Source organism: Gordonia sp. ALPHA1B1, from assembly GCF_005502615.1.
GTDB lineage: Bacteria > Actinomycetota > Actinomycetes > Mycobacteriales > Mycobacteriaceae > Gordonia > Gordonia hongkongensis.
In genome coordinates, this window is the sequence record NZ_SCOC01000027.1 from 1 (window position 1) to 57,671 (window position 57,671).

Genomic DNA, 57,671 nt, shown 5'->3' on the forward strand with positions numbered 1-57,671 from the left:
GCCGTCGCCGGTGATCTGGACCTGGCCGGTATCGATCTGGGCCAACAACTCATCGACCATGCCCGAGGCCTCCAGCGCCTCGGCCACCTCCGCGGTCGAACGCGGCTCAGCCAACTCAGGCAGCTGCTGACCGTCGTCGTGCTGCTTATCGTCTAACGCCATGCTCATAGATTGTCCTCTCACTGATGAGCACTGGACTTACACAGACCATCTGACACCCCCGACAAACTGTTCAACCACCCGATCACAGTGACGCGTTTCGCCGGGCGCACCAGTCTGTTCACTGTTGCGTGTCCACACGTCTGAACCAGACTCTGCGTGAGATCCATCAGAATCACTGCACCGATCAACGTTGTGTACGACAACCACCCACACGCCCAGAGCAGGGGCACACCACACGCAGCTGCAGCCGCCAGGATCTGAGCGCGCACCTGCAGGGTTACTTGCCGACGGTGGCGGTCCACTCGTGGTGCCATCACTATGCGGGCAACAAGGCTGACAACCAGCGTCAGCACGAGGATTCCGCCAACCTCGCCCGGGGTCCCCTCGAGTGTCACCACCACGATCAGCGGCAGAATGGTCCCGGAGATCGCCCCGCCGAGATGCGCAACACTGCGCGACACAAGGTAAGCAGGAACGGCACTGTGACGCGGCGACGTCCCAGTGACCGAGTTCACCGACCCCACGGTACGACCAATCGACAGACCACGCTCAACTGCCGTCGGTGACGTTCCCGTAGTATCTCCGAGCGCAAAGCGTGTCGGCTTCTGCCGACACCTAGGACTGTCCCGCCGTCTACCGTCGAGATCATGGCCGACGTCAACTTCTACTTCGATCCCGTCTGTCCGTTCGCGTGGATGACGAGCAAATGGGTGCGAAAGGTACAGGCCCAGCGGGACTACACGGTGGAATGGCGGTTCATCTCGCTACGTCTGCTGAACGCACACATCGATTACGACGCGCAGTTCCCGCCGGAGTACGAGGCCGGGCACACCGCCGGACTCCGCCTCCTGCGCGCGGCGGCGAGCATCCGCCGCGAACGCGGACCGGCCGCCATCGGCCCGCTCTACGAGGCGCTGGGTACACGAATCTTTGACGCGCACACCGGTTCCTACACCGTCGACGCCACTGATCATCGAGGCACCACCGACTTCCTCGGGCCCGTCCTGGACGAGCTCGGGTTGCCGGCGCACCACCTGAATGCCCTCGACGACGCCGAGTTCGACGCGGAGATCCAGGCCGAGACCGACGAGGCCCTGTCGCTGACGGGTCGCGACGTGGGTACGCCGATCATCCACTTCGAGCCGCCGGAGGGAGTTGCATTCTTCGGGCCCGTCATCAGCCGTCTACCCGGTGACGACGACGCGGTCGTCCTGTGGGACCACGTGATCGGCCTGGCGAGTTTCCCGGGTTTCGCCGAGCTCAAGCGGAGCCTGCGGGAGAAGCCACAACTGCGGGCCTTCGGAGTGACCGACGGCGAGGCGGGTGTCGAGGAGGACTGGCACGGCGGGAGTCGGCGCACCAAGAAGTGAGCCGCCCGGCGTCTACTTGAACGGATTGAGCGTCCGGCCGAGGAAGTACTGGATACCCGGCGGAATGGGACGCACGGCCGTCGTGACCAGCTTGTTCACCATGCCGGTCACGCACACCGCGTCGCCCTTCATCACCGCGTTCCACCCCTCGCGCACGACGTCCTCGGGCTCCTGCCACAGCACGCCGGGCAGGCGATCGGCGGTCTCGCGGGTCTCCGCACCCATCGCATCGTGGAACTCACTCCTGGTGAAACCGGGACAGAGCGCCGTCACGTGGATGCCGTGCGGTTTCAGTTCCATGTCCAGGGACTGGGACATCAGCAGGACATACGACTTGATCGCGGAGTAGAGCAGGCCCTCCGCGGGAGGCAGCAGAGCCGTGATGGACGAGACGTTCACGATCCGCCCCCACCGGCGCTTCTTCATCCCCGGGAGCACGCGGTGGGACAGCTCGGTCAGCGAGGTCAGCATCAATTGCAGCTGCCCTCCGACCTCCCCCCACGGCGTCTCGGCGAACTTGGTGCTCAGCGACATCCCGGCGTTGTTGATCAGCACGTCGATGTCCAGCCCTAGTTCATCGGCGCGCTCGATGATCGCGGCCGGCGTGCCGGGTTCGGACAGATCCCCGGCAAACACCTCACAGCGAACGCCGTGCTCGCGATGTAGTCGCTCGGACAACTCGTCGAGCCGTTCGGCCCGACGGGCGACCAGCAGTAGGTCGTACCCTTCCGCGGCGAGTTGTTCCGCGAACGTCTTGCCGATCCCGGCGGAGGCGCCGGTGATCAGGGCGGTGCGGTGGTCGAATGAACTGCGTCGATCCGAGGACATGCGCCGGCTTTCTGTCGATGGACGATGCCGCGAGTACTACCAGACCGCGCGTCCCTCGTCGGATCACGACAGGCGATTTTGTTCCAACGAACAGGCTCAGGGAACGTGTCCGTACGGGTGCCAGCCGGACGGATTCCACTTGCCGCCGCGTTCCTGCCGGACCTCGCGCAGGCTGGTACCCACATATCGGGCCTCGAGTTCGGCGTCGGGTTTCCCGGTGTACACCCACCGCTTCGGATCCAGGTTTCCCTCGGCGTCGCGGTAGGACTCCCAGTAGTCGACACGGTGGACGGCCCGGACGAGATCGTCGGCGAACACCAGCACCGGTAGATCGGGGACGGTCCGGTGCGGCCCCGCACGCCAAGCGCTGCGGGCGGATTCGTAGATCACCTCGGCAGTGGCGTCGCCGCGGGCGGACTCGTCGACCTTCACCAGCACGCACACGTCGGGCAACGGCGGCGACACCAGCGCCGCATGTCGCAGGATCAGCTCCTCGATGCGCCACGGCCCCTGCGCATCCGGCGTCTCCGGAAGTGCCGATCCGGCCAGAGCGACGACGTCGACTACCGTGCGCCGTAGCGAAAGCGCGTGCGCTGCAGCTGAATCGAGGGAACCGACGTCGTACCGCAGAATCCAGTGTTCGACGCCGAACCCGTCGGCGTCGATGTCGCGGATGCGCTCGGAGATGGCGGCCGCGACCTCGGCCGGATCGTCGTCGCCGACGATGTCGGCAGGGTCGGGTGCGTCGCCCGCCAGCGCGGCGGCGGTATGGCGGTACACGCGGTTCCCGCGGCCGGCGTCGACGTGGAACACCGTGGCGTCACGCGGATCGACCAGTGCATAGACGTAACTACCGAGCACCGTTTGCGCTTCGTGGGGAACAGGTTTCGGGGCGCCGGGCGCGGGGACCCCGACCGGCCGCAGCAGGGCGAGGACCTCGTCGACCACCGAAGGACGGACCCCGAGCCCCCCGGCGGTGATCCCGCCGAAGACGACCTCGCCGGCGCGCTCCCGGTCGACGAATCGCCGGCCGGCGAAACGGTCGACGGCGCGCACCACATCGGCGACCTCGGCGCGCCGGGCCGCCGCACCGCGGGAGGACGTGCGCTCGTCGTCCGGGTCGAGCATCTCCGCGAAGGCCGACGACGACAAGAAGTCGCCGAGCGCCGTCCGGGGCAGCTCGACCGCATCGATCCTGTTCACCGCCATGGTCGCATGATGCCAGCACTCGACAGGCAAACCCACGAAGCGCTAGTGTACGTTTGTACATGTACATCCGTACATTAGCTTGAGAGGACAGTCATGACGGAGGCAGCGCCCCGCCGCCGACGAGATCCCGAGGAACGGCGACGCACCATTGTCGAGGCCGCCGCCACGCTCATCACCGAGGTGGGCTCCGAGGGGCTCACCCACCGGCTTGTCGCGAAACGTGCCGGTGTGCCGCTCGGTTCGACGACGCAGTACTTCGCCACGCTCGACGATCTGCGCGAGGCAGCGCTCGCCCGCCTGGCCGACGACATCGACTCCGGCCTGGCCGAGGTGGCCGAGACCCTCGCCGAACACGGCCCAGCCGCGGCGGTCTTCGCCGAGACGCTCCACGACTATCTGTCCGACGAGCGGTTGATCCGCGCCGACCTCGCGCTCGTGTCGGCCGCCGTCCTCGATCCCGCGCTCCGCCCGCTCGCGGTTCGCTGGCCCGACGGGCTGGTCGAAATCCTCATCCCGCACGTCGGGCAGACGGCCGCTCGCGCGATCGCCGCGTACACCGACGGCGTGGCCATGCACGCACTCCTCTACGGGACGCCGCTGTCTTTCGACGACCTGACCGCCACCCTGACGGCCCTGACCGGGCTGCCCTCCCCCGAGCACGACCGGAGCCGACGATGACCCAGCGATCCGCCACCGAGACCACCAGCGCAGACGGCCTGTCCTTCCGGCGCCGATGGGCGTCGGCCGCCGTGTTGTCGGCCAGCCTGCTGGTCATCACCGTCGACCTCACGATCCTCAACGTCGCACTCCCCGACCTGGCCGGCGACCTGCGCCCGACCGCCGATCAGCAGCTGTGGATCATCGACGCCTACTCGCTCGTCCTGGCCGGCCTGCTGCTCTCCATGAGTTCACTGGCCGACCGGTGGGGCCGAAAACGGATGCTGGTCACCGGCTTCGCGGTGTTCGGTGGGGCCTCGGCACTGGTCCTGCTGGCCGAGTCACCCGAGGCGGTGATCGCGGTCCGGGTGCTGCTGGGCGTCGGCGGCGCGATGATCATGCCGACCACGTTGTCCCTGCTGCGCAGCATCTTCACCGACCCCGCCGAGCGTGCGACCGCCCTCGGGCTCTGGGCCGCGGTGTCGGGCCTCGGTGCGGCCGTCGGCCCGATCGTCGGCGGGGTTCTGCTCGAGTACTTCTCGTGGCGCGCCGCGTTCCTCGTCAACGTCCCGCTGATGGCGGTCGCCATCGTGGCCGCCGTGCTGATCCTGCCGGAGTCGAAGCACCCGCAGCCGGGCCGGTGGGACGCCGTCGGTGCGCTGATGTCGATCGCCGGCATGGTCGCCCTGGTCTGGGCCATCAAGCGGTTCGCCAAGGAGGAGAGCCTCCTCGCACCGGCCGCCTGGGTGGCCCTGATCGGCGCGGTCCTCATCCTGGCCCTGTTCGTCCGACGCTGCATGCGACGCACCGAGCCGCTGCTCGACGTCTCGTTGTTTCGCAGCCGGCCGTTCAGTGCGGGTGTTCTCGCCGCGCTCGGCTCGATGTTCGGACTCGCGGCGGCGCTGTTGCTGCTGGCCCAGTGGCTCCAGTTGGTCGAGGGCCACTCCCCGATCGCGGCCGGTGTGCGGCTGTTGCCGGTGGCGGGAGCGGCGATCGTGTCCTCGATGATCGCCGCCCCGCTCTCCCGGATGATCGGCGCCCGAGCCGTCGTGGCCGGCGGCATCGGCATCGCCGGCGTCGGGATGGCGCTGATGTTCCTCGGTTCCGACGGGCTCTCCTACAGCACCGTCGCCACCGCTCAGGTGCTTGTCGGATTCGGCATCGGATCACTGGCCATCGCATCGGCGATGATCATGGCCGGCACCCCGGATGCCAAGGCGGGCAACGCCGCCGCGCTGGAAGAGACCGCCTACGACCTGGGCAATGTGCTCGGTGTCGCGATCCTCGGCAGCGTGGCGTCGATCCTCTACCGGACCACGCTGACGGCCGAGCCCGTCCCCGGCGTACCCGCCGAGGTGACCGACGCGGCCGGCGAATCCCTCGGCGCCGCCATGGGTCTCGCCGAAGCCGCCGGAGCACCGGGCCTCGCGGAGCGGGCGGCGGCCGCGTTCACCGACGCCATGCAGCAGACGAGCCTGGTCGGCGGGGTCACGCTCGTCGCCGTCGCCGTGGCCGTCTTCGCGCTCGTCCCGCGCGGCACGGATGTCACGGCCGCGCAGCACTGACGTAGTCGTGCCTGTCATCCGGGCGGGGTGACGAGCTCCCGGTTGAGACGGTCGAGAAGTTCTGCGATCCGCTTCGGCTGATCGTGCGGAGCCAGGTGGCCGCAGTCGTCCAGGACTTTCAGCTCGACGCCGAGCCGCGCATGTACCACCTCAGCCAGCCGCCGTGTCGGCAGGAAGACGTCATGGTCGCCGGAGACCACCATCAAGGGGCGGTCCGTCGGCAATTCATCAGACGGCCCCGGCGCCAGACTCGTACGGCAGTGTCCGGCAACCAGATCCATCCATGCGATCAGCGCGGGATCGACGTTTCTGTCCGGCGCCGTCATCATTCGCAGCAGATCATACGAGCGTTCCGGCCGAGGCGAGGCCAGCCATGAGACGGTTGTGCGCAATGTCCGAGGCGAGACCGCCAAACGGGTGATGCCCGCAGGTGACACGAGTAGGCGTCCGGCGATCAGCGATGAGGCACCGGCCAACGCGATCGCCGCCCCGAGCGAGTGACCCAGCACGATCACCGGATGGGCGACCGTCGCGCCGAGCACCTCGTCGAGCCACCGCCCGTAGGCAGGGATCCGACCGCGTCGCCGCGGACGTTCCGGTGCACTTGTCCCCGGCTGGCCGGGCACGTCCAGACTGATGACGTCGTTGTTCCGCGCGAGTTCGGACAGCAGCGGGATCATCGTCGCCGAGTTCATGTTCGTACCCGGCACCACGACGACAGTGCGCCGGTCGGCGGGTGCCGCCGTCCCGGGGTCGAGAGACCGGGATGCAACGATCCTGGTCCGCCCCGCCGACGTCTGGACTTCCCATTGCGCGGCAACACAATCTGCTGCCGACAACCGGATCTCGCACCATCGTCGGATTACGTCGCGGCCGGATTCGGTCTTGTATGCGGTGGTCATCAGGAAATCCCATCGGCGCGTCTTCACGGCACACGGCATCGATGATCAGCCCGGCAAGGGATGACAACGACACACGTGCAGCCGACCAGACTTCCCGGCACTCCACCCGCCACGATAGCAACGGTCGAGACGCAACCGCAGACGATGAGGTCTAGACTTGGACGGGTGCCAGCCTTCAGCCCCCTCGAATGGCCGGTGTTCCGCCAGTTGCGGTCGGGCGACGTCTTCGGGCGCGGACCGGCGGTCACCTCGGCGAGGACACGCGGCATCGAACCGCGCACCGCCACCGCGGACCGTGTGGTCCAGAGCGTGTGCCCGTTCTGCGCGGTGGGTTGCGGGCAGAAGGTGTACGTCAAGGACGAGCGGGTGGTCCAGATCGAGGGCGACCCGGACTCCCCGATCTCCCGCGGGCGCCTCTGTCCCAAGGGCGCGTCGAGCGAGCAGTTGGTCAACAACCCGATGCGGCAGACCTCCATCCGCTATCGGGCCCCGTACGCGACCGAATGGCAAGACCTGGATCGCGATACCGCGATCGACATGATCGCCGACCGTTTCCTCGAGGCCCGACGCCGTGGCTGGCAGGACCGCGACGACGAGGGCCGGCTGCTCCGACGGACCACCGGTGTCGCCTCGCTCGGCGGTGCCACCCTCGACAACGAAGAGAACTATCTGATCAAGAAGCTCTTCACCGCGGCGGGCGCGATCCAGATCGAGAACCAGGCCCGCATATGACACTCCGCGACGGTTCCCGGTCTGGGGGCCTCGTTCGGACGCGGCGGCGCAACGCAATCACTGCAGGACATGGCCAACGCCGATTGCATCGTTCTCATGGGCGGCAACATGGCCGAGGCGCACCCGGTGGGTTTCCAGTGGGTGTCGGAGGCGAAGGCCAAGGGCGCGACGATCATTCACGTCGATCCGCGCTTCACCCGTACCTCTGCGGTGGCCGACCGGCACATCTCCATCCGGGCCGGCTCTGACGTCGTCCTGCTCGGTGCGCTCATCAACTACGCCATCACGCACGAGAAGTACTTCCGCGAGTACGTCGTCGCGTACACGAACGCCGCCACCCTGATCGCCGCGGACTTCCGCGACACCGAGGATCTCGACGGCCTGTTCTCCGGCTTCGACCCGGAGACCGGCGAATACGACGCCACCAGTTGGGCTTACGAGGAACCGTCCGCCCACTCCGACGACGGTGGCCGCGACAGCGAGGACGGCAAGGTCGAGTCGCCCGGCCACCCGGACGACGGGCCGCGGGTGAAGGACCGCGCGGTGGGGCACGAGCATGGCTCCGGCGGGCCGCCGCTGGAACACGGGGCGACAGTGCGCGATGACACCCTGGAACACCCGCGCAGCGTGTTCCAGATCGTCAAGCGTCACTACTCGCGCTACACACCCGAGATGGTGCGCGACATGTGCGGGATCTCGGTGCGCGACTTCGAGTATCTGGCCCGGGCCGTCACCGACAACTCCGGCCGCGAGCGCACCACGTGCTTCGGGTACGCGACCGGCTGGACCCAGCACACCTTCGGCGCGCAGTTCATCCGCGCCGCGTCGGTTCTGCAACTCCTGCTCGGCAACGTCGGGCGCCCCGGCGGCGGCATCATGGCCCTCCGCGGACACGCGAGCATCCAGGGGTCCACCGACATCCCGACGCTGTTCAACCTGCTGCCCGGGTATCTGCCGATGCCCTCGGCGGGCAAGCATGACAGTTTCGCCGACTACATCGACGCGATCACGTCGAAGGCCGAGAAGGGTTTCTGGGCCAACGCCGAGGACTACATGGTGAGTCTTCTCAAGGCGTGGTTCGGGGATGCCGCAACCGCCGAGAACGACTGGTGTTACGACTACCTGCCCCGGCTCACCGGGCCCGCCGGGACCTTCCAGACGACGGTCGACATGCTCGCCGACAAGGTCGACGGTTACTTCGTCCTCGGCCAGAACCCGGCGGTCGGATCGGCCAACGGGCGCCAGGCGCGGATGGCGATGTCGCACCTCAAATGGCTCGTCGTCCGCGACCTCAACATGATCGAGACGGCCACCTGGTGGAAGGAGGGCCCGGAGATCGAGTCCGGCGAGCTGCGCACCGAGGACATCGCCACCGAGGTGTTCTTCCTCCCCGCGGCCACGCATGTGGAGAAGGCCGGCTCGTTCACGCAGACCCAGCGCATGGTGCAGTGGCGCCACCAGGCGGTCGAGCCACCGGGTCAGTGCCAGAGCGAGATGGACTTCTTCTTCGAGCTCGGGCGGCGCATCCGCGAACGCCTCGCCGAGTCGACCGACGAACGTGACCGCCCGCTGCTCGACGTCACATGGGACTATCCCCTCGACGACCACGGCAACCCCGACCCCGAAGCGGTGCTGTCGGAGATCAACGGCTACCACGTGAACGGCGAAGACGCCGGCTCGAACCTCACGTCCTACACCCAGATGAAGCGCGACGGCTCGACCGCGGGCGGCTGCTGGATCTACACCGGGGTCTACACCGGCGCGGACACCGACGGGCCGTCGAACCTGGCCGCACGCCGGGTCCCGCAGGGCGGCGGCGGGGTCACCCAGCACGAGTGGGGCTGGGTGTGGCCGGCGGATCGTCGAATCCTCTACAACCGCGCGTCGGCCGACCCCGACGGCCGGCCGTGGAGCGAGCGCAAGCGGTACATGGAATGGGACGCCGACGCCGGGCGGTGGGTCGGTCCCGACGTGCCCGACTTCCCGGTCGACCTGGCTCCCGATGCCCGTCCCGACCCGTCGGTCGGCGGCGTCGACGCCCTCTGCGGCGACGACCCGTTCGTCATGCAGGCCGACGGGAAGGGCTGGCTCTACGCCCCGCGCGGGCTGGTCGACGGCCCGTTGCCGACGCACTACGAACCGCAGGAATCCCCGGTGGTCAACGCGCTGTACCCCCAACAGCAGTCGCCATCGCGAGTCCTATTCCCCCGCACGGACAATCTCGACGCACCCAGCGGCGAGAGCCCCGGTTCCGAGGTGTACCCGTTCGTGTTCACGACGTACCGACTCACCGAGCACCACACCGCGGGTGGCATGAGCCGATGGACGCCGTATCTGTCGGAACTGCAGCCGGAGATGTTCTGCGAGATCTCACCCGAACTCGCCGAAGAGCGGGGCCTCACCAACGAGGGCTGGGCGACGATCGTGTCGCCGCGCGCCGCGATCGAGGCGCGTGTGCTGGTGACCGACCGCATGATGCCGCTGACCATCAACGGCCGGCAGGTGCATCAGGTGGGTCTCCCCTATCACTGGGGCGTGGGTTCCGACGCCGTGGTCAGCGGCGACGCCGCCAACGATCTGATCGGGGTCACACTGGATCCGAACGTGCAGATCCAGGAGTCCAAGGTGGGCTCGTGCGACGTCATCGCCGGGCGCCGGCCGCAAGGCCGGGCACTGCTCGACCTGGTGCGTGCCTACCAGGAGCGGGCCGGGGTCACCGTCGAGACCGACAATCAGCACATCACCGGGAAGGCGGAGGAGTAGATGGGACAGCTGTCCGGGCCATCCGATCCCAGCGCCGACGCGCACTGGCACACCCACGAGGAGCGCAAGGGGTTCTTCACCGACACCTCGATCTGCATCGGCTGCAAGGCCTGCGAGGTGGCGTGCAAGGAATGGAACGGCAACCCGCGCGACGGCGACCTCGCCCTCACCGGGATGTCGTACGACAACACCGTCGCCCTCGGCGCGAGCACCTGGCGCCACGTCGCCTTCATCGAGCAGAATTCCGACCGCATCGCCGAGGCCCGTGAGTCCGGGCGTGCGCTCGTCGGACTGGGCATGCCCGCGATGCCCGGCTCCTCGCCTGAAGATCGTTCGTCTCTGCCGACCAGGCCCTCTCCCCTGCCGGCTGAGCCGGCGAGGAGCGAAGCGACGAGCCGAGTCGAAGTCCCCGACACCCCTGAGTTCCGCTGGCTGATGTCGTCGGACGTCTGCAAGCACTGCACCCACGCCGGGTGCCTCGACGTCTGTCCGACCGGCGCGCTGTTCCGCACCGAGTTCGGCACCGTCGTGATCCAGGACGACGTCTGCAACGGCTGCGGGACGTGCGTGGCCGGATGCCCGTTCGGCGTCGTCGAGCGCCGGGCCGACGGCACCGCCGCGCCGACGACCCGCTCCGGCGAACGCAAGGGCGAGCAGCCCGAGGTGCCCAAACGCGGTGTCGCGCAGAAGTGCACGCTCTGCTACGACCGGTTGCTCGACGACGAGACACCGGCTTGCGCGAAGACCTGCCCGACCACGTCGATCAAGTTCGGCGACCACGACGACCTCGTCGACGACGCGCACGCCCGCGTCCGGGCGCTGCACGAGCAGGGCATGACCGAGGCGCGGCTCTACGGCGCCAACCCGAACGACGGTGTCGGCGGCACCGGATCGGTGTTCCTGCTGCTCGACGAGCCGGAGGTCTACGGACTGCCGCCGGACCCGCGGGTGTGCACCGCGGACCTGCCGGCCATGTACAAGCGCGCCGGGATCGCGGCGGCCGGAATGCTGGCCGCCGCCGCACTCTCGTTCCTACGGGGCGGCCGATGACCTCGTCGGAGTTCGACTCCTTCCGTCCGCCGGAGCCGCCCCGGCGGCGCGGCCGGGGTTTCGGCCGTGGCGGAAAACGCAGACCGGGTAGAGGTTTCGGGCAGGGCGACGGCAACCGTGAGATGTCGATGGTGCCCGATGCCGAATTCACCTCGTATTACGGGCATCCCGTCGTCAAGCCACCACCCTGGGACGAGAAGGTGGCCGCCTACCTGTTCCTCGGCGGTGTCGCCGGCGGCTCCGGCGTCCTGGCCGCCGGGGCCCAGCTCACCGGGCGGGACGCGTTGCGCCGCAACGCCCGCCTCGGTGGTCTGGGTGCCGTGGGTCTGGGCGGGATCGCGCTCGTCGCCGACCTCGGACGGCCGGACCGGTTCTACAACATGTTGCGCACGTTCAAGGTGACGTCGCCGATGAGCGTCGGTTCCTGGATGCTGTCGGCGTTCAGCGGGGCACTCGGCGTCGCGGCGGTCGCCGAGGTCGACCGGATGACCGGTGCGCGGCTGCCGCTCGGGCCGCTTCGTGCGGTGTTGCGCGCCGTCGAGGCCCCCGCCGGGCTGGCCGCCGGGCTGGCGGGTCCGCCGCTCGCGGTGTACACCGCGGTCCTGCTCTCCGATACCGCCGTGCCGACCTGGAACGCCATGCACCGGGACCTGCCGTTCGTGTTCGTCAGTTCCGCGAGCCTGGCGTCGAGCGGGCTGGCGCTGGTCACCACGCCGGTCGGTCAGGCCGGGCCGGCACGGACTCTCGCGGCGCTGGGCGTGGTCGGCGACCTCGTCGCGATGCGACTCACGGAGCGACGGATGGACCCGGTCGCCGCCGAACCGCTCCACCACGGAAAGGCCGGCACCCTGCTGCGCTGGAGCGAGCGACTCGCCGTCGCCGGCGGAGTGGGCGCGTTGCTCAGCGGGCGCTCCCGCCCCCTGGCGGTCGTCTCGGGACTCGCACTGCTCGCCGCGTCGGCCTGCACGCGATTCGGCGTCTTCGACGCCGGCATCGAGTCGGCCAAGAACCCCCGCTACACGATCGAACCGCAGAAGCGCCGCCTCGCGGCCCGTCGTGCCGCCGGAATCACCGACGACTCGATCACCACCGGGCCGCCCGCGCCCTGAGCGGTGCCCACTGAGGAGCGCCGCCCCCTGCTGCTCCCTGAGCGCCAGCGCCGCACTCCGCTCCCGAGCGCAAGCGCCACCCCCTCCGCTCTCTATCCGAAAAAGGCGGTCCCCATTGCTCCCTGAGGTGCGAGGAGCGCAAGCGACGAGCCACGAAGGGCCTGGTGAGACACGTTGCGTGACCCTTCGTGGCTCGCTTCGCTCGCACCTCAGGGAGCATGTTTTTCGGACGTTCACGAGTGTTCTTTCGTGGTCCACAACGGCCGCCAGGCCCCCGCTCCCTGAGGAGCGCCCGGAGCTTGCGGAGGGCGCGTCACGAAGGGTCTTGGCGACCGAGTCAGCGAACCCGGATACCCATCCCCGCAACCGTCTCGGCGACCCCACCGCTCCCTAATCCGAAAGAGGCGCATAACCCCTGCTCCCTGAGGTGCGAGGAGCGCAAGCGACGAGCCACGAAGGGTCAGCGCACCGTGATCCCGAAGCCCGCCACCGTCTCGCCGATCACCGGGTAGCCCGGGACCTCGCCGACCACGAGCAGCCCGCCCGAGGTCTGTGCGTCCGCGAGGAACAGCAGGTCGTCCTCGGCGACACCGGAACCGACCGTGAGGTGCGGACGCACCCAGTCGAGATTGCGGCGGGTACCCCCGGACACGAAACCGTCCCGAAGTGCCTGCGCCGCCCCGTCGACCGCGGGCACCGAAGCGCGGTCGACTACCGCGCCGACCCCCGACGCGCGGCACAGTTTGTGCAGATGCCCGAGCAGGCCGAAGCCGGTCACGTCGGTCGCCGCGCGGACGCCGGCCGCGACCGCGGCGCTCGACGCATCGCGATTGAGCGTCGTCATCAGGGCGATCGCCTCGTCGAACACCTCGCCGGTCTGCTTGTGCCGGTTGTTCAACAGTCCGACCCCGATCGGTTTGGTCAGGGTGATCGGCAGCCCCGGCTCGGCCGCGTCGTTGCGCAACAACCGGCCGGGTTCGGCCACCCCTGTCACCGCCATGCCGTACTTCGGTTCCGGATCGTCGATGGTGTGCCCGCCGATCACCGGACAGGCGGCCTGCGCCCCGACGTCGAGACCGCCGCGCAGCACCTCGGTCATCAGCTCCATCGGCAGCACCTCCCGCGGCCAGCCGACCAGGTTGATGGCGACGACGGGGGTGCCGCCCATGGCATAGATGTCCGACAGCGCGTTGGCCGCGGCGATGCGGCCCCAGTCGTACGGATCGTCGACGACCGGGGTGAAGAAGTCGGCGGTGGAGAGCACCGCGACGTCGTCGCGGATACGCACTGCCGCGGCGTCGTCGCCGTCGTCGAGTCCGACGATGATGTCGTCGCCGACCTGGCCGGTGAGTCCCGCGACCGCCTGCTCGAGCTCGCCCGGCGGGATCTTGCACGCGCATCCACCACCGTGGGCGTAGCCGGTCAGTCGGATGGGTGTCTCGCTTCGCACGGTCACCGTGTCGAGGGTAGCCCTCCGGTAATCTCCGATGCTGTCCTCCGGCGATCGCTACCATCGGGCTCATGAGGCAAGCAGACGGCGAGTACTACGTCACGGCCGGCGAGCTGCAGGCGTTCTGGGAATCCGGTCACCACTACTGGTACATGCGGGAGGACGGGTCGACCGACCTGTACGCCGACGAACTCGATATCACCCACGGCTGGCCCATCTTCCTGATGAAGCGCGACGAGGAGTGGTTTGCGAAGTGGGACGGCGATTTTGAGCGTGCCGTCGATGACGATCTCAACCCGAAGTTGATCCGCCACTTCGAGGAACTCATCACCGAGGGCAACTGGCCGCACCGGCAGGACTGACCCGGCCGCACGTCGGATAGGTTGGGACCGCGTGGAGGCGTATGGGTCCTGGTGGGCTCCCCGGTCTTCAAAACCGAGGAGGTCGAGTATCTCGGCCTGGCGGGTTCGATTCCCGTCCGCCTCCGCCAGGGGGGTCGACCGTGACCCCCGCCGGCTGAGCCGGTGACGAGCGAAGCGAGAGCCACCCCCGCCGGCTGAGCCGGTGACGAGCGAAGCGAGAGCCACCCCCGCCGGCTGAGCCGGAGACGAGCGAAGCGAGAGCCCACCCCCCGCCGGCTGAGCCGGTGACGAGCGAAGCGAGGAGCCGTGTCGAAGCCCCCCGTCACCGATCCGCGCCGTCGAATTCCGCGAACCGACGCACTGTTGGCCCTGCCCGCGGTGTCCGCGGCGCGTGCACGACTGGGCGACACAGCGATTCGCGACATCATTCGCCAGGCCCAGGACGCGGCCCGCCGCGGCGAGACGCCACCGGATGACGTCGAGCGGATCGTCGTGGAATCGGTCAGCGCGTCGTATGCCTCGTCGATCCGCCCCGTGCTCAACGCCACCGGGGTCGTCGTGCACACGAACCTCGGGCGGGCACCGCTGTCACCCGCGGCGCTCGACGCCGTCGGCGCGGCGTCGGGTTACGTCGACGTGGAACTCGATCTCGAGTCCGGCACCCGGTCGAAGCGCGGGGCGGCCACCCGCAGCGCTCTCCTACGAGCCTGTCCCGCAGCGGAAGACGCGCTGATGGTCAACAACGGTGCGGCCGCATTGGTACTGGCGACGACCGCGCTGGCGGCCGGGCGTGCAGTCGTCATCAGTCGTGGCGAGATGATCGAGATCGGCGCAGGTTTCCGGCTCACCGAACTGATCGCGTCGACAGGCGCCCGGTTACACGAGGTCGGCACCACCAACCGCACCCACGCACGCGACTACGCCGACGCCCTCACCGACGACGACGTCGGAGCAATTCTCAAGGTGCATCCGAGCAACTTCCGGGTCGAGGGCTTCACCAGCGAGACATCGCTCTCCGAGCTGCGCGGCCTCGCCCGGGCGCACGGCGTGCCCGTCGTCGCCGACATCGGCAGCGGACTCCTGCAACCCGACCCGCTGCTGCCCGACGAACCCGACGCCACCACGACACTCGAATCCGGCGCCGACCTCGTCATCGCCAGCGGCGACAAACTCCTGGGCGGACCACAGGCCGGACTCCTCCTCGGCGATGGAGCGCTCGTTCAGCGTCTCGCGAAACACCCACTCGCACGGGCCGTTCGCGCGGACAAGCTGGCACTGGCTGCGATGGAGGCAACCGTCGGCGGGCCACGACCCCCCGTCTGGGAATACCTCCACGCCGATCCCGACAGACTTCGCGTGCGTACCGAATCCCTGGGCACGGCAGTCGGATTCCCGATCGTCGCCCATGACGGACGGGTGGGTGGCGGTGGCGCACCCGGCGTGCCGCTGCCGGGGTGGGCGGTGCGGCTCCCGGTCGCGACGGCCGCTCGTCTGCGCGTCGGCGATCCGGCAGTCCTACCCCGCGTTCACGACGGCGCGTGTCTGGTGGACCTGCGCTGCGTTCCCGAAGCCGACGACGTGCAGGTACTCGCCGCGATCCGACAGGCTCTGGACGCATCGTGAAGTCGCGCTCGTGAAGTATGTGGTGGCCACCGCCGGACACGTGGACCACGGGAAGTCCACACTGGTGCGTGCTCTGACCGGGATCGAGCCGGACCGATGGGAAGAGGAACGGCGCCGCGGGTTGACGATCGACCTCGGCTTCGCCTGGACCACACTGCCTTCCGGTGCCGACGTGGCCTTCGTCGACGTCCCCGGCCACGAGCGGTTCATCCCGAACATGCTGGCCGGCCTGGGCCCGGCGCCCGTCGTCCTGTTCGTCGTCGCAGCGGACGAGGGATGGAGCGCCCAGTCCGACGACCACCGTGATGCCGTCGCCGCCCTCGGCATCGAGTACGGGCTGCTGGTCATCACCCGAGCCGACCGGGCCTCGCCCGACCGCGTTCGTGAAGTGATCGATCTGTCGCGTGATCGCCTCAGCCGCACCGGCCTTTCCGATGCGCCCGCGGTCGTGGTGTCGGCGCCCGATCGCGTCGGAATCGACGAACTGCGCACACGGCTCGACGCCGTCTTGGCCGGGATGTCATCGCCGTCGACCTCGGGGCGTGTCCGGTTCTGGATCGACCGGGTCTTCACCCGCACCGGCGCCGGCACGGTCGTCACCGGCACCCTGGCCGCCGGGACGATCGCGGTCGGCGACACCCTGGACCTGCTCACGGTTGACGGCCGCCGACGACTCGATGTCCGTGGATTGCAGAGCGAGGGTGCAACTCTCACCACCGCGGCCCCGGTCAGCCGAGTCGCGATCAATCTGCGCGGCGTCGGCGTCGACGACGTCTCGCGTGGCGACGCACTCGTGACGCCCGGAGCCTGGCACACCTCTGCTGTCGCTGATGTCCGGCGCGTGAGCGGAATGTCCTTCGAGGAGGCACCGGAACACCTCGTCGCGCACATCGGCACAGCGGCGCTACCGGTCCGGTTGCGCCCCTTCGACGGCGACCACGCGCGTGTGACCCTCGCGCGCGCCGTGCCGATGTCGCGGGGCGATCGGCTGGTCCTGCGCGATCCCGGCCAACGTATCGTCGGCGGCGGCGTCGTGCTGCACCCCGATCCCCCGGCGCTGACCCGGCGGGGCGACGCGACGCGACGCGCGGCCTCGCTGGCGGCCATGTCCGACGACGCCGGGGCCGCCGAAGAAGTGCATCGGCGTGGCGCGATGCGCGTCACCGATCTGACGCGACTCGGCCTGGTCGACGACGCCGAGCCCACACCCCACGGCGTACGAGTGATCGGCGAGTGGTGGGTCGCCGAAACCTCCCTCACCGCCTGGACCGAGCGACTCCGCGCCGCCGTTGTCGATCTACACGACCGAGATCCGTTGTCGGCGGGGCTGTCCGCGTCCGGCGCACCTGCCCTGCTCGGGCTTCCGGACACGACGCTGCTGGCGACCGTCATCTCGGAAGCCGAGCTGTCGTCGTCCGACGGGCACCTGGCGGTCCCGGGTCACAAGCCCTCCCTGGGTGATGCCGACGACGCGGTCAGCGCACTGGAGCGCCGGCTCGCCGACCACCCGTTCCGTGCACCCGAGGCCGATGACCTCACCGCACTCGGCCTGGGCGCCCGAGAACTCGCCGCCGCCGAGCGCACGGGCCGGATTCTCCGATTGCGCGACGGTGTCGTGTTGTTGCCGACTGCCCCCGCCCTGGCGATGCGCACCCTCGCCTCGCTCGATCAGCCGTTCACCACCAGCACCGCCCGCCAGGCGCTCGGAACCTCTCGGCGCGTGGTCATTCCGCTACTGGAGTACCTCGACGCCCGCGGTTGGACCCGCCGTCTTGACGCCGGGCACCGGGAGGTCGTGCGCTGAGCAACGGGCGGTGGTCCTGTCGGACAGGTCGCCGCGTGCATCGCGGGAAGAGCTTCCGTCCGAGGCCCCTACCACACGACACCGACAAGTCGACATCAACGAATATCGTTGCACAACAGTATTTTTGGACTTGCCGCACGTCTGGATTGGTGTACACTCGAACCTACATTCGCAGCAACGGTTCTCGGGGGAGGTGACCGTCATGTTCGATTCCCAGCAGGTCGGCGACACCGACGCGCCTTCGCCTCGTGTGGTCGAGTTGGTGGCCGATCTGCATCGCACCCTGGACAAGTTGCAGTCGGTGGATCTGTCGCCGTGTACCGACACTGAACTCGCTGAAGTGGCCGAGGAGACCGAACGCGCCATCGCGCGTCTGACCGTCGCCGGTGACCGGCAGATCGATCAGGTCGAGGCCCGCGACCTGCCCCGCAAGGCCGGCTGCCGCACCCTCATGCAGTTCATGACGCACCGGCTACGAGTCTCGAACCCGATGCGCCGCCGTAAGCACATGGACGCCACCGCCCACCGGACCAGCCTCGGCGGCGAGGTCCTCCCACCCGAATACCCCTACCTCGCCGAAGCTTTCGCACAAGGCGCGGTCGGCACCGCGCACGTGCAGGCCACAGTGGACGTCCTCGACCGCATCCCGGCCGCCGTCGACCACGACATCAAGGTCGCCGCCGAGCGACAGATGGCCGAGATCGCCGCCGACCACACGCCCGCCGACATCACCCAACTCGGCGCGCGGCTGCTTGCCCACCTCGACCCCGACGGCACCCTGTCAGACGACACCGACCAGAAACGACGCCGCGGCCTGTGGATCGGTCGGCAACGCGCCGATGGCACCGCCAAAATATCGGGCACCCTGACACCCGCACTCGCCGCCCGACTCACCATGATGTTCGCCGTGTGGGGCAAACCCGGACTCAACAACCCCGACGACCCCGCCTCACCCAGCGGACCGGCCGGCACCGCCGACCCCGACGCCCTGGCCACCGCAGCCGACCGCGACGGCCGCACCCTCGCCCAGACCAATCACGACGCCCTCGACGCCGCACTCGCCGCAGGCTTCGCCGACGGAACACTCGGCACCTCGCACCGAGGGCTACCCGTGCAACTGATCATCAAAGCCGACCTCAACGACCTCATCCGCGAAGCCGGACTCGCCACCACCGCCACCGGAACCCTGCTGCCCATCCGGGACCTGATCGCGATGGCCGCCGACATGCAACCCTGGCTCGCGATCTTCAAAGACGCCACCACCGTCCCCCTGCACTTCGGGCGCGGGAAACGACTCGCCACCCGCGAACAACGCCTGGTCTCCTTCGCCCGTCCCGACGGGGAAGTGTGTTCGGCACCCGGGTGCGATCAACCCGCGACCCACATCGAGCTTCATCACGCCGAACGAGACTGGGCCAAGGGCGGTCTCACCGACATCGACGACCTCGCCCCGGCCTGTCCCCGTCACAACCGCATGGTCGGCGACCAGCCCGGCCAATACACCACCCGCATCGCCCGATCCGGACCCGACGAAGGCCGCTGCCTGTGGCGGTTGAACGCCGAACCCGGCGCACCGCCCAACCCCGAACACCTCAACCGCCGACCCGACATACCCAGGCGGTTGCACGCCCACCTGGCACAGGTGCGGCGAGAGGTCCACGGACGCACCACGTCCGGCGATGAGCCACGCCCACATGACGCGCGCCGATCATGGTTGAAAACCAGCCACGTCATCGACTACCGGCCACCACGACCCGGACCTCGCACACCCCGGCCGTCCCTCGTCGAAGCACACCTCATGGAGTTACTCGCGACCTGGTGAAGGTCCGCCTGCTCATCCGCAGTGGTCAGCGTGTGAGGACCACCTTGCCGATCGCCCCTCCGGATTCGGAGACCTGGTGTGCTGTACGGAGATTGTCGATCGTGCAACCCAAGAGTTCACGATTGACAGTGCTGCGGATCTTGCCGGCGTCGACGAGTTCGGCGACCCGGCCGAGGATCCGGTGTTGCGAGTCGTCTTCCGGTGCGAACAATGGCTTGGAGAACATCAACTCCCAATGCCAACTCTGGCTCTTCTGCTTCAGCGGGAGGGTATCGAGACCTTCCGGCTCGTCAATGGCGACGACCTGACCGTGTACACCCATGATGTCGGCATAGGACTCGACATTCCCGTCCGAGTGGGGCGAGAAGATGTAATCCACGCCGCCCGGGGCGCACGACCGCACGTCCTCGCGCAGGCGTCTCGGGTCGACGACGTGGTGGGCCCCGAGCCCTCGCGCCCATTCCTGCGACTCAGGCCGTGACGCGGTTGCGATCACGGTGAGATCAGTCAGGGTCCGGGCCAACTGAATGACCATCGAGCCGACGCCCCCGGCACCCGCCACCACGACGATCGTTCCCGAGTCCGCGGAATCGACCCGCAGCTTCTCGAACAACGACTCCCAGGCAGTGATCGTGGTCAACGGCAGTGCGGCAGCCGCGCCGAAGTCGAGGGACGACGGTTTGCGCCCGACGATCCGCTCATCGACAAGATGGAACTCGGCATTCGTTCCCGGCCGATCGATCGAACCGGCGTAGTAGACCTCGTCCCCGACGGCAAACCTCGACACCTCGTCGCCGATCCCGACGACAATCCCCGCCGCGTCGAATCCCAGAACACGCGGCGGATCGGAGTCACGCAGGCCTGCACGCACTTTGGTGTCCACCGGGTTGACCGAGACCGCGCGGACCTCGACGAGGAGATCGTGCGGACGGGGGGCCGGCACCGGCATTGTCGTCTCGGCGAACGCGCTCGGGTCCTCGACGGAGTTCGCGCCGACCGCGACCAGGGCTGTCATCTCTCGTGTCATGGCGCTAAGGTATCCCCACGACCCCAGTTACCCGCAAGGGCTCCTAGTATCCAATAGAAAGCATCGAGGCCAGCGCCATGTCACTGCCGTCCCATCGCGGAGACGCCTACTCTGCGTCGTGTCCCTGCCGAGGGATGCTCGACCTCCTCGCCGACAAGTGGAGCGCCCTGGTCATCGGCGCCCTACGCGATCGACCGATGCGTTTCGGAGAGCTCCGCGTGCGGCTGGACGGGATCAGCCCCAAAGTCCTCACGGCGACTCTGCGTCGGTTGGAGACAGCCGGGATGCTGACCCGTACCGTCTATCCGGCGGTCCCGCTGCACGTCGAATACCAACTGACGGAACTCGGGGTGGACGCCGCCGGGCCGCTGGACGCATTGCGCCTGTGGGTAGAGGACAACCTCGACCGCTTCCCACATCCGTAGCCGGCGCAGACAAAGGGACCCATCCCGAAGGATGGGTCCCTTGTCATTCACTTGTCATTCACGAACTCAGCCGAGTACCAACGATTCTCCGTCGGCACTGACGTTGACCGGCACCACGTCACCGTCCCGGATGTCCCCGGCGAGCAGCTGCTTGGCGAGCTGGTCACCGATGGCCTGCTGCACCAGGCGGCGCAGCGGGCGGGCACCGTACAGCGGGTCGAATCCGCGAGCGCCCAGCCATTCCTTGGCCTTGAGCGACACCTCGAGGTCGAGGCGACGCTGCGCGAGGCGCTTCTTGAGCTGGTCGAGCTGGATGTCGACGATCGACACCAGTTCCTCCGGGCTCAGGGCGTCGAAGATCACCACGTCGTCGAGACGGTTGATGAACTCCGGCTTGAACGCCGACCGCACCGCCATCATGACGTGATCCTTGTCGCCCCCCGCACCGAGGTTCGAGGTGAGGATCAGGATGGTGTTGCGGAAGTCCACCGTCCGGCCCTGACCGTCGGTCAGTCGACCTTCGTCCAGTACCTGCAGCAGCACGTCGAACACGTCCGGGTGAGCCTTCTCGATCTCGTCGAACAGGACCACCGTGTACGGACGACGCCTCACCGCCTCGGTCAGCTGGCCGCCGGCCTCGTACCCGACGTAACCGGGCGGAGCACCGACGAGCCTTGCCACGCTGTGCTTCTCGCCGTACTCGCTCATGTCGATGCGGACCATCGCCCGCTCGTCGTCGAACAGGAACTCGGCGAGCGCCTTGGCCAGCTCGGTCTTACCGACACCGGTGGGGCCGAGGAACATGAACGAGCCGAGCGGCCGGTTCGGGTCCGCGACACCGGCGCGGGCACGACGCACCGCGTCGGACACCGCCTGCACCGCATCCTTCTGACCGATGACCCGGTGTCCCAGTTCCTCTTCCATGCGCAGCAGCTTGGCGGTCTCGCCTTCGAGCATGCGTCCGGCCGGGATTCCGGTCCACGCCGACACGACCTGGGCCACGTCGTCGGGTCCGACCTCCTCCTGCAGCATCACGTCCTGAGAAGGATCCGTGCCGGTCTTCTCGATCGCGGCCTCGAGCTCCTTCTCCAGTCCGGGGACGCGACCGTACCGCAGCTCGGCGGCGCGTCCGAGATCACCGTCGCGCTCCGCGCGATCAGCCTCGCCGCGAAGCCTTTCCAGCTCCTCCTTGAGGTCTCGGACCGCGTCGATCGCGGTCTTCTCCGACTGCCACCGGGCGGAGAGCTCGTTGAGCTTCTCCTTCTGGTCGGCCAGCTCGGCGCGGAGCTTCTCGAGCCGCTCCTTCGACGCCGCGTCGGTCTCCTTCTGCAAGGCGACCTCCTCGACCTCGAGACGGCGGACGATCCGCTCGACCTCGTCGATCTCGACGGGGCGCGAGTCGATCTCCATCCGCAACCGCGACGCGGCCTCGTCGACGAGGTCGATGGCCTTGTCGGGCAGGAACCGCGAGGTGATGTAGCGATCGGAAAGCGATGCGGCAGCGACCAATGCGGAGTCGGTGATGCGCACGCCGTGGTGCACCTCGTATCGGTCTTTCAGGCCACGGAGGATGCCGATGGCGTCTTCGACCGACGGCTCGCCGACGTACACCTGCTGGAAGCGACGCTCGAGTGCGGCGTCCTTCTCGATGTACTTGCGGTACTCCTCGAGGGTGGTGGCACCGACCAGCCGCAGCTCGCCACGGGCGAGCATCGGCTTGATCATGTTGCCGGCGTCCATCGCGGAATCGCCTGTCGCACCGGCTCCGACGATCGTGTGCAGCTCGTCGATGAAGGTGATGACCTGTCCGGCCGAACCCTTGATCTCGTCGAGCACGGCCTTGAGTCGCTCCTCGAACTCGCCGCGGTACTTCGCACCGGCGACCATCGAACCCATGTCGAGGGAGATGACGGTCTTGTTGCGCAACGACTCCGGCACGTCGCCGGCGACGATGCGCTGCGCGAGACCTTCGACGATGGCGGTCTTGCCGACGCCGGGCTCACCGATGAGGACCGGGTTGTTCTTGGTCCGCCGGCTGAGCACCTGCACGACGCGCCGGATCTCGGTGTCGCGGCCGATGACCGGGTCGAGCTTGCCCTCGCGGGCGGCCGCGGTCAGGTCGGTCGAGTACTTCTCGAGAGCCTGGTAGGTCGATTCGGGATCCTCGGAGGTGACCCGTGCGCTGCCGCGCACGGCGACGAACGCCTCGCGCAGAGCCTGCGGAGTCGCACCGAGGTTGTGCAGCAGTTTGGCGATGTCGGAATCACCGGTCGCCAGGCCGACGACGACGTGCTCGGTCGAGACGTACTCGTCGTCGAGCTCACCGGCCAGCTGCTGAGCTGCGGTGACGGCCGCGATCGATTCGCGGGATAGTTGAGGCGTCGAGCTGGCGCCGGACACCGTTGGCATGCGATCGACCAGAGCCTGGGCCTGCGCACGAACGCTCGACGGGTCCACGCCCACCGCTTTGAGCAGCGGCGACGCGATGCCGTCGGACTGATCGAGCAGTGCCACGAGGATGTGGGCCGGTCGCACGTCGGGGTTGCCAGCACTGGCCGCCGCCTGCACAGCAGAACTCAATGCTTGCTGCGTCTTGGTGGTGGGGGTGAAGCTGTCCACTCGCGTGCACCTTTCTCTTAAGTCCAACAGGCTCAAGTATGAGCCATACGCGGTCTACAACGCCAACATAGTTGAGTGCATTCCGCTCAAGCCTGAAGTTTTTGTGACATAGACCACTTGCTCCAGGATGTCGGGGGTTGGCGATCCCCCGCCCTCACAGCCGTCCAGGCTCGGGACCCGACGCCACAGACTCTCCGGAACGCGACAAACCGATCCGCAGTATTGAACGACGCACAAGTCGGGCGCCTATTCTCGAGCCTGATGTCACAGCTTTCACGCGACAAGAAGAAGCGGCGCGCCCAACGTAAGCGCAAACACGACTCCGGCAGTGGCAACCACTCCAACGTGGTACCGCTTTTCGGCACAGCAAGGCGACACGTTGCTCCCGAATCATTCAAGTCGTGGCTCCGCGATGAGGTCTTCCCCGGCGACGAGGAAGCTGTCACCCACATCGGGGCGTACGCGTTCATCGTGCTCGACGCCGTCGGGCAGACGAACCCCGGTTTCGATCCGCTCTCCTGGACTACCGACGACGTCGACACCATGGTGTCGATGCTCAGCCACATCGAGTCGAACCAGCAGCAGGACGCCAAACCGCTCGCCATCGCGATCGAGACGCTGCGCCGCTACCTGGTCGAGACCGGCATGTGGCTCAGCACCGAATCCGTATCGGCCTATGCCGCCGAGCAGTTTGCCCTTGCCTCCGGGCTCGAGTTACGGACCACGACAATCGAGGAAGTCGACGAGGCCACCGAACGCGCTGCCCTCCTGGACACACAGCCCGTCCGGCGGGTCACCGAGCTGTTGGACTGGCTGGGTCCGCACCGCCCCACCACGCAGAGTCGGTGGCTCAAACCGGCCGAGGCCCGCGACCTCGCCCGCCGACTCGACATCGACTTCCCCGCTCACGTCAAGAGCATGAGCGACGTCGCGTCGTTACATCACCTGTGGGGCTTTGCCCAGGCCCTCGATATCGTCGAAGCCAACACCTCGAGCGCACGTCCCGGGCGCGCCGCCCATCTGTGGCGGGAGGAGCCCCGGATCGACGTGCTGCGGGTGGGTCTCACCGCATGGGTTCGGTCCGGCTTTCCTCGGGAATACAACCCCGACATCGACTTCTCGTCGTCCTTGATCGGCGTGGTCATTAGCGGACTCGGCGATTCACCGCTCAGTATCGCCGAGATCAACGCCTGGGTCCCCAAACTCGGACTCAGCGAGTTCCTCGTCGAGGCAATCCATCGTCGGCTCGAGTTGTACATCGAAGAAGGCTGGCTGACGCTCGAGGGCGACAGGTACGTCGTTCCCGTCGCGTTACGCCCTGCCGTGGTATCTGCGCTCCCCCTGCCAGGACCTCCGCAGGACTAGATGGGGCCGGCGGCGCAGGGATCCGCTGACATCCACAGAGCGGGATCGGTAACGGAATCCAGCGCACATCCCGCACTCTGCACATCTGTTCGCGCAATATGGATTGAGTGACCACAGACAACTCCACCGGGCCGGTGATCTTCATCCTCTTCGGGTCGACGGGCGACCTCGCCAAGCGGATGGTCCTGCCATCGCTGTACGAACTCCACCGGCGAGACCTACTCCCCGACGGATGGCAGCTGATCGGCAACGGCCGTGGCGACCGGACCGACGACGAGTTCCGGCAGCACGTGAAGGACGCCATCGAGGAGTTCGGTCCGGGCGGGTCGGTGTCATCGGACGAATGGGAAGCGTTCGCCGAGACCATCCGCTTCGCCGGCGGCGGGTTCACCGTCGACAACCCCGGCCGTCTGCCGGAGGTGATCGACGCGGCCCGTGACGACGTCGGTGACGGTGCTCAACTGGTCCACTATCTGGCCCTCCCACCGACGACCTTCGTCGACTACACGAAAGCCATTGCCGCGCACGATCTTGCGAATGGATCCCGAGTCGTCTACGAGAAGCCGTTCGGAACGTCCCCCGACGGCTTCCGGACTCTCGACAAGGCAGTCCACGAATCCCTGGACGAGAAGCAGATCTACCGGATCGACCACTTCCTGGGGAAGGAGAGCACCCAGAACCTGCACGTCCTCCGTTTTGCCAACGGGTTGTTCTCGGGGGTGTGGAACCGCGAACACGTGGCAGAAGTCCAGATCGACGTCCCGGAGATTCTCGACATCGCCGACCGCGCCGCCTTCTACGACGCCACCGGCGCATTCCTGGACATGATCGTCACCCACCTGTTCCAGGTGGCGGCCGAAGTCGCGATGGAACCCCCGGTCTCGCTCGGCGCCGACGACCTGCTCGACGCGCGGGAGTCGGTCATCGCGGCGTTCCGGCCGCTGGACCCCGCCGAGGTGGTCTTCGGCCAGTACGAGGGGTACCGCGGCACCGAGGGCATCCCCGCGGACTCCACCACCGAGACATTCGCGGCCGTGCGTCTGTGGGTCGACACCGACCGCTGGCACGGCGTCCCGTTCCTGCTGCGGACCGGCAAGATGCTCGACCACAGCTCCCAGCGACTCAGCCTCGTGTTCCGCTCCCCCGCCGACGGTCCGCTGACCGATACCCCGAAGGACGGCACCGTGCTGACCTTCGATCTGGCCGGCGACGGTGCCATCGATCTGGCGGTCACCGTCAAGGAACCGGGTTCGGGCACCGACCTCTCCGTCGCCCACATGACCGAACAGCTCGACGAGGTGGCCGACGGCCTGTCGCCCTATGCCCGACTCATCGTCGACGTGCTGCGCGGCGATCGGTCGCTGTTCACCCGACCCGATGGTCTCGCGCATGTGTGGGAGGTGGCCGCACCGGTGCTGGCGAATCCGCCGGCGCCGCAACCGTATGCGGCTGGATCGACCGGCCCCGCGGCCGCCGACGACCTGTGCGGCGGGTCCGGCTGGATCTGAACGCGGACATGAGATCCGGTTGTGGTTTGTCCCGGTTACCGGCACAAAACGCAACCGGATCCCGTGACGCTCGGTTCAATCGCCAAGCCGTCGATCGAGATTGATGGCCGCGCTGATGAGTGCGAGGTGGGTGAACGCCTGCGGCATGTTGCCGAGTTGTTCGCCGGTGAGTCCGACCTGCTCGGCATAGAGGCCGAGGTGATTGGCGTGGGTGAACATCTTCTCCAGCGCCAGCCGGGCGTCGGCCAGGCGGCCGACCCGGGTGAGTGCTTCGACATACCAGAACGAGCACAGGGAGAACGTCCCCTCGGCACCGTCGAGCCCGTCGTGCCCGCCGTCGGTGTCGTACCGGAACACCAGGGAGTCGCTCACCAGTTCTTCCTCGATCCGCTCGAGCGTGCGGAGGAACCGATCATCGGTGGGCGACAGCAACTTCACGGCGGGGATGAGCAACAGCGCGGCGTCGAGCCGATCGGAGTCGAGCGTCTGGACGAAGGCCCCCACGTCGTCGTTCCAGCCCCGCTCCATGATCTGCAGGAAGATGTCGTCGCGGGCCTTCATCCAACCCGCGACGTCGCCCGGTAGACCGCGCTGCCGACTCATCCGGATCATCCGCTCGAGGGCCACCCACGACATCACTCGCGAGTAGACGTAGTCCTGCGGCTTGCTCCGCACCTCCCAGATGCTCTGGTCCGGACGATCCCAGTTGTCGACGAGCCATCCCGCCACCGTGCACAGATGCGTCCAGGACCCGTAGGAGATCCCCGGTCCGTACTTGTTGTACAGGTACACCGAGTCGATGAGCTCGCCGTAGATGTCCAGCTGGAGCTGGTCGGCGGCGGCGTTTCCGACCAACACCGGCGAGGTCTGCCGGTAACCCTCCCAGTGGTCGAGTTCGGTCTCCTTCGGCGGCGGATCCCCGTCGACGGTGTACATCAACCGCAGCGGCCCCAGATCCCCCGCTTCATCGGCGCCATCGTCGAACCGGCAGGTCAGCCAGTCCATGAACGCGCCCGCCTCGTCGGTGAAACCCAGCCGCAGTAGCGCGTAGAGCGTGAAGGCGGCATCGCGGATCCACACGTAGCGGTAATCCCAGTTCCGTTCGCCGCCGATCTCTTCGGGAAGCGCGGCGGTCACCGCGGACACCACCGCCCCCGACGGTTCGTGCGTGAGCAGTTTGAGCGTGAGCGCAGACCGGTGCACCATCTCCCGCCATCGGCCCGTGTAGGAGGAGCGCGAGACCCAGTCCTGCCAGAATGCGACCGTCGCGGCGACGACCGCGGGAGAACTGTCGTGGTCGAGCACTTCCGACCCGATAGGGTCGGGGGCGAGGACGAACGTCACGCACTGACCGGTCTCGACGGTGAAGTGGGCCTGTGCATCCCGGTCGTCGACGGTGTCGACATCGACCGTCGACGCGAGATGCAACTCCAGATCGTCGGTCTCGAAACGGAGTCGGCGTTCGTCCTCGACGACGACGGTGTGCGCCTGGCGCCCGTAATCGAACCGCGGCGCAACCGTCACGCGGAACTCCACGGAGCCGCGCACGCAGGAGACCCGACGGATGATCCGCGTGCGATGGTCGGGATCGTGCGGGCGCGCGATCGGCATGAGGTCCTGGACCTCGGCGACGCCGTCCTCGCTCAGGAAGCGGGTGACGAGCACGTTGGAGTCGGGGAGGTAGAACTGCCGCGTGGTGACCTCTCCGTCGATGGGTTCCACGGTCCAGGCACCGCCGCGGCGGGCGTCGAGCAACGAACCGAACACACTCGGCGAGTCGAACCGCGGACAACAGAACCAGTCGATCCGCCCGTCGACTCCCACGACGGCCGCGGTACGCAGGTCCCCGATGACACCGTGGTCGGCGATCGGCAGATAGTCACCGGTGGCGTCGGCCGTCGTCGAGCCGTCGCATCGAGCCGTCGCAGCCGCGTCCTCGCCTGATTCGGAAGGGGTGCTCATGCCGGCCATTCGGTGCCTGCCTCATCTCGGATGGGCGACCGGGTTCCCCAATACGCCGGTCTGAAACCCGCCGATACCGGACACTCGACAGCGATCGACCCTCGACGGAAGGACAACGGTGCCGACAAGCAGCGTGGACACGAGCATGACCGACGACGCCGCCAACGTCTTCGCCGACGCCAAGGCCTACGCCGACGAGCCGCGACTGCACGCCGCGATGGCCCACCTGCGGGCACACAATCCGGTACCGCGTGTCGACCACGGCCCCTACCGGCCGTTCTTCGCGATCACCAAGCACGCCGACATCATGGACATCGAGCGCGACAACAACCTGTGGCTGAGCGAACCGCGTCCGGTGTTGACCACCGCCGCCGCCGACGATGTGGCACGTGCTCAGCTGGAGTCCGGTGCCGGACTGCGCACCCTGATCCACATGGACGACCCGCACCACCGCAAGGTCCGCGCCATCGGCGCCGACTGGTTTCGTCCGAAAGCCCTGCGCGACCTACAGACCCGCGTCGATGAGCTCGCGAAGCGCTACGTCGACAGGATGCGCGACATCGGACCCGAGTGCGACTTCGTCGAGGAGATCGCGGTCGGCTTCCCGCTGTATGTGATCCTGTCGCTGCTGGGCCTCCCCGAGGAGGACTTCCCGCGGATGCATCAGCTCACGCAGGAGTTGTTCGGCGCCGACGACGTCGAATACCGGCGCGGAGCAACGCTCGAGGAGCGGATGGCGACACTGCTGGACTTCTTCGCCTACTTCAGCGAACTCACCGCATCACGCCGCGCGCACCCCACGGACGACCTGGCGTCCGCCATCGCCAACGGCCTCATCGACGGCGAGCCCCTGTCCGACGTCGACACCGCGTCGTACTACGTGATCGTGGCCAGCGCCGGGCACGACACCACCAAGGACGCCATCTCCGGCGGCCTGCGGGCGTTCATCGAGAACCCCGGTGAACTCGAACGACTTCGGCGCGAGCCCGAACTCGTGGGGACCGCGGTCGAGGAGATGATCCGGTGGACCACACCGGTCAAGGAGTTCATGCGCACCGCTGCCGAGGACACCTCGGTGCGAGGTGTGCCCATCGCCAAGGGCGAATCCGTCTATCTCGCCTACACTTCGGGCAATCGGGACGAGGAGGTCTTCGACGACCCGTTCACCTTCGACATCGGCCGGTTCCCCAACAAGCATCTGTCGTTCGGCTACGGCGTCCACTTCTGTCTCGGCGCCGCTCTGGCCCGGATGGAGATGCGGAGCTTCTTCGCCGAACTGATCCCGCGGCTCGACTCCATCGAACTGGCCGGGACGCCAGAGCTGGCCGCGACGGTGTTCGTCGGCGGTCTCAAGCACCTGCCGATCAGGTATTCGCTGCGCTGACGCCGGTCTAGTTCGAGGACCCCGTCAGGTCTCGACGCTCAGGCCTACCCGCTCGTCGTAGAAGCAGATGAGGTCCCGGACGGGCTCGGCATCGGTCAGCGGATCGGTGTAGGTCCATGCCACGTCGGGGATGACCTCGTCGCCGACGACGGCCGACCAGTACGTCGCCTCGCCCTTGTATGCGCACACCGTGACGGTGTCCGACGGCACGAGTAGATCCATCCGGACGTCCTCCCGCGGCAGATAGTGTCGGGGCGGCAGATGGGTTTCGAGCAGCAGGGTCGGGCGTCGGCTGTCCGCCAGGACCGAACCTCCCACCGTCACCATCACATGTCTGCGGGTGTCGAGGCAGTCGATGCGCTGAAACGGATCGTGCGGATGACCGATCGCCGTCTGCTCCTCTTCGCGCCACTCGTCGAAGGCCGCCCAGTCCAGCAGGACGTGGCCGGCGAGATCGGCATCGTCCGGACGGAACGCGGCGCCGGCCAGAGTCCGTTCGCCTGCCACGAGGTCGCAGGTCGTACCGGGCGTCGTGTGCACGTCGAAGGGATCGACCGGTGTGAGGATCGGCCCGTGGTCGTCGGCGGCGTCGACTGACTGTGCATCGGTCAGCGGCGCAACGACATCGGAGACGGGCACCGCGTAGCATCCGACCACCCGGTAGGGCTCCCACACCTGGATGGCCCTCGCGGAGTCGACGACGACTTCTCCGTCGACCAGCGCGCGCACCCGTCGCCGCATGTCCGCCCAGCGCAGTGAACCCAGCCGGGACATCGTGAACTCATCCATCGCTGTGGCCATGTGACCGATGGTCCTCCGATACCGCGTCATGCGCCAGGGCGCACTGTTCCCACGGGGCACGCACACGACGACCAGTGACCGCTTCGAGACTCCACCGCACGGCTCGACGAGATCAATCGGTGCGACGATGAACAGGTGACCAGTCCGCCGGACACCGGCCGCACCGAACCCGGCGCCGACGACGCCGAGTGGAATCGCGCCCAACGCGACGAAACGGAAACCCAACGCCTGGACCGCAATTGGAATTCGCTCCTCCAGGAGCTCCGCGTCGTCCAGACGGGAGTACAGATCCTGACCGGGTTCCTGCTCACCCTGCCGTTCCACGACGGTTTCGAGGAACTCGGCGGCGCGTTACGCGTGATCTACCTGATCACCGTGTCGTGCGCGGTCGGTGCAGCAATCCTGCTCGCCGCACCCGTGGCCCTGCACCGGGCGCTGTTCCGTCAGCACCAGCTCGGGCTGATCGTCACCGCCGCCCACTATCTCTCCTTCGCCGGTCTGACCCTCTTGGGACTGGCCCTGTCCGGCGCGGTCACGGTTGTCTTCGGCGCGACCGCCGGGCCGGTCCCGTCGGCAATCGCCGGAGTCGTCACGCTCGTGGTGTTCTCCCTCGCGTGGCTGATACTCCCGCTGTGGCTCCGCGCGGTGGCGGGCTCGCCGGGGGACTCCGTCGACGACCCCCGCCGTTGACAGCGTTCCGCCGCCGGGGTACGCAGGCGACGTGACCCGCGCACCGAGTTTCATCGAGAACCGCTATGACGAGGTGACCGTGCTCGCGTCGTCACATGGCGGTGCGTTTCCCTACGGCAACACGGTCGTGGTCCGCGGCTCCGCCGGGACCCTGGTGATCGACCCCTCCCTCGAGGTCGACCACGACCCGGTGCAGCCCGACGCGGTGATGATCAGTCACGCACACGAGGACCACATCGCCGGCCTCCGGTACTTCTCCGCGGACAAGTTCGCCCATCACGCCGACGTCGACGGCGTGCGATCCCTGCAGGTCCTTCTCGACAACTACGGATTGACCGACGAGGAGAGGGCCGGCGTCGACGCCCAGATCGGCGACACCTTCCGGTTGACGTCCGGCTTCCCCGAGGCCGCCGGGGTCGAGGACGGACACACCTTCGACCTCGGCGGGGTCACCGCGACGGTCGTCCACCTGCCCGGGCACACCGCCGGGCATTCCGGCATCCTCGTCGAACCCACGGGCTTTCTCTATCTCGCCGACATCGACCTCACCTCGTTCGGACCGATGTACGGCGACCTGGGGAGCAGCGTAGACGACTATCTCGCGTCGATTGCGCGAGTACGCGACATCGATGCCCGCTGGTACGGCACCTTCCATCAGAAGGGCGTGGTCACCGGCGCCGACGAATTCCGATCACGTCTCGCCGACTACGAGGCCGTCATCCATCGACGCGAGGAACGCCTGCTGGAGTTGCTGCGCCGCCCACTCACGGTCGAGGGGATCGCCACCGAGCGGCTGGTGTATCGCCCGCATGTCCAGCTGCCCTTCGTCGACGCGGTGGAGAAACGGACAGCCGAACTCCACCTCGAACGGCTCCTACGCCACGGCCAGGTCACGCGTTCGGAGGACGGCGTCTACCACCGCTCGTAGGCCGATCGTGACCCCTCCTGACGTTTACCGGATGTCCGGTTCGGACACCCTCGGTGTGTCAGCGACACAGCGAGAGTGAGGAGCGAGTAGTGCACACCGACACCACCCGCGCAGACACCTGGGATTTCGGTCTGGGCAGCGCCATCCCCGACCTCGGAGACCCCGGCGACGTCGAGATCTCGTCGACGGATTTCAGCGACACGTACTACGACACCGAGGACCGGGACCTCCTCGCGCACGGCACCACGGTCGTCTACGTCGACGGGGACGAGCGTCCGGCCGGCTGGCGGGTCGTCACCCCCTTCCCCGCTGAGGCCATCACCGAACGAATCGATGCCCCCTCGACGGCCGTCCCGCCGACGATTGCCGATGCCCTATGGGGGCTGAGCGGCGGCAAACCGCTTCGCGTCGCGGCGATCGTGCACACGCACCGAACCCGCCACCGCCATCTCGACGCGAACGGTGAGACCGACTACCAGGTGATCGACGACACCGTCTCCGCCACCGCCACCGGCCCGGTCGCCACCGCCACGTCCTGGCGCGAGGTCGCGGTGCGCTCCGCGTCGTCGGATGCGGTGCCCAAAGGGGTACGCAAACGGATGGTCGGGGCCGGCGCGCGTCCGGCGTCGGCGTCGTCGACGTACGAGCGCGCCATCGGTCACGAAGCACCGCACCGAGCCGGATCGGCGTCGCCGGCCGCTGCCGCCGCACTGGACTACGTCCACGAGCAGATCGCGACCATCTTCGCCGGCGATGTCGCGCTGCGTCGCGGTGAGAACCCGGTGCACGGCGTTCGCGTCGCCATCCGCCGTCTCCGGAGCACGCTGCGGACCGCGGCACCGCTGTTCGAGCCGAGCGGCCTCGTGAGACTCGACGACGAACTGCGGTGGTTCGCAGGGGTTCTCGGCGAGGTGCGCGACCGGGAGGTCCTGCGCGCACGATTCGCCACCGCCCTCGCCGAACTGCCCGACGAGCTCGTGCTCGGACCGGTTGCGGCGCGGATCGAGGAGGAACTCTCCGCTCAGCAGCACCACCATCGCGAGAACGTCGCCGCCGAGATGACATCGGACCGGTATCGCCGGCTGCTGTCGACCCTCACGACCTGGAACGAGGCAGTCCCGCTCGTCGATGACCAGATCTCGAAGAAGCAGGTCCGTCAGATCGCCACCCGCGCGGCGCGCAAGGCGGACAAGCGGTTGAAGCAAGCCCTCGCCTCCGGGCACGAGGAGGATCTGCATCGGGCGCGCAAGGCGGCCAAGCGCGCCCGTTACGCCGGTGAGCTGGCCACGCCCGTCGTCGGGTCGATCGGTCGTGCGCAGGCCAAGCGCTACAAGAAGATCCAGACCGTCCTGGGGGAACACCAGGATGCCGCCGTTGCCGCCCGCGCCCTGCGGGAACTGGGCGCCGCCGCGGGAATCCGCAAGGGAGAGAACGGTTTCACCTACGGCATCCTGTATCAGCGCGAGCTCCACGCGGCCGCCGCGGCCCGCGACGCCGTTCTGTCCGGAAAGAAGTGATCGCCCGTTCAGCTCGACGTGTCGAGGATCGCGCGCCGTAACTGGGTGTGATCGTCGAAGAACGACGTCTCGGGCCCGTACCTGCGGAAGGTGTCGCTGCCCCGGCCGGTGACCACGACCACGTCGCGGTCACCGGCTATGGACGTGGCCGTCGAGAATGCGCGCCGCCGGTCGGGTTCCTCGATGACGACCGCCGACGCCTCCCGGTGCGCGCCGCGCAGCACACTGGCCCTGATCTCGCCGGGGTCCTCGTCCTCGGGGCTCTCGTCGGTGACGATCACGACGTCCGCGTAACGCGCCGCGACCTGTCCCAGTGGTTCTCGTTTCCCTGGATCGCGTCCACCGGTTGCCCCGACCACGACGATGAGCCGACCGTCCTCCGTCAACGACCTCAGGTAGGGGAACATCGCGTGTTGTCCCGCCGTGTTGTGCATGTAGTCCACGATCGCGCGATACGGCTGTCCGGCATGCACGGGTTCGCACCGTCCGGCGATGCCGGTCACCGAGGAGACGCCCTCGGCCGCAGCGGCGAGGTCGACGCCGTCTGCCACCACGGCGGTGAGCGCCAGTAGAGCGTTGCCGACCTGGTGAGGCCCCAGCAGCTGCAGCCCGACCCGGGATCGCCCGTGTGGCGTGTGGACGGTGAACTCGGCGCCGAGACGCCCGGCCCGGATATCGGTGGCGACGACGTCGGCGTTTGTGCGCCGAGTCGAGCACGTCCAGGTCTCCGTCGTGGCCCCGGCCGCCAGACGCGCACCCCAGTGGTCGTCGATGTCGACCACCGCGATCTGCGTCCGCTCCGGTGTGAACATCGCGGCCTTGGTCGCGAAGTAGCCCTCCATCGACTCGTGGTAGTCGAGGTGGTCGTCGGACAAGTTGGTGAACGCCATCACGCGGAACGCGGTGCCGTCGACCCTCCCCTGATCGATCGCATGCGAGGAGACCTCCATCGCGCAGCAGGTGACGCCGTGGCGTCGGAATGTCGCCAGGGTCCGCTGCAGCATGGGCGCCTCCGGCGTCGTGCGGGCGGGCACGACGTCGTACCCGGGGCCCCGGATCCGCGCACCGGAGATGAGCCCGCCCGCCTCCCCGGTCGCCGCGAGGGCGGCATCGACGAAGTGGGTCGTGCTGGTCTTGCCGTTCGTGCCGGTGACACCGAAGATCCGCAGATCACGTGACGGTTCACCGTGAAACCACGAGGTCAGCGGCCCCATGATGCGGCGAGGTTCGTCGACGACCAGAGAAGGCAGGACCGACGACGGGCGGTCGCTGATCACCAGGACGGCACCGGCCGCGGCCACGTCCCGCTCGAAGTCGAGTCCGTGCCAGCGGCGGCCCGGGATGGCCAGGTACGCGTCCCCGGGACGGATCGTGCGGGAATCGTCGTCGATGTCGCGGACCAGCGTCGACCCGGCTGTGAGGTCGCCGAGGATGGCGGTGTCGAGGTGGTCGGCGATCTGCGCGACCGTCACTCCGGATCCCAGGTCGGGGTCCGCCTGGCGAACACTCCGCTCCGGGTCCATCGCCGCGAGGTACCCGTGACGAGGGCGAATCCAAACCTCGACGTACGGTCCGGCCGGCCCGACGCAGGCCCGATACCACACAAATCTCGGCAAACGGTCATAGCGCACGCCCGCATCGGCCGCTGTGACGCGGCTCACAATCTGTAGAACCCGCTGTGGCTCAACGTGTTCGAGTCGGCGCGACTGGTTGATTCGCACCGGGGTGTTACATCTGCCCTCGTCGTGGCAACACTCGGGGTGTAGCCGATCCAACCCGTTCAAGAGGGGAGCAAGAACCGATGACCGTTTCCACCACCACCGTTCACCAGCAACTTCGCGCGATCCTCGCGTTGACGCACACCGAGATCCAGATCGCCGAGACCCGGCAGGCCCAGGCCCGTACCGATGCGATCCGCAAGGAACTGGCCCAGAACGCCGAGAACGCCCGCGAGCGCGCACTCACCATCGAGACCGCCCTGCGTGACCGCGGCGGACTCGTCGACGTCGTCCGGCCGGTCCTCGGCCGTGTCGGTGCCGTCGCCAAGACGTTGGCCGAGCAGACCCAACCGCTCGACGAGGCCCTGCTCGACGACCTCGCACTGGAGCAGCGGCTCGTGGCACGCGCCACGTACCTGAAGGCACTGGCCACCGGTCAGGATGACCAATCACTCGTCGGCTTGGCCGACAAGCTCATCGACGCCCACACGGCGACCGTCCACTGGCTCACGACGGTTCTCGCCGAAGAGGCTCTCGGCGGCCCGGCCGCCCTGCGTCGCGGCCCGTCGCAGTGGGCGAGCGGCCTCGCCGCGCGCGCCTTGACCGCCCCGGCGCTCGGCGCATCGTGGGCGATCGACCGCACCGCCGAGTTCGCCCGCCAGCTCCCCGACCCCGTGGAGACCCTGCGCAGCCGGTTCGGACGAGCAGTCGACGACGCGACCGAGACCGCCTCGCGAGCCGGTGACGCCGTCAGCAACGCCGGTGCCGCGGTCTCGAAGACCGTGGCCGCCGGCCGTGACGCCGCCCTCGAGGCAGTCGAGGACAGTGCTCGCGACAGCGGTGCCGAGGGTGCCGCCGACGCGCTCCACCAGCTCCGCGAGATCACCGGAACCGTTGAGGCGGAAGACCTCCCGATCGAGGGCTACGTCGATCTCAACGTCACCGACGCGGTGGCCGCGGTCAAGGAGTTGACCAAGCCGGCCGACCTGCGGGTCACCCTCGCCTACGAGGAGGCACACAAGAACCGCCAGCGCGTGGTCTCCGCGGTCGAGATCCGCTTCGCCGAGATCGCCAAGGACCTGGTCGGCATCGACAGCTGATCTGCCGAACCGACCGACCCCGACGGCCGCCATCGACCTGATGGCGGCCGTCGGCCTGTCGGAAGCATCTGCAGATGTCGCGAAACGTGGCGCCAGACGCAACGACACACGACAACTGGCGTCGGCCCCACCCACCTCTGCACGAATTTGGATCAGATCCAGAAAAACCGTGCGAAGTGGCGGTCACGCCCCTATGGTGGGGGACGTGGCATCGACATCGGACCATGCCCAGCAACTCCGGGCCGCAGATCTTCGTGTCACCCAGCCTCGGGTGACGGTGATGGCCGCCGTCGACAAGCACCCGCATGCCGACACGGACACCATCTATCACGCGGTACGCGAAACCCTGCCCACCGTCTCACGTCAGGCCGTCTACGATGTGCTGCACGCCCTGACCGAGCGCGGGCTCATCCGCCGCATCCAACCCTCGGGTTCGGTGTCGCGCTACGAGTTTCGCACCGGAGACAATCACCACCACGTCGTCTGCCGCGCCTGCGGTGTCATCGCCGACGTGGATTGTGCAATCGGGGAAGCCCCATGCCTGACCCCCTCGGAAGACCACGGTTTCGCAATCGACGAGGCCGAGGTCATCTTCTGGGGCCTGTGCCCCGATTGCCTCAGCAAGGCCCCGACCTGATCACCTCCCGTGATCGCAGCCTGTCAGTCCCCTCGAAAGGAATGTCGTGACCTCCGACAGCCGCCCGCCCAACTCCGACGCCGACACCGCAAGTGCCAGCGAGAGCGAGAACCCGGCGATCCCCTCGCCGAAGCCGAAAGCGCATGCGCCGCTGACCAACAAGGACTGGTGGCCCGAGCAGATCGACCTCTCGATCCTGCACGCCCATTCCTCGCTGTCCAACCCGCTCGGCGAGGACTTCGACTACGCAACGGAATTCGAGAAGCTCGACGTCGAGGCCCTGAAGGCCGACCTGGTCTCGCTGATGACCACGTCCCAGGACTGGTGGCCCGCCGACTACGGCCACTACGGTGGCCTGTTCATTCGCATGAGCTGGCACGCCGCCGGTACCTACCGCATCTTCGACGGCCGCGGCGGCGGCGGTCAGGGTGCACAGCGGTTCGCCCCGCTGAACAGCTGGCCGGACAACGCCAACCTGGACAAGGCCCGTCGTCTGCTCTGGCCCATCAAGCAGAAGTACGGCACCAAGCTGTCCTGGGCCGACCTGCTGGTGTTCGCCGGCAACGTCGCACTGGAGTCCATGGGCTTCAAGACCTCCGGCTTCGGCTTCGGCCGCGAGGACATCTGGGAGCCCGAGGAGGTGTTCTGGGGCCCGGAGGACGCCTGGCTCGGCACCGACAAGCGCTACTCCGGCGAACGTGAGCTCGCCCAGCCCCTCGGCGCCACCACGATGGGTCTCATCTACGTCAATCCCGAAGGCCCCGAAGGCAAGCCGGACCCGATCGCCGCCGCCGAGGACATCCGCGAGACCTTCGGTCGCATGGCGATGAACGATGAGGAGACCGCGGCACTCATCATCGGCGGCCACAGCTTCGGCAAGACCCACGGCGCCGGCGACGCCGACCTGATCGGACCCGAGCCCGAGGGCGCCCCGATCGAACAGCAGGGCCTGGGCTGGAAGTCGGGCTACGGCAAGGGCAAGGCCGAGGACACGATCACCAGTGGTCTCGAGGTCGTCTGGACCTCCACCCCGACCCAGTGGGGCAACGGATTTCTCCAGAACCTCTACGGTTACGAATGGGAGCTCACCAAGAGCCCCGCGGGGGCCTGGCAGTACGTCGCGAAAGACGGTGCGGGAGCAGGCACGATCCCCGATCCGTTCGGCGGTCCCGGTCGCGCGCCCACCATGCTGGTGACCGACGTCGCCCTGCGCGAGTCCCCCATCTACGCCGACATCACCCGTCGGTGGCTCGACCATCCCGAGGAGCTCGCCGAGGCCTTCGCCAAGGCGTGGTACAAGCTGCTGCACCGCGACATGGGTCCGGTCAGCCGTTACCTCGGCCCGTGGGTTCCCGAGCCGCAGATCTGGCAGGACCCGGTTCCCGCGGTCGATCACGAACTGATCGACGCCGACGACATCACCTCTCTCAAGGGCACGTTGCTCGACGCGCTGTCCCCGACGCAGCTCATCAAGACGGCCTGGGCGTCGGCGGCCAGCTTCCGCAGCACCGACAAGCGGGGCGGTGCCAACGGCGCCCGCATCCGTCTCGAGCCGCAGAAGAACTGGGAGATCAACGAGCCCGGCGAGCTCGCCAAGGTGCTGCCGGTACTCGAGCAGGTCCAGAAGGACTTCAACGACTCGGCATCGGGCGGCAAGAAGGTCTCGCTCGCCGACATCATCATCCTCGGCGGTGCGGCGGCGATCGAGAAGGCCGCCGAGGCAGCCGGTTTCCCGGTCACCGTGCCGTTCACACCCGGCCGTACGGACGCCTCGCAGGAGAGCACCGACGTCGACTCGTTCGAGGTCCTCGAACCGCGCGCCGACGGGTTCCGCAACTTCAGCAAGGACGGCGAGAAGACTCCGCTGGAGTCGCTGCTCCTCGACCGTGCCTACATGCTGGACCTCACCGCGCCGGAGCTGACCGTCCTCGTCGGTGGTCTCCGCGTGCTCGACACCAATTACGGTGGCAGCAAGCACGGCGTGTTCACCGACCGGCCCGGCGTCCTGTCGACGGACTTCTTCCGCAACATCATCGACATGAACACCGAGTGGAAGAGCGGTTCCGACGAGAACGTCTACGAGGGAACCGACCGCGCCACCGGCGAGAAGAAGTGGACGGCAACGGCTGCCGACCTCGTGTTCGGCTCGCACTCGCAGCTGCGCGCACTCTCCGAGGTCTACGCGCAGGACGACTCGGCGGAGCGCTTCGTCAACGACTTCGTCAAGGCGTGGGTGAAGGTCTCGAACAACGATCGGTTCGATCTGGCCTGATCCGTCATCTCACGATCGAGAACACCCCGTGGGCACCTCGCCCGCGGGGTGTTCTGCTCTGCCGGTGAGGTTCTCGAATCACCGTTCCCGCAGGCACGCGACGACCTCGGCGAGCACCTGCTCGACCCGGGGGCCCGTGAGCGCGGAGGCCGCGCCGGTCACCAGGACCTGCAGCTCCCCCTGTGCGGTCGGCGAGCCCTCGATCTGCAGCATCCATCGCGTGGTCCGCGGTGGGAACACGTACAGGTGACCGCCCACGCTCGGCCGGGTGATCGTCGGGGTCCAGCCGAGCAGCACCGGCACCGGGAAGAGGCGCCCGTCGACGGCCGGTCGGCCCAGTACGTCCAGCACGTCCTCCATCGGTCCGGTCGCCGCGGCGATGCACCGACGGGTGCGCTCGACCGAGCCGCGGACGTCCTCGCGGGCGTCGAGCGGTGTGACCGCAGCGACGACGAAGTCGCCCACGGTGTCCTCGGCACCCGCCGGTCGCGTCGACGCCGCGGTGGCCGCCATCACCCGGTCTTGTCCGGTCAGTCGCGCGAGCGCCTCCGACACCGATCTCCCGAATGCCTCGAACGGGGTCATGCCCTGCTCGGACGCACCGGCACGGAACCGTGCGTAGACGTCGGCGTCGACGAGAGCCCGGCGACGAACCGCCGTGGACTGCGCGCAGGAGACGGGGTCCAACCCGTCCAGGGTGAAGGACCCCGCGGGCGACTCACCGAGCAGTTGGTGCCACGACCGGCCGTCCATGTCGTCGTCAGTGCGTGGTGCGTGCGGCGAGATGGGTTGCACCGCAGGGACATCCACTCCGCGGGCGAGCAGGTCCGCCTCCCGGGCCAGCGTTCCGAGCGAGTGCCCGTCGACCGCGATGTGATGGAACACCGCGACCGCGGCCATCACACCGCCGTCGGCATCCGCCAGGATCCGCACGCAGAACGGCGGCGCGGTCCGGACATCGAGCGACTCCGACATCTGTTCGGCGTGTGCGCGTAGGCTCTCGCGTCCCGGGTTCGGGTCTGGGTCCGAAACCACCTGCACGGCAACATCGACCGCTGCGTCAGCGCCGCCGGCCAGCGCCCGCTGGACCGGCCCGGCGGGGGTGTCCGGATAGCTCGACCGCAGGGCGGGGTGCCGATCGGCCAACGCGCGGAGCAATTCTCGCAATTCGGGAGCGGTGGGCCGCCCGGTCTCGGGTGGAACCCATCCGACGCGGACCAGCTGCCCGTGCGGGTGTCCCGGTGCGCGTTCGACCGTCCGTTCTGCGGACGTGAGCGGACGATCGTCGTCCGGTGCGGCCGGTCGCCGTACGGTGTCGTCCGGGCGGACCGGCTCGACCATCCGCTCGGCCAGCGTCTCCAGGTCGGGCGCGGTGAGCACGTCGTCGGGCCCGATCTCGGAATGTCCTGCCGCGATCAGCGATCCGACGACCCGCATGACCGCCAGGGAGTCGCCGCCCTGCTCGAGGAAGCCGGCGAACAGATCGACCTCATCAGTGCCCAGCGCCTCGCCCACGACCCGAACCAGCAGGGTCTCGTGCGAGCCGACGGGTCCGCGCACCGACCGGCGACCGGGGAGCGGGTGGTCCACCAGCTTTCCGACGTCGAGCTTGCCGTTGCCGGTGCGGGGTAGCGCGTCGATGCCGATGATGAGCGCGGGCACCATGTACGACGGCAGGACACCGGCGACCGCGCGACGCAGCCCGGGTGCGTCGACATCCGTTCCGGTTCGCTGCGGCACGACGAATGACACCAGAGCGGTACGGCCCGACGGCAACTCGCGCAGAATCGTCGCGGAACTCCGCACGTCGGTGCATCGTCCGAGCGCAGCGTCGATCTCAGCGAGTTCGATTCGCAAGCCCCGCAGGGTGATCTGTCCGTCGCGGCGTCCGAGCAGTCGGATCTCACCGGCCTCGGTCCACTGGGCCAGGTCGCCGGTCCGGTACATCACCTCCTCGGCCGAGAACGTGCTCTGCACGAAGGCCTCCGCAGTGGACGCTGAATCGTCGAGATAGCCGTCGGCCAATTGCGGTCCCGCACAGTGGAGCGTGCCGATCGCCCCGGGAGGTTGTGGCCGGCCGAGGCGGTCCAGGACCGCCTCGTCGACTCCGACCATCGGCGGGCCCACGGTGATCGCCTCGCCCGGCAGCAGCGGAGCGGAGATGTTGATGCTGCACCGGGCTTCGGTGGGTCCGTACGCATTCCGCAGCCGGACGCGACCCGACCAGCGGTCGACCACCCGCGGCGACGGCGGTTCGCCACCGATGATCACCTGCACCAGATCCTCGGCCAGATCCAGGGGCAGGGTGTCGAGGACCGACGGCGTGACGATGAGGTGACTGACGCGATGCCGTCGGATCAGCTGTGCCAGAGCATCACCGCCGGGTGCCGACCTCGGCGCGACGACAACTGTCGCCCCGCCGACCACCCCGCACAGCATCTCGACGATCCCGGTGTCGAAGGTCGGGGACGACGCGTGCAGGATGCGTGACCCGGGTGCTAGAGCGTACGTCTGTCGGATCTCCGCGATCAGGGCGGGCAGGCCGCGGTGGGGCATGATCACGCCTTTGGGCGTTCCGGTGGAACCCGACGTGAACAGCAGGTAGGCGGCATCGTCGGGCCCGCGTTCCAAACCCGGCCACCGATCGGGGATCGGGGAGCCGGGGTCGTCGTGCTCGAGGTCGAGCCACCGGATCGAGCCCGGGTGTGGGGCGCCCGGCACGCACAATCCGACCTTGGCGCCGGAGCGATCGAGCAGATCCCTCGTTCTCGCGTCCGGTGCGAACGGATCGCCGACCGGCACCCATACGCCGCCCGCACACAGCACCGACCAGAACGCGACAACGGAGGCCGCCGACCGCTCGATGGACACCGCCACGCGGTCGCCCGCACCGACCCCGGCCTCCAGGAGCAACCGGGTCCCGCGAACGACCCGGCGCGCGAACTCGCGTCGGGACACCGACACCTCACCGTCGATGATCGCGATGGCCGCCGGGTCCGCCGAACGGTGGTCCTCCAGGTGGCTCACGGTCGGCGTGAAAGGCGGTGCCGGTGGTCCGCTCCGGCACCGAAACCGCTCCCACTCCCCGTCGACGAACACCGAATCGTCGGGAACCGTTGGGCCACCGTCCAGTTCGCGCAGCGTGGCGGTGAGGTATCGGTCGAAACGTCGGGCGAGGGTGGCCAGCGCATCGGTGTCGACGACGGCGTCCGGGGCTTCCCAGGTCACCGCCCGGCGACCGTTCTGATCGGCGGGGTGCAGGGTCACCGCGACGTCGGAGATCGGTCCGGTCCGCATCACCTCGAGTCCCCAGTGCAAGCCGTCGACAGCGGGCGGCCCGAAACCCGGCAAGAGGTTGACCACCGCACCGAAGCCGTTGAGCCCGTGCTGGTTCCGCAGCATGTCCTCGCGAGGGTAGCGCTGATGGCGCAGTGCCTCGATCAGGGCCGACGACACCGCGGAGAGGGCCTGCCCGGCGTCGCGGTCGCCGATTCCGTCGAGGCGCAGGGGCACGACGTTCGAGACAGGCTGCACCGCCCGGAGACGTGCCGCCGAGGTACGTGCCGCGACCGGGAGACTCAATCCCACGTCCGGGGCGTCGAGGAGCCGGGCGCACAGGCCCGCGAACGCGGTGACGAACTCGGCCGACGATGCGGTGCGCGGACTTCTCAGGGTTTCGGTGACGCGCGTGATCGACGACGTGAAATGCGGGATGGAACCGGCCAGCAGGGACGGCGCGAGGCCGTCGAGTCGTCGGGCCCAGTGTTGTTCGTCGGCCCCTCGGCGTCGCGAGCCGCGGTACCTCTCCTCTTCGGCCTCGAGTTCGGGGTCGTCGGCGAGGGGCATCTCGTCCGGTCGCGCAGTACCCGCGTAGACAGCGGCGATGTGCGCCATGACCCGCAGGACGCCGGCGCCGTCGGTGAGCACGTGATGCACCCGCACGATCCACCGGTGGGAGTCGGGAGCGAGGACGTGCAGTTCGCTGCGGAACAACGGCAGTCCGAGATCGGCGCCTGCGGGGTCGTCGAGGAAACGCTGCGCAGCGCCTCGCTCTCGGCAGCCGGGTCGGCACACGCGGACAGGTCCACGCACTCCACCGGGTCCAGTCCGGAACCGGCTGGTTGCAGGGGGTGCGGATGACCGTCGGCCGGCGACCGATTCGGGCTCAGACGCACGTCGTACCAGCCGACGTGGTCGAGCACGGCACCGGCCGTGCGATGCAGTCGTTCGGCGTCGAGCCGGCCGCTCAGGGTCAGGCCGAACGCGACGACATGCGAGACCTCGGGATGCAGCAGTTGCGAGAGCCACAGGCCGCGCCGGGTCACGGTCATCGCGGATCGCCCCCTGGGCCTCGTCGGGTGGAGCCGTGCCCGGAGATCACGCCCCGACCGTAGGTGCGTCGAGTTGAACGGACGCTGAAATGCGAGGTCCGGCGGTCGACGACGACCGCCGTCCGCGGTGCATCTCCCGCGGCGTCACGCCCCGAGCGCGCGGGCGAACATCGGCCAGGACTCATGCATCTGGTCCTCCCAGTACCCCCAGGAATGCGTACCGGTCGCCGGGAGCCGGACGACGGCCGGGATGCGCAGCGCGGCGAGGCGGTTTGTCATCGTCACCGTGCACGAGCGTGCGGTCGCTTCGGCGAATCCGCCGGCCGCGACCTGTTCGGCGAGCTCCCCCACGTTGCCGGCGATCCGCCGGTCGGACAGATTGTCGTGCGCACCGGGCAATCCGGTCGCCGCACTGATCCACAGGGCGGGGGTGCGACGCCCGAACTTGTAGGCGTTGATCACCGGATCCTGGGCTGCCCACTGCGGGTCCCCGGGCGGACCGTACATGTTGCTGGCGTCGGCGAGTCCGGGGACGAACACCACGTTGCGCAACAGCAACTGCCCGGTGGGCGACGCGGTGTCGGCGCATCCCGAGTAGGAGCCCACCGCCCGGTAGAACCCCGGGTGGTTCTCGGCGATCCGCAGCACCGCCGTACCCGCCATCGAGATCCCCGCGACACCGCGCGAGCGTCCCGGGCCGGATCGTCCCCCGTGCGCGTTCTCGAAGGCGGCGGGCAGCTCCGAGGTCAGAAAGGTCTCCCACCGCAGGGGCCGCGACGTCTTCACGCCGAACCGGAAGTTCGCGGCCGGGTCGACGCGGCGCCAGTCGGCGTAGTAGCTCGCGGCACCGCCGATCGGGGTCACGGTCCACACGTTCTTGTTGGCATAGAACGCGTTGGCGTCGGTGGCGTGCGTCCAGTCGTCGTTGTCCTCGCCGCCGGACGATCCACTGAGCAGGTACATCACCGGTGCGGCCTGATTCCGGTTCGCGGGCGTCTGGACCAGCGACGGGACCTGGGTCTGCATCGACCGTGACCACACCGACACCACGAGATTGCGGGGCGACACCCAGGTCTCCCGGTATGGCGCGCCGGCCGTCGCCTTGGCGTATCGGACACCGGTGAGGGTGTCCGCCGACGCAGATCCCGCGGAGGGCACGAGCACACCCGCCACGCCCATCACCATGGACAGGACGGCAACGCCGACGCCGACGCCGACGACCAGGACATTCGGCAAGCGAGACATCGGCGGCTCCTCGAGTTCGTGCCGAATCATCACCGACCCGGTCCCGTCATCGTATGCACACCGCTCTGTACTCAGGACCGTTCGGGTCAATCGTCCAGGACTGTCGCACAACAGAATCGGACGAATCGGGTATGAGGTGCGTCGGCCCGACGTACGGTCGGACGATGACACCACTCCTGCGCACCGCCGTCGCGACGCTCGCCGCCGCGGCCGCTCTCCTGACGCCGCTCGCGATGTCGTCGGGGACGGCGAATTCCACGCCTTCGTCCGGAGTCTCGGCGGTCAGCCTGGCCAAGGCGGATATCCCGGCCGACCTCCTACCATTCGTGCCCGACGGCGTACACGTGGAGGTTCGGGAGATCACCATCGCCCCCGGCGGCACCACCGGGTGGCACTATCACGACGGCCCGCTCTACGGACTGGTCCGGCAGGGCACCCTCACCCACCCCGGCTCCGACTGCAAGCCGGTGGTGTACCGGACCGGCGAGATCATCGCCGAACCCGGGGGCAAGGCGAACACCCACGAGGGAACCAATCTCGGGACCAGCCCGGTCGTGCTGATCGTCCTGTACCTGATGCCGCTGAACAAGCCGCTGTCCCAGGACGCACCCGCACCGCCGTGTGCGACGGCCACTTCCTGACGGCGGGCGAGCCCGCCCCTGCTTGCTGATCCGAAAGAAGCGACCCCATTGCTCCCTGAGGAGTGAGGAGCGATAGCGACGAGCCACGAAGGGCCTGGTGAGACACGTTGCGAAGCCCTTCGTGGCTCGCTTCGCTCGCACCTCAGGGAGCAGAGGGAGGCCGTCGCTGCACCCAACGGACCAGCGGTTCTGTGGTTCACTCGGATCAGGGAGCAGAACGCTGCCGCCAGTCGAGCAGTGTCCCGAGGTCGGCTGCGAGCGAACGTGAATCAGCGGTCACGAGTTCTCCGTCGCGTACCACCCACCGGCCTGCGACCATGACGTCGCGGGGTCGCCGGCCCGGGCCGGCCCACAGCAGGCCGTCGACCGGGTCGGTGACCCCGGCGTCGAAGACGTCCGAGCAGTCCCACACGCAGAGGTCGGCGGCGGCACCGGGCCGGAGGTGCCCCAGCTCGCTGCGGCCGAGACCTGCCGCCGAACCCTCGGACGCCATCGCGAGAACCTCTCGGGCCGTGACGGGTTCGCCGATCAATCCCGAGACCTGAACGGCCAGGCGGGCATCGGCGAGCAGGTGCCCGGCGTCGTTGCTCCCGCCGCCGCTGGTGCCGAGTCCCACCCGCACACCCGCGGACACGAGCGCCGCAACCCGCGCGACGCCCCATCCCATCGGCACGTCGCACCCGGGCGCGTGGGTCGCAGACGCTCCCGATCGCGCGACCAGAGCCACTTCGTCGTCGGTGATCTCGCACAGATGCGCCAGCGTGACGTCGTCGGCGAGCCAACCCCACTCGTCGAGCAACTCGAGGGGGCGCCGCCCATATCGTTCCGCGGCGACCTGCACATCGACCTGCTCGTTCGCCTGCGTACGACGACGCAGGCCGAGTCGAGATGCGACCTCGCCGAGCGTCGCGAAGGTCTCCGGCCCGTCGCTGTGCACGCCGGACGGGCCGACGGCCAGCTGCAGCATCCCGTCCGCGCTCGTGCCGGTTGCCCCCGCACCCAGATGCGTTCGGTGGATGTCCTCGACCGATGCGGCTGCGGCTTGCGGGTCGTCGCGAGCAGTGCCCCGGACGAAGACCAATCGCGCACCGACCCGTGCGGCGGCATCGATGGTCCCGCCGGCCAACGCGACCGGGTCCTGACCACCGGGCCAGGTCAGATGATGGTCAGCGACCGTAGTGACACCGCACAGCAGGGACTCCGCGAGCCCGGCAGCCGCTGCCGCGGCGACGAGCTCGGGGTCGACACCGACCGATGAATAACGTTGCGCCATCAGGCCGAGCCACTGCGGCATCGGTACCGACCGGCTCTCCGGACGCGACCGGAACGCGGTCTGCAGCAGATGGTGGTGCGCGTTCACGAGACCGGGCGTGACGACGCACCCCGAGACGTCGACGACCTCGTCCGCGGCGGCCCGGCCGCCGACCGCGGCCCCGATCCGCCCGTCGTCGACCACGACCGGATCGCGCGTGACCATCGACGCGTCACGTAGGACCGCCACCGCGCCGGTGAGCACCGTGACGGTCACAGCTCGAGCACCAGACGACCGCTCGTACACCGCGACACGCAGATCATCATCGATTCGTTCTCGGACCGCTCCTCCGGCGACAGGATCGAGTCGCGGTGGTCCACCTCGCCGCTGACCACCCCCGTCTCACAGGTTCCGCAGACACCTTCGCGGCACGACGACGGCGCCACCACCCCACGTCCGTCCAGGACGTCGAGGATGGTGCGATCCTGCGGCACCGTCACCGTCACGCCCGAGAAGGCAAGGGAGAGTTCGAACTCCGCGTCAGCCGCGGACTGCGTCGTCGTGGCCGTGAACTTCTCGGCGAACGAATCCACGGCCGGTTGCGGCTCACACACTTGCGCAACGGCTTCCAGCATCGACGGCGGTCCGCAGGTGTACACGGCGGTGCCGCGGGCGAGCCCGGCCAGGACGCCACCGAGATCCAGGCGGCCCGAGTGGGCCGACTCGTGAATCGTGACCAGTCCGGGGTACCTGGATTCGATCTCGTCGACGAAGGCCATCTCCGCCCGGGACCGTCCGACGTAGACGAGCCGCCACGGCCGCCCGGTACGGCGGACCTCGTCGACGAGGGCGAGGACGGGGGTGATGCCGATACCACCGGCCACGAACACATAACCGAGTGCACGTGTCAGCGCGAAGTGATTGCGCGGCGGGCTGATCCACACCTCGCCGCCCACCTGGATGTCGTCGTGCACGGAGTCCGAACCGCCCCGGCTGTCGATCCGCCGCTCGACGGCGATCCGGTACGTACTCGTGTCGTCAGGGGAGGAACACAACGAGTACTGCCTGACCGGGCCGGCCGGTGTGTGCAGATCGACGTGCGATCCAGCGGTCCACGACGGCAGCGCGGCGACACCGACCGGCGCGAGGACGAATTCGTCCACCCGACGGGCGAGCCGGCGCCGTGACACCACGCGGACACGCAGTCCATCTCGAAGGTCGTTCGCTGACACAGACATCGGAGATCTCCTAGGTATTACGATCTCCGCCGGGATTCCCAGCCACGGGAACCACCCCCACCGTCGCGGATCTCCGACACCTGCGTTGACGCCTGGACAACGACGAGCCGAGCGGCCTCGGAACCGGTGAGCCGCCACCGGTGGGGAATGCCGCCAGCGTAGTAAAGGCTGTCGCCTCTTCGCAATTCGAGGAGACTTCCGTCGCCGAGGTCGACCTCGACCTCGCCGTCGACGACATGCAACCACTCGTCCTGCTCGTGCTGGAAGTACTCGCCGTAGTCCCGCCGGTTCAACAACTGCTCCTGGGGGAAGAACGCGGCGTCTCCTCGAACGAGCAACCGGGCGTATCCGGCGTTGTCGCCGGCCTGCGGAAGGATCGCGCCCTCGCCGGCACGCACCAGTTGCGTCCCGACGGGTGCCGGAGACGGCGCCCCCGCCACGTGCGCAGGGTCCGCGGCCAGCATCAGACTGACCTGGGTGGTGTCCAGCGCCCTGGCGATCCGTTCCAGGGTCGTCATGCTCGGACGCGCGTATCCGCGCTCGAGCTGCGACAAGAACGGATGCGAGATACCGGCCTGCGCAGCCAGATTCGTCAACGTGAGGCCATGCTGCTTACGTCGTCGGCGGATCTCGGCACCCAGCGACACCTGCGCGACGTCCGGCTCGTCGAGCGCCATGTGGCTCACACCCTTCCTGCAGAACCGATGGTTACACGCCCGCAGCGCTGGTTAACGTCGTGGCAACAGCGCATTCCTATATTCGGACGTGTTGACGTGATCAACAAGTATCACGAACCGCCCCAACCCCGCCGACCCCAGCCACAGCGGGACCACCGACCCAGTCGTGCACCGTCGCAAGCCATTTCGATGTTCTCGAGGAAGTGTCATCAATGCCGACTCAGCAGACAGCGCCCGTGCCGGGCATCACCGGTTCACTGGCCGACGGGTCAGTGGTCGATGTCGAGCTGTCCGCCGACGCCGACGGTATCCACCGCGTCCGCGCCGTCTCACCGTTCTCTCCCGATGCCCCGCATCCCGCCGAATGGTTGGATCTCCGCGACCACCTGCTGCTCCCACCCGCCGCCGAACCCCATGCCCACCTGGACAAGGCCCTGTCGTGGCCGGAGTTGTCACCGCCGAGCGGCGACCTCAACGCCGCGATCGCCTCCTGGCGGGCCGGCAGTGTCTCCCTCGATGAGCAGTCCTTCCGGACGCGCGCTCTCCGGGCGACCTCGTCCATGCTGCGCAACGGCATCACCGCGGTGCGCACCCACGCCGACGTGCTCTCGCACGACGACCCACTGCGAGCCGTCCGCGTGCTCACCGAGGTCCGAGAGCACCTGCGCGGACTGATGGACATCCAGGTCGCGGTCCTGGCGAGCCCACTCACGCCCACCGCGCACATCGAGGCCGCGCTCGACGCCGGCGTCGACCTCGTCGGCGGGGCCCCGCACATCGCCGACGACCCGCTCGCCGAGCTCACGAGACTGCTCGACATCGCCGAAGCGCGCGGTATCGGCGCCGACCTGCACGTCGATGAATTCCTCGACGGCGACCACCTGACCATCGAGGCCTTCGCCGACCGCGTCGCCGACTGGCCCGACGACCGGATACGCACGGCCGGCCACTGTTGCCGCCTCGACACCCTGGCCGCCGACGATCTGCAACGGGTCGCGCGGGCGCTCGCCCGGGCCCGTGTCTCGGTCGTCGCACTGCCGGTGACGAACCTGTACCTCCAGGGCCGATCCGGACCGTCCGCGGGGCGACGAGGCATCACGCCGATCGACGTGCTGCGCGACCACGGCGTCCGCGTCGCCGGCGGTGCGGACAACATCCGCGACCCGTTCAACCCCGTGGGCCGGGCCGACCCCCTCGAGACCGCCGCCCTGCTGATCACCGCGGCGCATCAGAACCCGGACACCGCAACGGATCTGGTCACCTCCGAGGCACGTGCCGTGCTCGGACTGGAGCCCGCGGGCCCCGTCGTCGGAGCCCGCGCCGACCTCGTCGCCATCCGCGGCGCCGATCTCGCCGAGGTCATCGCCACCGCGCCGGCCGACCGGGTCGTGATCGTGAACGGAGCCCCGGTCGCACGCACCGAGTCCACGACCTGGACGGCGTTCCCGGTCGCGTTCACGTCCCCGGCAGCAGCATCGCCGGCCGAAATGTCCTCAACCGCAGCATCACCGCTGGGCCTGTCCCCCGTCGGCATGGAGAGATGATGAGTTCACCAGCAACGACCCCCAGACCGGCACTCGGTCACCCGCTCGTCGGCTTCGAACACGTGGAGCTCACCTATCCGGACGGCACCCACGCCCTCCGCGACGTGAACCTCACCGTGCGCGAGGGCGAGTTCGTCAGCGTCGTGGGCCCATCGGGTTGCGGCAAGTCGACCCTCCTGCGGTTGTCGTCGGGACTGGAGACGATCACCGACGGTTACCTGCAGAGCGGTGCCGAACGGATCGGTTACGTGTTCCAGGACGCCACCCTGCTCCCGTGGCGGACCGTGGCCGACAACGTCGCACTGCTGGGCGAGCTCGATGGTGCACCGAAAGCCGAACGGCGCGAGCGGGTTCGCGCGGCTCTGGAAACCGTCGGGCTGACCGGGTTCGACAAGCACCTGCCGCACATGCTGTCCGGCGGCATGCGGATGCGGGTGTCGCTGGCCCGCTCGCTGACGCTCGATCCCGACCTGTTCCTGTTCGACGAACCGTTCGCCGCACTCGACGAACTGACCCGCGAACGGCTCGGTACCGACCTGACCGAGCTGTTCGCCGTCAAACGCTTTGCCGGCCTGTTCATCACCCACTCGGTCGCCGAGGCGGCGTTCCTGTCCACTCGTGTCCTGGTGATGTCGGGACGCCCGGGAACCATCGTCGACGAGATCGAGGTCCCCTTCGACTATCCCCGGTCGCCCGATCTGCGTTTCGAGCCGGAGTTCGGCGCGATCGCCGGCCGGATCTCCCGCGCACTCCGAGAGGCACATTCATGAGCGCCCCCGATACCGGCACCGAGACCGCCCCGGGCGTGCGGGCCCCGAAAACCGGCAAGGGCGGTACACCCGACCCTGGGTCCACCACCGAGCTCGCCGTGGCCGCGCGCACGGGTCGACGGGGCCGTTCCCGATCGAAGATGGTCGGAGTGGCCGCACCGCTCGTCGTGCTGGCGCTGGTCATCGGCGCGTGGTACCTCGTCAGCTACGCGGTGCTCGATCCCGGCCGTCGATTCCTGATGCCGCCCCCGCACCAGGTCGTCACCGACGGACTGCTGGGCGACTCCGCCCAGGCGATGTGGGAGGCCCTGAGCCGCACGGCCACTGTCGCGTTGACCGGCCTGGCGATCGCCGCGATCATCGGCATCACGTGGGCGGTGATCATGTCGCAGTCACGGCTGATGGAGAACGCCCTCTTCCCGTATGCCGTGGTCCTGCAGTGCGTCCCGATCCTGGCGCTCGTCCCCCTGGTCGGATTCTGGTTCGGATTCGGCTTCAGTGCACGGGTTTTCGTGTGTGTACTGATCTCGCTGTTCCCGATCGTCTCCAACACCCTGTTCGGCCTGCGATCGGTCGACCGGCAGATGCGGGATCTCTTCGCCCTGCACCACCCGAGCCGCGTCACCATCCTGCGCAAGCTGGAGTTCCCCGCCGCCATGCCGGCCATCTTCGCCGGTCTCCGCATCTCGGCGGGCCTGTCGGTGGTCGGCGCCATCGTGGGCGACTTCTTCTTCAAGCAGGGCAATCCCGGCATCGGCATCCTCATCGACAACTATCGGTCGCGACTGCAAGCCGAGGAACTGTTCGCCTCGATCGTGCTCGCCTCTCTTCTCGGCGTAGCCGTCTTCTGGTTCTTCGGCTGGCTGGGCAACCGCATCGTCGGACGCTGGTACCAGAACTGACCTGATCTTCTCTCGCCGGGTGGTTTCGGCTCCTCGCTGCGCTCGGTGCCGGCTCAACCAGCGGGTGGGTCCCCTGTCGTCGACACCCCTTGATCCTCCATTCAACTTCCGGAATCTCTCAGCCCGAAAAGGAACTCATCTCATGAACACACCCGTCTGGCGTCGCCTGTCCAAGACCACCGGTGTCGCCGTCGTCGCCGCCGCCCTCGCCTTCACCGCCGCATGCAGTTCCGGGGAGAGCACCGAATCCTCCGGTTACACGGGGGCGGTCGGCCCGGTCGACCTGAGCGCCAACTGTCCCGACAAGGTCGTCATCCAGACCGACTGGAACCCGGAGGCCGAACACGGCCACCTCTACCAACTCCTCGGCCCCGACCCCACGATCAATGCCGGCAACAAGCGCGTCGTCGGTCCGCTCTTCGACCGCGGCGAATACACCGGCGTCGACATCGAGATCCGGGCCGGCGGACCCGCCATCGGCTTCCAGTCGGTGACCTCACAGATGTACTCCGACCCGGAGATCCTCCTCGGCTACGTCGACACCGATCAGGCCATCCAGAACTCGAAGGACAACCCGACGACGGCGGTCATGGCACCGCTCGACATCAGTCCGCAGATGATCATGTGGGATCCCGCCACCTACCCGCAGGTCCAGGGGATCGCCGACCTCAAGGCGGCGAACGCACGCGTCCTGTACTTCGAGGGGGCCACCTACATGGACTACCTGACCGGGTCGGGCGTCCTCTCCCCCGCGCAGGTCGACGGCAGCTACGACGGGTCGCCGGCCAACTTCGTCTCCGACGGCGGCAAGACCGCCCAGCAGGGGTTCGCCAGCTCCGAGCCGCAGGTCTACCAGGAAGAGGTCGAGGGCTGGCAGAAGCCGGTGAAGTACCAGCTGATCCACGACGTCGGCTTCCCGTCCTACAAGTCGTCGGTGGCGGTTCGCTCGGACGCACTGGAGGAGAACGCCGCCTGCCTCGAGCAGCTGGTGCCGGTGTTGCAGCGCGGTTCGGTCGATTACCTGGCGTCGCCACAGGCGGCCGACGCGGTCATCCTCGACGCCGTCGAGCAGTACGACACGGGGTGGGTGTACTCCCAGCGGAACGCCGACTACGCGCGGGAGACGATGGCCGACCTCAACCTGGTGAGCAACGGCACCGACACGACGATCGGCAACTTCGACACCGCGCGCGTCGCCCGGGTGATGGAGGTGACCGGGCCGATCTTCACCGAGCAGGGCACGCCCGCAGCCGACGGCCTGACGCCCGAGGCGATCGCGACCAACCGCTTCATCGACACCTCGGTGGGCCTGCCGTCATGACCGCTCCGGTGGTCGCGGTCGGTACCGACGAGGGACGCCCCGACTTCGGCCCCGAGGACGTCGATGCGCTGGCCGACGACCTGCTCGCGATCGTCGGCCCGCGTGGCATCAGCTCACTTCCCCGCGCGCTCGAACGCGCGGCCCGCGACGGCTCGGGGATGAGTCCGATCCTGTCGGCGCAGGATCTCGGCCGACCCGATCTCGTGTGCTACCCACGCACGGCCGACGCGGTGCCCCACATCGTCCGCGCGGCGGTCGCCCGCGGCGTACCGATCACCACGCGCGGCAAGGGAACCGGGAACTACGGCCAGGTCATCCCGCGCTTCGGCGGACTCGTCCTCGACATGACGTCGCTGACCGCGATCGGGGACGTCACCGACCGTTCGGTCACCGCCCAGGCGGGCGCGCGGATGATCAACCTGGAACAGACCGCATGGTCGCACGGCAGCCAGCTGTGGATGTACCCGTCGACCGTCCAGTCGACGCTCGGCGGGTTCCTGGCGGGAGGTTCGGCCGGTACCGGCACGATCGTGCACGGCCGCAACCATCAGGGGTTCGTCGACGCACTGGATGTCGTCCATGCGACCGGCGAGGCCGAGGTGGTCCATCTCGAGGGCGACGACGCAACCCCGTTCGTGCACACCTACGGGGTCGCCGGCATCATCGTCGGCGCCACCGTCCGGGTGGAGCCGCTGCAGGAATGGCGCTGCGTGTACGCGAGTTTCGGCTCCACACGCGAGGCGTTCGACGCGGCGCTCCGACTGGCGGCGGTCGAACCGAAGCCGCGTCTGCTGTCCGCGGACGGCCCCGTCATCACGGGGGCGCTGCCCGACGACCCCGCGCTCGTCCGCGGTCGCGCCAGCGTGCGCGGGATCATCGACGCCCGGGCATTGGCGGAGACCACCGACCTGGTCGTCGCCGCCGGCGGCCGCGTCGAAGCGGTCCGCGAGGGCATCGCCGAGACGGTCAAGCTGTCGACGCTGTCCTACAACCACCCGACGTGGTGGTTACAGAAGTCGCAGCCGGACAGGTGGTTCCACATGGAGGTACGCGGGGACGCACTCGTCACCCGGCTCGAGGAGGTGGAGAAGGTGTACGAGGGCGGCATGCTGCATCTCGAGGTCGGCCACGAGATGATGTTCGGGATGCTCAACGGGATCTACCGCAGTCCGCAGCAGGTCATCGACGGCGTCGCCGCACTCGAGGATCTCGGGGTCGGCGTCCACTCCCCGCACCAGTGGTACGTCGATCTCGATGCCGAGCGCGTCCGCGCGCTGGCGCACCAGACCGACCCGAAGGGTCTGCTCAATCCCGGAAGGTGGATGTGAACACGGTGACCACCAGGACGACGCGCCCGGCCGCGCATCGGCGTTATGCCGAGCTGACCACCGAACAGATCGGCACCACCCTGTCGCGGGACTCGATTCTCGTACTACCCACGGGCGCAATCGAACCGCACGGCCCGCACCTGCCGTTGGCCACCGATCTCATCGTCGCGGAGTCGGTCGCCGAGGCCGTCGTGGACCGCGGTGCCGCGGCGGGGCACGATGTCTGGCTCCTGCCGGCGCTGGGTTACACCAAATCCGACGAGCACTCGCGGCTCCCGGGCACGATCTGGCTGCGGGCGAGCACCCTGTTCGAGACGATCGTCGACATCGGGGCGTCGCTCGCACAGACCCCGGCGCGTCGTGTGCTGTTCCTCAACGCGCACGGCGGCAACTCCGCACTGATCGAGGTCGCCGCGCGCGAACTCCGACGACGGTTCGACCTGCAGACCTTCTTCTCCTCCGGCCCGGGTCACCCCGGTCCCACCGAGCGCGGACTCGGCATCCACGCGGGCTGGGCGGAGACCTCGATGATGCTGCACCTCCGGCCGGATCTCGTGCACATGGACAAGGCGGTCGCGACGGTGGCGGACGCGGTCGCCGACGCCGGGCACGTCGGTTTCGCCGGCACCGTCCGATTCGGTTGGCTGTCCACCGATTTCGCCGAGTCGGGGGTGATCGGCGACCCCACTGGAGCCGACGCCTCGATCGGCGCGAAGCTTTTCGACGAGCGCGTCGAGGACCTGGTCGCCGCGCTGCCGGAGATCGCCACCTTCGACCCGGGCCGGGTGGGGCGTTGATCACCAGCGGTACCGGGTTCGGAACCGATTGCGCGAGCGCGGATCAGCTCTCGGTCCACCCGATGACGCTGCTGCGGAACTGGCTTCCCCCGTCGGACGAGCCACGGCCGTTGATGGCACTGGCGACGTGCGGCCCCGACGGTTATCCCCGGGTCCGACACGTGCTGGTCACCGAGGCCGACGACACCGCGGTCTACTTCCACACCGACAGCCGGTCGGCCAAGGTGGCCGAACTCGCCGACAACCCCCGGGCCTCGATCGCGATCGCCTGGCCAGCCGTCGGCCGGCAGGTCGTCGCGCACGGTGACGTCCGGCGAGCGTCGGACGACGAACTGTCCGAGGCCTACTCGCGCCGTTCCCGGTACCTGCAACTCCTGGCATGGTTGAACGACGACGACCTCGCCGCAATGCCACCCGAGGAGCGGCGTCGGCGATGGTCCGACTACGACTCGGCCCACCCGCGACTGACCGCACCGCCCACCTGGACCGGGTACGCCGTCGACTTGCGGGAGATCACCTTCTGGCGCGGCGACCCAGACGGGCCGTCGCAGCGAGTACGGTTCAGCAGCAACGAAAATCATTGGACATCGGAGGTTCTACCGGGATGACCGGCACTTACCACAACGCGCTGATCCTGCCGGTCAGCGGCGATAGGCCCTGGTTCTGGGGATGGCTGTCGGTGGGCGAGGACGGCCGGATCTCCGGGATGGGCGAGGGCTCACCGCCGGCCGACGCACCGCTCCCTCGCCACGACCTCGACGGCGCCTTCCTCGCACCCGGTTTCGTCTCGGCACACAGTCACATCTACACCGGCGGGATGCGCGGGGTGGCGCCCAACAGCCCACTCTATGAATGGGTCACGCTGAACAGCACGATGCTACTCGGCGCCGATGCGCAAGACCTGTACTGGATGACGCTGGCCGGCGGGCTCGATCACCTGTCCTCGGGAATCACCTCCGTGTACAACTTCACCCAGTCCCGCGTCCTGGCACTCTTCGACTATGAGGAGTCCGTCCTCAAGGCGGCTCGGGTGCATTCTCCGGAGTTCGTCACCGCCCAGGTGGACGGCCTGGCGGCCACCGGGATCCGATTCGTCACCAGTGTGCGACTCGACGACGAGCAACTCGGCGAGGACGCCGCGTTCGCCGGTTTCGACGAGGTGATGAGCCACCTGGCGACCGTCGACCGCGACCTCGATCTGGGTGGTTCGGTCTACGGCTCGGTGCAGTGGTCGTCGTCGCAGGCGACCGCCGAACGCGAACGGGCACTGATGGACCGGTACGGGATCACCAATCAGGCGCACTTCGTCGAGACTGCCGAGCAGATCGAGATCCAGCAGTCGAAGTTCGACTGGTACGACGCCGCAGGCGTTCTGGGCCCCGGCTTCGCCTTCGGACACTTCGTGCACCCGACCGAGAACATGGTCGCGCGTGTGCGCGACACGGGGTCGGCGGTGGTGTGGCAGCCGATGTCGAACGGTCGGCTCGGTTCCGGCATCGCCGACATCCCCCGTCTGCTCCGGGATTCGGTGACCGTCGGCGTCGGTGTGGACGACCAGTCGTGCACCGACGTGTCGGACCCGTTCGAGAACATGCGCACCGGTTTGTTCCTGCAGCGCGGAAAGCACAGCGACGCCGCGATTCTCACCCCCGTCGACATGCTCGCCCTCCACACGCTCGGGTCGGCGTCGGCGATGGGCGTGGCCGACAAGGTCGGTTCGCTGGAGGTCGGGAAGTTCGCGGACTTCCTCCTCGTCGATCCCCGGTCCCCCCACCTCGGCCCGATCTGGGACCCCGTCGCCACCTACGTGCTCGGTTGCGGACTGCGCAACTTACGCGAGGTCGTGGTGGGTGGCCGCACGATGTGGGACCGCGACGTGGCCGATCCGCGACGCGCACAGGCCGATTCCGAACTCACCGAGCGGATGATCGCGTCAGCGGCGCAGTCGGGGATTCATGCGGTGGTACCGGCTCACCGGGGCCAGGACCGCACGAGCGTCGACGACCAGCGGTCGGTGTAGTCGGCGATCCGTGAATCGGTGGTGTAGGTCGAGTCGATCAGGTACAGACCGGGTGCCGGGCACACCGCTCCGAGCTCCACCAGGACCGGTTTGAGCAGCAGATCGGGTGCCATCGCGTGCGCGGGGCCCGCCCCGAGCATCAGCGGGACGGCGACGACATCGCGCAGGCCCTCGGCCGTGGCGAACTGGTCGAGGAACAGTTTGAGGATGCCGGTATAGGTCGCTTTGAAAGTCGGGCTCGCCA

The 57,671-nt window shown here is 68.4% G+C and carries 44 protein-coding genes, 1 tRNA gene and 1 pseudogene (1 of these 46 running past the window's edge); 30 read left to right on the plus strand and 16 right to left on the minus strand.

The genetic code is table 11. The features are described 5' to 3' along the window. Window positions 1-168 (minus strand): annotated as a pseudogene (locus tag FFS52_RS16955) (IS256 family transposase); the annotation flags it as partial. A gap of 641 nt (window positions 169-809) precedes the next feature. Here FFS52_RS16955 and FFS52_RS16960 point away from each other — a divergent pair. After that, window positions 810-1,532 (plus strand): hypothetical protein, encoded by a 723-nt coding sequence (locus FFS52_RS16960; protein ID WP_137810370.1) that lies wholly within the window; start codon window positions 810-812, stop codon window positions 1,530-1,532. Between the two features lie 12 nt (window positions 1,533-1,544). Here the strand turns inward: FFS52_RS16960 and FFS52_RS16965 are convergent, their stop codons facing one another. Both FFS52_RS16965 and FFS52_RS16970 read right to left on the minus strand, forming a co-directional pair. Next, entirely contained in the window at window positions 1,545-2,360 is an 816-nt protein-coding gene (locus FFS52_RS16965; RefSeq protein WP_137810371.1) for an SDR family oxidoreductase, read from the minus strand. Between the two features lie 96 nt (window positions 2,361-2,456). After that, window positions 2,457-3,554, minus strand: coding sequence for a GIY-YIG nuclease family protein (locus FFS52_RS16970; RefSeq protein WP_137810403.1), 1,098 nt, complete (start codon window positions 3,552-3,554; stop codon window positions 2,457-2,459). 108 nt (window positions 3,555-3,662) lie between these two features. Here FFS52_RS16970 and FFS52_RS16975 point away from each other — a divergent pair, with 108 nt between their 5' ends. Both FFS52_RS16975 and FFS52_RS16980 read left to right on the plus strand, forming a co-directional pair. After that, a complete protein-coding gene (locus tag FFS52_RS16975) occupies window positions 3,663-4,247 on the plus strand; it encodes a TetR family transcriptional regulator (RefSeq protein ID WP_065629535.1) in 585 nt (194 codons plus the stop codon). Then, window positions 4,244-5,791 (plus strand): MFS transporter, encoded by a 1,548-nt coding sequence (locus tag FFS52_RS16980; protein WP_137810372.1) that lies wholly within the window; start codon window positions 4,244-4,246, stop codon window positions 5,789-5,791. Before FFS52_RS16975 ends, FFS52_RS16980 begins: the two co-directional genes overlap by 4 nt. A gap of 14 nt (window positions 5,792-5,805) precedes the next feature. On the opposite strand, the gene FFS52_RS16985 is transcribed toward FFS52_RS16980, so the two are convergent. Continuing rightward, window positions 5,806-6,693 (minus strand): alpha/beta hydrolase, encoded by an 888-nt coding sequence (locus tag FFS52_RS16985; RefSeq protein WP_165629601.1) that lies wholly within the window; start codon window positions 6,691-6,693, stop codon window positions 5,806-5,808. A 165-nt stretch (window positions 6,694-6,858) separates the two neighbouring features. Between FFS52_RS16985 and fdh the strand changes: the two genes are divergently transcribed. The 3 genes from fdh to nrfD are packed head-to-tail and all read left to right on the plus strand — an operon-like array spanning window position 6,859 to window position 12,347. Then, window positions 6,859-10,188, plus strand: a complete 3,330-nt coding sequence (gene fdh / locus FFS52_RS16995) for a formate dehydrogenase (RefSeq protein WP_171014267.1) — start codon at window positions 6,859-6,861, stop codon at window positions 10,186-10,188. Continuing rightward, window positions 10,189-11,238 carry a 4Fe-4S dicluster domain-containing protein gene (locus FFS52_RS17000; RefSeq protein ID WP_137810375.1) on the plus strand — a complete coding sequence of 350 codons (1,050 nt, stop codon included), beginning with the start codon at window positions 10,189-10,191 and terminating at the stop codon, window positions 11,236-11,238. Next, complete coding sequence (gene nrfD, locus FFS52_RS17005; protein WP_137810376.1) at window positions 11,235-12,347, plus strand: NrfD/PsrC family molybdoenzyme membrane anchor subunit; 1,113 nt, start codon at window positions 11,235-11,237, stop codon at window positions 12,345-12,347. The genes FFS52_RS17000 and nrfD overlap by 4 nt, the downstream gene beginning before the upstream one ends. Window positions 12,348-12,807: 460 nt before the next feature. On the opposite strand, the gene selD is transcribed toward nrfD, so the two are convergent. After that, on the minus strand, window positions 12,808-13,803 hold the full coding sequence (selD, locus tag FFS52_RS17010; protein WP_137810377.1) for a selenide, water dikinase SelD: 996 nt from the start codon (window positions 13,801-13,803) through the stop codon (window positions 12,808-12,810). Between the two features lie 65 nt (window positions 13,804-13,868). Here selD and FFS52_RS17015 point away from each other — a divergent pair, with 65 nt between their 5' ends. From FFS52_RS17015 to FFS52_RS17035, 5 genes are all read left to right on the plus strand, one after another. After that, the gene (locus FFS52_RS17015) at window positions 13,869-14,159 is read left to right on the plus strand and encodes a hypothetical protein (RefSeq protein WP_137810378.1); all 291 of its coding nucleotides are present in this window, start codon (window positions 13,869-13,871) and stop codon (window positions 14,157-14,159) included. A 33-nt stretch (window positions 14,160-14,192) separates the two neighbouring features. Next, window positions 14,193-14,287 (plus strand) — tRNA-Sec (locus FFS52_RS17020). A gap of 178 nt (window positions 14,288-14,465) precedes the next feature. Further along, window positions 14,466-15,782, plus strand: coding sequence for an L-seryl-tRNA(Sec) selenium transferase (selA, locus tag FFS52_RS17025; RefSeq protein ID WP_137810379.1), 1,317 nt, complete (start codon window positions 14,466-14,468; stop codon window positions 15,780-15,782). Window positions 15,783-15,792: 10 nt separating this feature from the next. Beyond that, on the plus strand, window positions 15,793-17,586 hold the full coding sequence (gene selB / locus FFS52_RS17030; RefSeq protein WP_137810380.1) for a selenocysteine-specific translation elongation factor: 1,794 nt from the start codon (window positions 15,793-15,795) through the stop codon (window positions 17,584-17,586). 202 nt (window positions 17,587-17,788) lie between these two features. Continuing rightward, window positions 17,789-19,408, plus strand: a complete 1,620-nt coding sequence (locus FFS52_RS17035) for an HNH endonuclease signature motif containing protein (protein ID WP_137810381.1) — start codon at window positions 17,789-17,791, stop codon at window positions 19,406-19,408. A gap of 25 nt (window positions 19,409-19,433) precedes the next feature. Here the strand turns inward: FFS52_RS17035 and FFS52_RS17040 are convergent, their stop codons facing one another. Continuing rightward, window positions 19,434-20,435 (minus strand): zinc-binding alcohol dehydrogenase family protein, encoded by a 1,002-nt coding sequence (locus FFS52_RS17040; RefSeq protein WP_249356415.1) that lies wholly within the window; start codon window positions 20,433-20,435, stop codon window positions 19,434-19,436. 77 nt (window positions 20,436-20,512) lie between these two features. On the opposite strand from FFS52_RS17040, the gene FFS52_RS17045 reads away from it, so the two are divergent. Further along, window positions 20,513-20,860 (plus strand): helix-turn-helix domain-containing protein, encoded by a 348-nt coding sequence (locus tag FFS52_RS17045; RefSeq protein ID WP_058249796.1) that lies wholly within the window; start codon window positions 20,513-20,515, stop codon window positions 20,858-20,860. A gap of 66 nt (window positions 20,861-20,926) precedes the next feature. Here FFS52_RS17045 and clpB read toward each other — a convergent pair whose 3' ends face one another. Beyond that, window positions 20,927-23,479: an ATP-dependent chaperone ClpB gene (gene clpB, locus FFS52_RS17050; RefSeq protein WP_137810382.1), complete on the minus strand. Its 2,553-nt coding sequence runs from the start codon at window positions 23,477-23,479 to the stop codon at window positions 20,927-20,929. A gap of 261 nt (window positions 23,480-23,740) precedes the next feature. Here clpB and FFS52_RS17055 point away from each other — a divergent pair, with 261 nt between their 5' ends. Both FFS52_RS17055 and FFS52_RS17060 read left to right on the plus strand, forming a co-directional pair. Further along, window positions 23,741-24,844, plus strand: coding sequence for a hypothetical protein (locus tag FFS52_RS17055; protein WP_137810383.1), 1,104 nt, complete (start codon window positions 23,741-23,743; stop codon window positions 24,842-24,844). Between the two features lie 107 nt (window positions 24,845-24,951). Further along, on the plus strand, window positions 24,952-26,352 hold the full coding sequence (locus FFS52_RS17060; protein ID WP_283205452.1) for a glucose-6-phosphate dehydrogenase (NADP(+)): 1,401 nt from the start codon (window positions 24,952-24,954) through the stop codon (window positions 26,350-26,352). A gap of 75 nt (window positions 26,353-26,427) precedes the next feature. On the opposite strand, the gene FFS52_RS17065 is transcribed toward FFS52_RS17060, so the two are convergent. Further along, window positions 26,428-28,323 carry a glycoside hydrolase family 15 protein gene (locus FFS52_RS17065; protein ID WP_137810384.1) on the minus strand — a complete coding sequence of 632 codons (1,896 nt, stop codon included), beginning with the start codon at window positions 28,321-28,323 and terminating at the stop codon, window positions 26,428-26,430. A 136-nt stretch (window positions 28,324-28,459) separates the two neighbouring features. Between FFS52_RS17065 and FFS52_RS17070 the strand changes: the two genes are divergently transcribed. Continuing rightward, entirely contained in the window at window positions 28,460-29,698 is a 1,239-nt protein-coding gene (locus FFS52_RS17070) for a cytochrome P450 (protein WP_137810385.1), read from the plus strand. A 24-nt stretch (window positions 29,699-29,722) separates the two neighbouring features. Here the strand turns inward: FFS52_RS17070 and FFS52_RS17075 are convergent, their stop codons facing one another. Beyond that, a complete protein-coding gene (locus FFS52_RS17075; RefSeq protein ID WP_137810386.1) occupies window positions 29,723-30,499 on the minus strand; it encodes a DUF427 domain-containing protein in 777 nt (258 codons plus the stop codon). Window positions 30,500-30,634: 135 nt separating this feature from the next. Between FFS52_RS17075 and FFS52_RS17080 the strand changes: the two genes are divergently transcribed. The 3 genes from FFS52_RS17080 (at window position 30,635) to FFS52_RS17090 (ending at window position 33,634) form a co-directional block, all read left to right on the plus strand. Then, window positions 30,635-31,189 carry a DUF6328 family protein gene (locus FFS52_RS17080; RefSeq protein ID WP_137810387.1) on the plus strand — a complete coding sequence of 185 codons (555 nt, stop codon included), beginning with the start codon at window positions 30,635-30,637 and terminating at the stop codon, window positions 31,187-31,189. A gap of 31 nt (window positions 31,190-31,220) precedes the next feature. Continuing rightward, window positions 31,221-32,117 (plus strand): MBL fold metallo-hydrolase, encoded by an 897-nt coding sequence (locus tag FFS52_RS17085; protein ID WP_137810388.1) that lies wholly within the window; start codon window positions 31,221-31,223, stop codon window positions 32,115-32,117. An 89-nt stretch (window positions 32,118-32,206) separates the two neighbouring features. Next, on the plus strand, window positions 32,207-33,634 hold the full coding sequence (locus FFS52_RS17090; protein ID WP_238994946.1) for a CHAD domain-containing protein: 1,428 nt from the start codon (window positions 32,207-32,209) through the stop codon (window positions 33,632-33,634). A gap of 8 nt (window positions 33,635-33,642) precedes the next feature. On the opposite strand, the gene FFS52_RS17095 is transcribed toward FFS52_RS17090, so the two are convergent. Then, window positions 33,643-35,106 carry a UDP-N-acetylmuramoyl-L-alanyl-D-glutamate--2,6-diaminopimelate ligase gene (locus FFS52_RS17095; RefSeq protein WP_238994947.1) on the minus strand — a complete coding sequence of 488 codons (1,464 nt, stop codon included), beginning with the start codon at window positions 35,104-35,106 and terminating at the stop codon, window positions 33,643-33,645. A 329-nt stretch (window positions 35,107-35,435) separates the two neighbouring features. Here FFS52_RS17095 and FFS52_RS17100 point away from each other — a divergent pair, with 329 nt between their 5' ends. The 3 genes from FFS52_RS17100 (at window position 35,436) to katG (ending at window position 39,361) form a co-directional block, all read left to right on the plus strand. Further along, window positions 35,436-36,452 carry a ferritin-like domain-containing protein gene (locus FFS52_RS17100; RefSeq protein ID WP_137810390.1) on the plus strand — a complete coding sequence of 339 codons (1,017 nt, stop codon included), beginning with the start codon at window positions 35,436-35,438 and terminating at the stop codon, window positions 36,450-36,452. A gap of 193 nt (window positions 36,453-36,645) precedes the next feature. Beyond that, complete coding sequence (locus tag FFS52_RS17105; protein ID WP_065631428.1) at window positions 36,646-37,089, plus strand: Fur family transcriptional regulator; 444 nt, start codon at window positions 36,646-36,648, stop codon at window positions 37,087-37,089. Window positions 37,090-37,135: 46 nt separating this feature from the next. Continuing rightward, window positions 37,136-39,361 (plus strand): catalase/peroxidase HPI, encoded by a 2,226-nt coding sequence (katG, locus tag FFS52_RS17110; protein WP_137810391.1) that lies wholly within the window; start codon window positions 37,136-37,138, stop codon window positions 39,359-39,361. 78 nt (window positions 39,362-39,439) lie between these two features. Here the strand turns inward: katG and FFS52_RS17115 are convergent, their stop codons facing one another. Then, window positions 39,440-43,435, minus strand: coding sequence for an AMP-binding protein (locus tag FFS52_RS17115; RefSeq protein WP_343213009.1), 3,996 nt, complete (start codon window positions 43,433-43,435; stop codon window positions 39,440-39,442). 401 nt (window positions 43,436-43,836) lie between these two features. After that, window positions 43,837-44,937 carry an alpha/beta hydrolase family protein gene (locus tag FFS52_RS17120; RefSeq protein ID WP_137810392.1) on the minus strand — a complete coding sequence of 367 codons (1,101 nt, stop codon included), beginning with the start codon at window positions 44,935-44,937 and terminating at the stop codon, window positions 43,837-43,839. A 164-nt stretch (window positions 44,938-45,101) separates the two neighbouring features. Here FFS52_RS17120 and FFS52_RS17125 point away from each other — a divergent pair, with 164 nt between their 5' ends. Then, window positions 45,102-45,578 (plus strand): cupin domain-containing protein, encoded by a 477-nt coding sequence (locus FFS52_RS17125; protein WP_137810393.1) that lies wholly within the window; start codon window positions 45,102-45,104, stop codon window positions 45,576-45,578. Between the two features lie 205 nt (window positions 45,579-45,783). Here the strand turns inward: FFS52_RS17125 and FFS52_RS17130 are convergent, their stop codons facing one another. Genes FFS52_RS17130 through FFS52_RS17140 form a run of 3 tightly spaced genes read right to left on the minus strand, consistent with a single transcriptional unit; the run spans window position 45,784 to window position 48,745 of the window. After that, window positions 45,784-47,106: an amidohydrolase family protein gene (locus tag FFS52_RS17130; protein ID WP_137810394.1), complete on the minus strand. Its 1,323-nt coding sequence runs from the start codon at window positions 47,104-47,106 to the stop codon at window positions 45,784-45,786. Next, window positions 47,103-48,068, minus strand: a complete 966-nt coding sequence (locus tag FFS52_RS17135) for a PDR/VanB family oxidoreductase (protein WP_137810395.1) — start codon at window positions 48,066-48,068, stop codon at window positions 47,103-47,105. Before FFS52_RS17135 ends, FFS52_RS17130 begins: the two co-directional genes overlap by 4 nt. A gap of 17 nt (window positions 48,069-48,085) precedes the next feature. Further along, window positions 48,086-48,745: an XRE family transcriptional regulator gene (locus tag FFS52_RS17140; protein ID WP_058249777.1), complete on the minus strand. Its 660-nt coding sequence runs from the start codon at window positions 48,743-48,745 to the stop codon at window positions 48,086-48,088. A gap of 212 nt (window positions 48,746-48,957) precedes the next feature. Here FFS52_RS17140 and FFS52_RS17145 point away from each other — a divergent pair, with 212 nt between their 5' ends. The 8 genes from FFS52_RS17145 (at window position 48,958) to FFS52_RS17180 (ending at window position 57,427) form a co-directional block, all read left to right on the plus strand. Continuing rightward, window positions 48,958-50,289, plus strand: a complete 1,332-nt coding sequence (locus tag FFS52_RS17145; RefSeq protein ID WP_137810396.1) for an amidohydrolase family protein — start codon at window positions 48,958-48,960, stop codon at window positions 50,287-50,289. Beyond that, window positions 50,289-51,059 (plus strand): ABC transporter ATP-binding protein, encoded by a 771-nt coding sequence (locus FFS52_RS17150; RefSeq protein ID WP_004019156.1) that lies wholly within the window; start codon window positions 50,289-50,291, stop codon window positions 51,057-51,059. Before FFS52_RS17145 ends, FFS52_RS17150 begins: the two co-directional genes overlap by 1 nt. Continuing rightward, window positions 51,056-51,961 carry an ABC transporter permease gene (locus FFS52_RS17155; RefSeq protein WP_137810397.1) on the plus strand — a complete coding sequence of 302 codons (906 nt, stop codon included), beginning with the start codon at window positions 51,056-51,058 and terminating at the stop codon, window positions 51,959-51,961. Before FFS52_RS17150 ends, FFS52_RS17155 begins: the two co-directional genes overlap by 4 nt. 142 nt (window positions 51,962-52,103) lie before the next feature. Next, window positions 52,104-53,282, plus strand: a complete 1,179-nt coding sequence (locus tag FFS52_RS17160) for a nitrate ABC transporter substrate-binding protein (RefSeq protein WP_078112715.1) — start codon at window positions 52,104-52,106, stop codon at window positions 53,280-53,282. After that, window positions 53,279-54,610: an FAD-binding oxidoreductase gene (locus FFS52_RS17165; RefSeq protein WP_058249772.1), complete on the plus strand. Its 1,332-nt coding sequence runs from the start codon at window positions 53,279-53,281 to the stop codon at window positions 54,608-54,610. The genes FFS52_RS17160 and FFS52_RS17165 overlap by 4 nt, the downstream gene beginning before the upstream one ends. A 5-nt stretch (window positions 54,611-54,615) precedes the next feature. Then, the gene (locus FFS52_RS17170; RefSeq protein ID WP_226514084.1) at window positions 54,616-55,407 is read left to right on the plus strand and encodes a creatininase family protein; all 792 of its coding nucleotides are present in this window, start codon (window positions 54,616-54,618) and stop codon (window positions 55,405-55,407) included. Next, window positions 55,404-56,015, plus strand: a complete 612-nt coding sequence (locus FFS52_RS17175; RefSeq protein ID WP_137810398.1) for a pyridoxamine 5'-phosphate oxidase family protein — start codon at window positions 55,404-55,406, stop codon at window positions 56,013-56,015. The genes FFS52_RS17170 and FFS52_RS17175 overlap by 4 nt, the downstream gene beginning before the upstream one ends. Then, entirely contained in the window at window positions 56,012-57,427 is a 1,416-nt protein-coding gene (locus tag FFS52_RS17180) for an amidohydrolase family protein (RefSeq protein WP_137810399.1), read from the plus strand. The genes FFS52_RS17175 and FFS52_RS17180 overlap by 4 nt, the downstream gene beginning before the upstream one ends. Here FFS52_RS17180 and FFS52_RS17185 read toward each other — a convergent pair. Beyond that, window positions 57,379-57,671, minus strand: the 3' portion of a protein-coding gene (locus tag FFS52_RS17185; RefSeq protein WP_137810400.1) for an NAD(P)H-dependent oxidoreductase. Its footprint extends 202 nt past the window's final position; only the last 293 of its 495 coding nucleotides appear in the window; its start codon lies beyond the right edge, outside the window; it ends in the stop codon at window positions 57,379-57,381. The genes FFS52_RS17180 and FFS52_RS17185 overlap by 49 nt on opposite strands.

What these genes read in the sequence shown, in the direction of transcription:
- FFS52_RS17180 (WP_137810399.1), top strand. Translation starts at nt 56,012, where the DNA reads ATGACCGGCACTTACCACAACGCGCTGATCCTGCCGGTCAGCGGCGAT.
- nrfD (WP_137810376.1), top strand. Translation starts at nt 11,235, where the DNA reads ATGACCTCGTCGGAGTTCGACTCCTTCCGTCCGCCGGAGCCGCCCCGG.
- FFS52_RS17155 (WP_137810397.1), top strand. Translation starts at nt 51,056, where the DNA reads ATGAGCGCCCCCGATACCGGCACCGAGACCGCCCCGGGCGTGCGGGCC.
- FFS52_RS17065 (WP_137810384.1), bottom strand. Translation starts at nt 28,323, where the DNA reads ATGGCCGGCATGAGCACCCCTTCCGAATCAGGCGAGGACGCGGCTGCG.
- FFS52_RS17070 (WP_137810385.1), top strand. Translation starts at nt 28,460, where the DNA reads ATGACCGACGACGCCGCCAACGTCTTCGCCGACGCCAAGGCCTACGCC.
- FFS52_RS17150 (WP_004019156.1), top strand. Translation starts at nt 50,289, where the DNA reads ATGAGTTCACCAGCAACGACCCCCAGACCGGCACTCGGTCACCCGCTC.
- FFS52_RS17045 (WP_058249796.1), top strand. Translation starts at nt 20,513, where the DNA reads ATGTCACTGCCGTCCCATCGCGGAGACGCCTACTCTGCGTCGTGTCCC.
- FFS52_RS16985 (WP_165629601.1), bottom strand. Translation starts at nt 6,693, where the DNA reads ATGACCACCGCATACAAGACCGAATCCGGCCGCGACGTAATCCGACGA.
- FFS52_RS17125 (WP_137810393.1), top strand. Translation starts at nt 45,102, where the DNA reads ATGACACCACTCCTGCGCACCGCCGTCGCGACGCTCGCCGCCGCGGCC.
- FFS52_RS17165 (WP_058249772.1), top strand. Translation starts at nt 53,279, where the DNA reads ATGACCGCTCCGGTGGTCGCGGTCGGTACCGACGAGGGACGCCCCGAC.
- FFS52_RS17035 (WP_137810381.1), top strand. Translation starts at nt 17,789, where the DNA reads ATGTTCGATTCCCAGCAGGTCGGCGACACCGACGCGCCTTCGCCTCGT.
- FFS52_RS16965 (WP_137810371.1), bottom strand. Translation starts at nt 2,360, where the DNA reads ATGTCCTCGGATCGACGCAGTTCATTCGACCACCGCACCGCCCTGATC.
- FFS52_RS16980 (WP_137810372.1), top strand. Translation starts at nt 4,244, where the DNA reads ATGACCCAGCGATCCGCCACCGAGACCACCAGCGCAGACGGCCTGTCC.
- FFS52_RS16960 (WP_137810370.1), top strand. Translation starts at nt 810, where the DNA reads ATGGCCGACGTCAACTTCTACTTCGATCCCGTCTGTCCGTTCGCGTGG.
- FFS52_RS17135 (WP_137810395.1), bottom strand. Translation starts at nt 48,068, where the DNA reads ATGTCTGTGTCAGCGAACGACCTTCGAGATGGACTGCGTGTCCGCGTG.
- FFS52_RS17015 (WP_137810378.1), top strand. Translation starts at nt 13,869, where the DNA reads ATGAGGCAAGCAGACGGCGAGTACTACGTCACGGCCGGCGAGCTGCAG.
- FFS52_RS17145 (WP_137810396.1), top strand. Translation starts at nt 48,958, where the DNA reads ATGCCGACTCAGCAGACAGCGCCCGTGCCGGGCATCACCGGTTCACTG.
- FFS52_RS17120 (WP_137810392.1), bottom strand. Translation starts at nt 44,937, where the DNA reads ATGTCTCGCTTGCCGAATGTCCTGGTCGTCGGCGTCGGCGTCGGCGTT.
- FFS52_RS17105 (WP_065631428.1), top strand. Translation starts at nt 36,646, where the DNA reads ATGGTGGGGGACGTGGCATCGACATCGGACCATGCCCAGCAACTCCGG.
- FFS52_RS17040 (WP_249356415.1), bottom strand. Translation starts at nt 20,435, where the DNA reads ATGACACGAGAGATGACAGCCCTGGTCGCGGTCGGCGCGAACTCCGTC.
- FFS52_RS17100 (WP_137810390.1), top strand. Translation starts at nt 35,436, where the DNA reads ATGACCGTTTCCACCACCACCGTTCACCAGCAACTTCGCGCGATCCTC.
- FFS52_RS17055 (WP_137810383.1), top strand. Translation starts at nt 23,741, where the DNA reads ATGTCACAGCTTTCACGCGACAAGAAGAAGCGGCGCGCCCAACGTAAG.
- FFS52_RS17160 (WP_078112715.1), top strand. Translation starts at nt 52,104, where the DNA reads ATGAACACACCCGTCTGGCGTCGCCTGTCCAAGACCACCGGTGTCGCC.
- FFS52_RS17075 (WP_137810386.1), bottom strand. Translation starts at nt 30,499, where the DNA reads ATGGCCACAGCGATGGATGAGTTCACGATGTCCCGGCTGGGTTCACTG.
- FFS52_RS17000 (WP_137810375.1), top strand. Translation starts at nt 10,189, where the DNA reads ATGGGACAGCTGTCCGGGCCATCCGATCCCAGCGCCGACGCGCACTGG.
- FFS52_RS17140 (WP_058249777.1), bottom strand. Translation starts at nt 48,745, where the DNA reads ATGGCGCTCGACGAGCCGGACGTCGCGCAGGTGTCGCTGGGTGCCGAG.
- FFS52_RS16975 (WP_065629535.1), top strand. Translation starts at nt 3,663, where the DNA reads ATGACGGAGGCAGCGCCCCGCCGCCGACGAGATCCCGAGGAACGGCGA.